Annotated in this window: 53 protein-coding genes (1 of these 53 cut by a window edge); 28 read left to right on the top strand and 25 right to left on the bottom strand. The window is 63.3% G+C overall.

Features of this window, described 5'->3' with window-relative positions; translation table 11 throughout:
* The 4 genes in view from ACIPOO_RS14305 to ACIPOO_RS14290 are tightly spaced (at most 29 nt apart) and all read left to right on the top strand, a layout consistent with a single transcriptional unit that may run on beyond the window.
* Positions 1–1,378: the 3' portion of a BCCT family transporter gene (locus tag ACIPOO_RS14305; protein ID WP_400607910.1), read on the top strand. 182 nt of this gene lie to the left of the window's left edge; only the last 1,378 of its 1,560 coding nucleotides appear in the window; its start codon lies beyond the left edge, outside the window; its stop codon occupies positions 1,376–1,378.
* Positions 1,379–3,073 (top strand): hypothetical protein, encoded by a 1,695-nt coding sequence (locus ACIPOO_RS14300; protein ID WP_400607908.1) that lies wholly within the window; start codon positions 1,379–1,381, stop codon positions 3,071–3,073. It abuts the gene before it with no gap.
* Complete coding sequence (locus tag ACIPOO_RS14295) at positions 3,054–3,707, top strand: DUF3726 domain-containing protein (RefSeq protein WP_400607905.1); 654 nt, start codon at positions 3,054–3,056, stop codon at positions 3,705–3,707. Before ACIPOO_RS14300 ends, ACIPOO_RS14295 begins: the two co-directional genes overlap by 20 nt.
* A 29-nt stretch (positions 3,708–3,736) precedes the next feature.
* On the top strand, positions 3,737–4,099 hold the full coding sequence (locus ACIPOO_RS14290) for a RidA family protein (RefSeq protein WP_400607903.1): 363 nt from the start codon (positions 3,737–3,739) through the stop codon (positions 4,097–4,099).
* A gap of 265 nt (positions 4,100–4,364) precedes the next feature.
* On the opposite strand, the gene ACIPOO_RS14285 is transcribed toward ACIPOO_RS14290, so the two are convergent.
* Both ACIPOO_RS14285 and ACIPOO_RS14280 read right to left on the bottom strand, forming a co-directional pair.
* Positions 4,365–4,655 (bottom strand): DUF1330 domain-containing protein, encoded by a 291-nt coding sequence (locus ACIPOO_RS14285; protein ID WP_400607900.1) that lies wholly within the window; start codon positions 4,653–4,655, stop codon positions 4,365–4,367.
* Positions 4,656–4,664: 9 nt separating this feature from the next.
* Positions 4,665–5,624, bottom strand: coding sequence for a DMT family transporter (locus ACIPOO_RS14280; RefSeq protein WP_400607897.1), 960 nt, complete (start codon positions 5,622–5,624; stop codon positions 4,665–4,667).
* Positions 5,625–5,721: 97 nt separating this feature from the next.
* Here ACIPOO_RS14280 and ACIPOO_RS14275 point away from each other — a divergent pair, with 97 nt between their 5' ends.
* Positions 5,722–6,606 (top strand): LysR substrate-binding domain-containing protein, encoded by an 885-nt coding sequence (locus ACIPOO_RS14275; RefSeq protein ID WP_400607894.1) that lies wholly within the window; start codon positions 5,722–5,724, stop codon positions 6,604–6,606.
* Here ACIPOO_RS14275 and ACIPOO_RS14270 read toward each other — a convergent pair.
* Positions 6,599–7,579, bottom strand: coding sequence for an MBL fold metallo-hydrolase (locus ACIPOO_RS14270; RefSeq protein WP_400607892.1), 981 nt, complete (start codon positions 7,577–7,579; stop codon positions 6,599–6,601). The two genes, ACIPOO_RS14275 and ACIPOO_RS14270, sit on opposite strands and share 8 nt — an antisense overlap.
* A gap of 46 nt (positions 7,580–7,625) precedes the next feature.
* Positions 7,626–8,333 carry a nitroreductase gene (locus ACIPOO_RS14265; RefSeq protein WP_400607889.1) on the bottom strand — a complete coding sequence of 236 codons (708 nt, stop codon included), beginning with the start codon at positions 8,331–8,333 and terminating at the stop codon, positions 7,626–7,628.
* Positions 8,334–8,552: 219 nt separating this feature from the next.
* Between ACIPOO_RS14265 and ACIPOO_RS14260 the strand changes: the two genes are divergently transcribed.
* Positions 8,553–9,257, top strand: a complete 705-nt coding sequence (locus ACIPOO_RS14260; RefSeq protein ID WP_400607887.1) for an HD domain-containing protein — start codon at positions 8,553–8,555, stop codon at positions 9,255–9,257.
* Between the two features lie 102 nt (positions 9,258–9,359).
* A complete protein-coding gene (locus tag ACIPOO_RS14255; protein WP_400607885.1) occupies positions 9,360–10,691 on the top strand; it encodes an MFS transporter in 1,332 nt (443 codons plus the stop codon).
* Between the two features lie 116 nt (positions 10,692–10,807).
* Here ACIPOO_RS14255 and ACIPOO_RS14250 read toward each other — a convergent pair whose 3' ends face one another.
* Genes ACIPOO_RS14250 through ACIPOO_RS14240 form a run of 3 tightly spaced genes read right to left on the bottom strand, consistent with a single transcriptional unit; the run spans position 10,808 to position 12,755 of the window.
* Positions 10,808–11,710: a transporter gene (locus ACIPOO_RS14250; RefSeq protein WP_400607883.1), complete on the bottom strand. Its 903-nt coding sequence runs from the start codon at positions 11,708–11,710 to the stop codon at positions 10,808–10,810.
* A 48-nt stretch (positions 11,711–11,758) separates the two neighbouring features.
* On the bottom strand, positions 11,759–12,247 hold the full coding sequence (locus ACIPOO_RS14245) for a chorismate--pyruvate lyase family protein (RefSeq protein WP_400607881.1): 489 nt from the start codon (positions 12,245–12,247) through the stop codon (positions 11,759–11,761).
* Positions 12,225–12,755, bottom strand: a complete 531-nt coding sequence (locus tag ACIPOO_RS14240) for a DUF4863 family protein (RefSeq protein WP_400607878.1) — start codon at positions 12,753–12,755, stop codon at positions 12,225–12,227. The genes ACIPOO_RS14245 and ACIPOO_RS14240 overlap by 23 nt, the downstream gene beginning before the upstream one ends.
* A 201-nt stretch (positions 12,756–12,956) precedes the next feature.
* Between ACIPOO_RS14240 and ACIPOO_RS14235 the strand changes: the two genes are divergently transcribed.
* Positions 12,957–13,946 carry a LysR substrate-binding domain-containing protein gene (locus ACIPOO_RS14235; RefSeq protein WP_400607875.1) on the top strand — a complete coding sequence of 330 codons (990 nt, stop codon included), beginning with the start codon at positions 12,957–12,959 and terminating at the stop codon, positions 13,944–13,946.
* A gap of 113 nt (positions 13,947–14,059) precedes the next feature.
* Here ACIPOO_RS14235 and ACIPOO_RS14230 read toward each other — a convergent pair whose 3' ends face one another.
* Positions 14,060–14,641, bottom strand: coding sequence for an NADPH-dependent FMN reductase (locus ACIPOO_RS14230; protein ID WP_400607873.1), 582 nt, complete (start codon positions 14,639–14,641; stop codon positions 14,060–14,062).
* A 67-nt stretch (positions 14,642–14,708) separates the two neighbouring features.
* Positions 14,709–15,392 (bottom strand): nitroreductase, encoded by a 684-nt coding sequence (locus ACIPOO_RS14225; RefSeq protein WP_400607870.1) that lies wholly within the window; start codon positions 15,390–15,392, stop codon positions 14,709–14,711.
* A 487-nt stretch (positions 15,393–15,879) separates the two neighbouring features.
* Here ACIPOO_RS14225 and ACIPOO_RS14220 point away from each other — a divergent pair, with 487 nt between their 5' ends.
* Positions 15,880–15,963: a DUF6021 family protein gene (locus tag ACIPOO_RS14220; RefSeq protein ID WP_400608569.1), complete on the top strand. Its 84-nt coding sequence runs from the start codon at positions 15,880–15,882 to the stop codon at positions 15,961–15,963.
* A gap of 270 nt (positions 15,964–16,233) precedes the next feature.
* Here ACIPOO_RS14220 and ACIPOO_RS14215 read toward each other — a convergent pair whose 3' ends face one another.
* Positions 16,234–16,395 (bottom strand): DUF2986 domain-containing protein, encoded by a 162-nt coding sequence (locus ACIPOO_RS14215; RefSeq protein WP_274130385.1) that lies wholly within the window; start codon positions 16,393–16,395, stop codon positions 16,234–16,236.
* Between the two features lie 111 nt (positions 16,396–16,506).
* Between ACIPOO_RS14215 and ACIPOO_RS14210 the strand changes: the two genes are divergently transcribed.
* Entirely contained in the window at positions 16,507–17,127 is a 621-nt protein-coding gene (locus tag ACIPOO_RS14210; protein ID WP_400607867.1) for a LysE family translocator, read from the top strand.
* A 41-nt stretch (positions 17,128–17,168) separates the two neighbouring features.
* Here the strand turns inward: ACIPOO_RS14210 and ACIPOO_RS14205 are convergent, their stop codons facing one another.
* The gene (locus ACIPOO_RS14205) at positions 17,169–18,992 is read right to left on the bottom strand and encodes an NAD(P)/FAD-dependent oxidoreductase (RefSeq protein ID WP_400607864.1); all 1,824 of its coding nucleotides are present in this window, start codon (positions 18,990–18,992) and stop codon (positions 17,169–17,171) included.
* 280 nt (positions 18,993–19,272) lie between these two features.
* Here ACIPOO_RS14205 and ACIPOO_RS14200 point away from each other — a divergent pair, with 280 nt between their 5' ends.
* Positions 19,273–21,189 carry a sigma-54-dependent Fis family transcriptional regulator gene (locus tag ACIPOO_RS14200; RefSeq protein WP_400607861.1) on the top strand — a complete coding sequence of 639 codons (1,917 nt, stop codon included), beginning with the start codon at positions 19,273–19,275 and terminating at the stop codon, positions 21,187–21,189.
* A gap of 61 nt (positions 21,190–21,250) precedes the next feature.
* Here the strand turns inward: ACIPOO_RS14200 and ACIPOO_RS14195 are convergent, their stop codons facing one another.
* Entirely contained in the window at positions 21,251–21,784 is a 534-nt protein-coding gene (locus ACIPOO_RS14195; RefSeq protein ID WP_400607858.1) for a carboxymuconolactone decarboxylase family protein, read from the bottom strand.
* A 107-nt stretch (positions 21,785–21,891) separates the two neighbouring features.
* Here ACIPOO_RS14195 and ACIPOO_RS14190 point away from each other — a divergent pair, with 107 nt between their 5' ends.
* Positions 21,892–22,767: an AraC family transcriptional regulator gene (locus ACIPOO_RS14190; RefSeq protein ID WP_400607855.1), complete on the top strand. Its 876-nt coding sequence runs from the start codon at positions 21,892–21,894 to the stop codon at positions 22,765–22,767.
* A 10-nt stretch (positions 22,768–22,777) separates the two neighbouring features.
* Entirely contained in the window at positions 22,778–23,536 is a 759-nt protein-coding gene (gene cobF / locus ACIPOO_RS14185) for a precorrin-6A synthase (deacetylating) (RefSeq protein ID WP_400607853.1), read from the top strand.
* A 63-nt stretch (positions 23,537–23,599) separates the two neighbouring features.
* Here cobF and ACIPOO_RS14180 read toward each other — a convergent pair whose 3' ends face one another.
* Positions 23,600–24,823, bottom strand: a complete 1,224-nt coding sequence (locus ACIPOO_RS14180; RefSeq protein ID WP_400607851.1) for an MFS transporter — start codon at positions 24,821–24,823, stop codon at positions 23,600–23,602.
* Positions 24,824–24,983: 160 nt separating this feature from the next.
* Between ACIPOO_RS14180 and ACIPOO_RS14175 the strand changes: the two genes are divergently transcribed.
* Positions 24,984–25,610: a transcriptional regulator gene (locus ACIPOO_RS14175; protein WP_400607849.1), complete on the top strand. Its 627-nt coding sequence runs from the start codon at positions 24,984–24,986 to the stop codon at positions 25,608–25,610.
* 13 nt (positions 25,611–25,623) lie between these two features.
* On the opposite strand, the gene ACIPOO_RS14170 is transcribed toward ACIPOO_RS14175, so the two are convergent.
* Positions 25,624–26,010 (bottom strand): RidA family protein, encoded by a 387-nt coding sequence (locus ACIPOO_RS14170; RefSeq protein WP_400607847.1) that lies wholly within the window; start codon positions 26,008–26,010, stop codon positions 25,624–25,626.
* A gap of 23 nt (positions 26,011–26,033) precedes the next feature.
* A complete protein-coding gene (locus ACIPOO_RS14165) occupies positions 26,034–26,993 on the bottom strand; it encodes a threo-3-hydroxy-L-aspartate ammonia-lyase (protein WP_400608568.1) in 960 nt (319 codons plus the stop codon).
* A 186-nt stretch (positions 26,994–27,179) separates the two neighbouring features.
* Here ACIPOO_RS14165 and ACIPOO_RS14160 point away from each other — a divergent pair, with 186 nt between their 5' ends.
* The 6 genes from ACIPOO_RS14160 (at position 27,180) to ACIPOO_RS14135 (ending at position 34,268) form a co-directional block, all read left to right on the top strand.
* Positions 27,180–28,037: a LysR family transcriptional regulator gene (locus ACIPOO_RS14160; protein WP_400607845.1), complete on the top strand. Its 858-nt coding sequence runs from the start codon at positions 27,180–27,182 to the stop codon at positions 28,035–28,037.
* Between the two features lie 123 nt (positions 28,038–28,160).
* Positions 28,161–29,201, top strand: a complete 1,041-nt coding sequence (locus ACIPOO_RS14155; protein ID WP_400607842.1) for a putative 2-aminoethylphosphonate ABC transporter ATP-binding protein — start codon at positions 28,161–28,163, stop codon at positions 29,199–29,201.
* Complete coding sequence (locus ACIPOO_RS14150) at positions 29,201–30,910, top strand: putative 2-aminoethylphosphonate ABC transporter permease subunit (protein ID WP_400607840.1); 1,710 nt, start codon at positions 29,201–29,203, stop codon at positions 30,908–30,910. Before ACIPOO_RS14155 ends, ACIPOO_RS14150 begins: the two co-directional genes overlap by 1 nt.
* 69 nt (positions 30,911–30,979) lie before the next feature.
* Positions 30,980–31,999: a putative 2-aminoethylphosphonate ABC transporter substrate-binding protein gene (locus ACIPOO_RS14145; RefSeq protein ID WP_400607837.1), complete on the top strand. Its 1,020-nt coding sequence runs from the start codon at positions 30,980–30,982 to the stop codon at positions 31,997–31,999.
* Positions 32,000–32,083: 84 nt separating this feature from the next.
* Complete coding sequence (locus ACIPOO_RS14140) at positions 32,084–33,241, top strand: TIGR03364 family FAD-dependent oxidoreductase (RefSeq protein ID WP_400607834.1); 1,158 nt, start codon at positions 32,084–32,086, stop codon at positions 33,239–33,241.
* Positions 33,242–33,449: 208 nt separating this feature from the next.
* Positions 33,450–34,268 (top strand): ABC transporter substrate-binding protein, encoded by an 819-nt coding sequence (locus tag ACIPOO_RS14135; protein WP_274130369.1) that lies wholly within the window; start codon positions 33,450–33,452, stop codon positions 34,266–34,268.
* 3 nt (positions 34,269–34,271) lie between these two features.
* Here ACIPOO_RS14135 and ACIPOO_RS14130 read toward each other — a convergent pair whose 3' ends face one another.
* Positions 34,272–34,871 (bottom strand): TetR/AcrR family transcriptional regulator, encoded by a 600-nt coding sequence (locus ACIPOO_RS14130; RefSeq protein WP_400607832.1) that lies wholly within the window; start codon positions 34,869–34,871, stop codon positions 34,272–34,274.
* A 116-nt stretch (positions 34,872–34,987) separates the two neighbouring features.
* Between ACIPOO_RS14130 and ACIPOO_RS14125 the strand changes: the two genes are divergently transcribed.
* Complete coding sequence (locus tag ACIPOO_RS14125) at positions 34,988–35,371, top strand: tautomerase family protein (protein ID WP_274130367.1); 384 nt, start codon at positions 34,988–34,990, stop codon at positions 35,369–35,371.
* Positions 35,372–35,693: 322 nt separating this feature from the next.
* Here ACIPOO_RS14125 and ACIPOO_RS14120 read toward each other — a convergent pair whose 3' ends face one another.
* Together ACIPOO_RS14120 and ACIPOO_RS14115 are read right to left on the bottom strand one after the other, a co-directional pair.
* A complete protein-coding gene (locus ACIPOO_RS14120) occupies positions 35,694–36,065 on the bottom strand; it encodes a VOC family protein (protein ID WP_400607829.1) in 372 nt (123 codons plus the stop codon).
* A 134-nt stretch (positions 36,066–36,199) separates the two neighbouring features.
* Positions 36,200–37,111: a LysR substrate-binding domain-containing protein gene (locus ACIPOO_RS14115; protein ID WP_400607827.1), complete on the bottom strand. Its 912-nt coding sequence runs from the start codon at positions 37,109–37,111 to the stop codon at positions 36,200–36,202.
* 108 nt (positions 37,112–37,219) lie between these two features.
* Between ACIPOO_RS14115 and ACIPOO_RS14110 the strand changes: the two genes are divergently transcribed.
* A complete protein-coding gene (locus tag ACIPOO_RS14110) occupies positions 37,220–38,335 on the top strand; it encodes an alkene reductase (RefSeq protein ID WP_400607825.1) in 1,116 nt (371 codons plus the stop codon).
* 34 nt (positions 38,336–38,369) lie between these two features.
* On the opposite strand, the gene ACIPOO_RS14105 is transcribed toward ACIPOO_RS14110, so the two are convergent.
* Positions 38,370–40,223: an ABC transporter ATP-binding protein gene (locus ACIPOO_RS14105; protein ID WP_400607823.1), complete on the bottom strand. Its 1,854-nt coding sequence runs from the start codon at positions 40,221–40,223 to the stop codon at positions 38,370–38,372.
* Positions 40,224–40,385: 162 nt separating this feature from the next.
* A complete protein-coding gene (locus ACIPOO_RS14100) occupies positions 40,386–40,694 on the bottom strand; it encodes a hypothetical protein (RefSeq protein WP_274130361.1) in 309 nt (102 codons plus the stop codon).
* A 234-nt stretch (positions 40,695–40,928) separates the two neighbouring features.
* Here ACIPOO_RS14100 and ACIPOO_RS14095 point away from each other — a divergent pair, with 234 nt between their 5' ends.
* A complete protein-coding gene (locus ACIPOO_RS14095; protein WP_400607821.1) occupies positions 40,929–42,173 on the top strand; it encodes an aspartate aminotransferase family protein in 1,245 nt (414 codons plus the stop codon).
* 14 nt (positions 42,174–42,187) lie between these two features.
* Complete coding sequence (locus ACIPOO_RS14090; RefSeq protein WP_400607819.1) at positions 42,188–43,582, top strand: VOC family protein; 1,395 nt, start codon at positions 42,188–42,190, stop codon at positions 43,580–43,582.
* Between the two features lie 21 nt (positions 43,583–43,603).
* Here the strand turns inward: ACIPOO_RS14090 and ACIPOO_RS14085 are convergent, their stop codons facing one another.
* The 5 genes from ACIPOO_RS14085 to ACIPOO_RS14065 all read right to left on the bottom strand — a co-directional run bounded on the left by ACIPOO_RS14085 (position 43,604) and on the right by ACIPOO_RS14065 (position 50,913).
* Positions 43,604–46,567, bottom strand: coding sequence for a bpX6 domain-containing protein (locus ACIPOO_RS14085; RefSeq protein ID WP_400607816.1), 2,964 nt, complete (start codon positions 46,565–46,567; stop codon positions 43,604–43,606).
* Positions 46,554–48,383: a hypothetical protein gene (locus ACIPOO_RS14080; protein ID WP_400607814.1), complete on the bottom strand. Its 1,830-nt coding sequence runs from the start codon at positions 48,381–48,383 to the stop codon at positions 46,554–46,556. Before ACIPOO_RS14080 ends, ACIPOO_RS14085 begins: the two co-directional genes overlap by 14 nt.
* On the bottom strand, positions 48,383–48,820 hold the full coding sequence (locus ACIPOO_RS14075; RefSeq protein WP_400607812.1) for a hypothetical protein: 438 nt from the start codon (positions 48,818–48,820) through the stop codon (positions 48,383–48,385). Before ACIPOO_RS14075 ends, ACIPOO_RS14080 begins: the two co-directional genes overlap by 1 nt.
* A gap of 5 nt (positions 48,821–48,825) precedes the next feature.
* Positions 48,826–49,947 carry an AAA family ATPase gene (locus ACIPOO_RS14070; protein WP_400607810.1) on the bottom strand — a complete coding sequence of 374 codons (1,122 nt, stop codon included), beginning with the start codon at positions 49,945–49,947 and terminating at the stop codon, positions 48,826–48,828.
* A 105-nt stretch (positions 49,948–50,052) separates the two neighbouring features.
* Positions 50,053–50,913 (bottom strand): LysR substrate-binding domain-containing protein, encoded by an 861-nt coding sequence (locus tag ACIPOO_RS14065; protein WP_400607808.1) that lies wholly within the window; start codon positions 50,911–50,913, stop codon positions 50,053–50,055.
* Between the two features lie 136 nt (positions 50,914–51,049).
* On the opposite strand from ACIPOO_RS14065, the gene ACIPOO_RS14060 reads away from it, so the two are divergent.
* Genes ACIPOO_RS14060 through ACIPOO_RS14045 form a run of 4 tightly spaced genes read left to right on the top strand, consistent with a single transcriptional unit; the run spans position 51,050 to position 55,247 of the window.
* On the top strand, positions 51,050–52,102 hold the full coding sequence (locus tag ACIPOO_RS14060) for an agmatine/peptidylarginine deiminase (protein ID WP_400607805.1): 1,053 nt from the start codon (positions 51,050–51,052) through the stop codon (positions 52,100–52,102).
* A gap of 3 nt (positions 52,103–52,105) precedes the next feature.
* On the top strand, positions 52,106–53,014 hold the full coding sequence (gene aguB / locus ACIPOO_RS14055) for an N-carbamoylputrescine amidase (RefSeq protein ID WP_400607803.1): 909 nt from the start codon (positions 52,106–52,108) through the stop codon (positions 53,012–53,014).
* Position 53,015: 1 nt separating this feature from the next.
* The gene (locus tag ACIPOO_RS14050) at positions 53,016–54,113 is read left to right on the top strand and encodes an extracellular solute-binding protein (RefSeq protein ID WP_400607801.1); all 1,098 of its coding nucleotides are present in this window, start codon (positions 53,016–53,018) and stop codon (positions 54,111–54,113) included.
* A gap of 15 nt (positions 54,114–54,128) precedes the next feature.
* On the top strand, positions 54,129–55,247 hold the full coding sequence (locus ACIPOO_RS14045; RefSeq protein WP_400607798.1) for an agmatine/peptidylarginine deiminase: 1,119 nt from the start codon (positions 54,129–54,131) through the stop codon (positions 55,245–55,247).
* The last annotated feature ends 245 nt before the right edge of the window (positions 55,248–55,492 follow it).

Raw genomic sequence — 55,492 nt, 5'->3', positions numbered from 1 at the left:
CACACGATTCTTCGGGTTGTATTGGCAGGTCCTGATGCTGGCGACCTTTGCCGCCAGCCTGTACATCGGCTACAGCCGTCTGGGGCGGGTTCGCCTGGGTGGCGTGACGCACAGACCGAGCATCAGCACCTTCAACTGGGTGTCGATGATCATGTGCGCTCTGCTGGCCGGTGGTGGCGCATTCTGGGCGGCCGCTGAGCCCATGATGCATTTCATCACGCCGCCGCCTTACTTTGGCGTGGTGGCGAAAACCGCCCCTGCGGGCGTGGCGGCCCTGTCGCAATCGTTCCTGCACTGGGGCTTCATGGCATGGGCCGTGCTCGGCAGCCTGCTGACCGTGGTCTACATGTACCTGCACCACGAAAAGAACCTGCCATTGATGCCACGCACCTTGCTCTATCCGTTGCTGGGCAAGCGTGCACTCAAGGGCCCGATCGCCGTGTTCGCTGATGCCTCGGCAATCATCGCGGTGGTCGCCGGTACCATCGGCCCGGTGGGTTTTCTAGGCTTGCAGATCTCGTTTGTGCTGCATTCGGTGTGGGGTGTGCCGAACACCATCATGGTCCAGTCGATGGTGATCCTCGCCGTGACGGTGATCTACACCCTGTCCTGTGTGATCGGGCTGGGCGGGCTGCGGCTGGTGAGCAAGGTGCATGTGTGGCTGATGCTGGGCCTGGCGGCGTTTCTGTTCATCTTCGGCCCGACGCTGTTCCTTTCCGAAACCTTTGCCCAGAGTCTTGCCCTGCACGTCACCCGCTTCTTCCAGACGGCCATGTACCGCGACGACAGTTCATGGCTCAATGGCTGGACGCTGTTCTACTGGGGCTGGTTCATCGGTTACGCGCCGATGATGGGTATCTATGTAGCCAAGGTGTCTCGTGGCCGGACCATTCGGGAAGTGATTACCCTGATGTCCGTGGCCGCACCGGTGATTACCATGATCTGGTTCACGCTGGTGGGTGGCACCGGGATCGGCGTGGAGCTGCAGTCCCCCGGCAGTGTGATCAGCCATGGCGTGCAGCCTGAAGCGCTGTTGCTCGGCGTCGCCCAGTCGATGCCCATGCCGAACCTGATTTCTGCGCTGTTTCTGTTTCTCAGCTTCTTCTCGGTGGTGACCAGCGCCGGCTCGATGTCCTATACGGTGGCCATGGCGGTCAGCCGTGGCCAAGGTGAATCGCCGGCTTGGCTGCGGGTGTTCTGGGGCGCAGGCATGGGCCTGGTCGGAGCCACCTTGATCACGCTCGGCCAGGGCGGCGTGAGTGCCTTGCAGTCGTTCATCGTGATCACGGCTGTCCCGGTTTCCCTGCTGATACTGCCGTCGGTCTGGGATGCGATCCGTATTGCCAGGCAGATGGCCCGCGAGCAGGGAGTGAACTGAATGAACATGCGATCACCGTCCACCGTCATGAAAGCTTCGCGACTGGGCGCCTTCCATCAATCCCGCTTGTCGTTCATGCGCCAGTTGCTGCGTCGCCTCAAGGCCGAGCGCTGGCAGTTTCAACGTTCGGTATGGACGGTCGACAGCCAGGGCGTAGGACGTGCCGTGTACACCGCGACCGGGCCACAGCGCAGCTACAGCCTGGTGGCCTTCGCCCATGATCTGGACCCGGCGTTGCGCTCGGACCGGGTCATCGCCACGGCCTGGGATGCGACTTTTGCACTGTTCGACGGAATCCCCGATGCCGACGATCTGGCGCGGCTGGAGGCGAACGTGCCACGCCAGGAAGCCGGGCGTGTTTCGTCCCGTGAGTTGTGCATGGCCCGGGCCAACCGTTCGGTGCGGCTGTTCGACTATGTCGTGCAGACCCTGTCCGAAGGTCACCAGCCGGAGCGCGAAGCCATCGATGAAGTGGGCTATCTGATGCGCACCACTGCGGTCTATGGCAGTGGCAAGTTCGGCGCCGCAGACCGCGAAAGCATCGCTGACCGGCCTGAACTGGCGGCACCGTTTCAAGCGGAAATGCTCACTGTGTATCTGATCCGCGCCTTTACCCTCGATCTGGTGGAGCACCTGGCCAGGGTTCGCGCACCGCAGCGTGCCGTGGCGCTGTCACCGGAGTTGCGCCGCCGCTTCGGCATCGGTAACTCCACAGGTCTGGGCATGGCGCCGTTTCTGCTCAACCACCCGGTGCTGTTGAATAACTGGGTCAGCGCGCGGGAGACCGCGTTGCAACGGGTTCGCGGGCTGCAGCAAGCCAGTGCCAAGGAACGTCGGGTGTTTGCCGACTACCTGAAGCGGGCCCAGGCCAGCGTCAGAAACTGGCACAGCGAACACGAGCTGCAACACGCACGCATTCTGCAGTTGCAGGAGGATCTTTCGTGGGTTCAACGCAAGCTGGACGACGGGATGCTGGATCAGCCCGCGCCCTGGGATGGGCTCTATCGATGGGCTGAGTCCGCGCTGTCCCTGGAGGCGCAGGAGTGCCTGGTGTCGTTGCTGCTGGAGCCTTACGCCGATCTGGTGGACGAGCTGGGCGAGGGCATGCACGCAGACGAGCAGCAGAGTTTCGTGATCGAGGGTGGCATGAGCGTAGGGCAGTTGCGGGACATCCTGCGGGCGCATTACAGCTGGGTTGCCGGTATCGATTTTTCCCGCGAGAGCAGCCAGGCGCTGTTCTGGTACGTGTCCGAAGAAAAGCTCGAACCTCGAATCGGTCAGCGCTTCAACGAGCCGGGGCAGGAGCTTGAACAGCCCCTGGCCGTGGCCCGGGACATTCGCCGCTTGCAGGCTGCGTTGGCCGGTTATGCGGATGAGCAACGGCTGGCGGGGTTCCTGCTCCAGCATCCGGAGCATCGTCACGCCGTGCGCAGGGCACAGCTGGCGCCGGCGTTCCCCTACGCAGACATTCAGGACAACCTGATCGATGAGGCCCTGCTGCCGATCGACCTGCTGCGCTGCAAGCTGTCGTTTTTCGGCGCCACGCACTTTGACCCGCGCTCGGATCGCTGGGTGCGTATCACCCTTTATCAGGGTGCGCCGTTCCCCCATGAACTGGCGACCCTGCCGGCGGACGACTGGTCCTGCCCGCGTCTCGACCTTGAGGAGCAGCATCGTGAATGCCTCGTTGAATGAAATCGAAAACCTCTGCAAGAAGGCTGCTCGCGGTGCGGGATTGTCCTGGGGGCTGGCCGAAGAGGCCGGCAAGGCCGCACGCTGGCTCAGCGGCAATGGCCTGGACGGACCGCAGCTGCTGGCTGCGCAATTGCGTCTGAATGATGGCTGCGCGTATTCGCAACTGATCCCTGACATCGACGCCGCTCGTTGGGCGTCGGAGCACGGCGCGATGTGCCCGCTGATCGCCGGGGTGACTCTGAGCGACCATGCATACCTGTTACGCGAAAAGGGCGAGATTCTGCTGGGCAACGTGAGTCACCCGCAGTTGCTGATGCCATTTGCCAGCGCCAGTGCCAGGCAGTCGGGCGTGATGCTGCAGTTGGCGTGGGAGGGCTGCGTGCTTGAGTTTTCACCGAATGGGGAGTGGCTGCTGGTGGGCGGTGAGAGCTTCGCCAGCCAGCAGGTCGAGAGCGTCAGTTGCCGGTGCATCGCGACGGCCAGTGATTTTGGACAGCCGCCGAAGCGCTCGATCCCGACCCTCGCCACCAGCGTGCATGATTACCTCGACAGCCTGGCAGCGCGCACCTACGTGCCTGCGTCTGAAGCCTCGCGCCTGACAGGTGCTGGGGCTGGCGCGAGCGACAACATCTGATACTTCTTCATCTGACCGAGAGCATTGCAATGTTGGAAACGATCCAGAAAATCGGCACCACCCCACGTTTCAGCGAAGCTGCCATTTACAACCAGACCGTTTACCTGTCGGGCAAGGTGTCGCAAATCGTCGACGGCGATATTCAGGCCCAGACCGCTGATGTGCTGGAACAGATCGATCAGGCGCTGGAACGGGCTGGCAGCGACAAGGGCCAGTTGTTGAGCGCACAGATCTGGCTCAAGGACATGGCCGATTATGCGGCGATGAACCAGCTGTGGGACGCCTGGCTCGATGGCGTGCGGGCACCTGTCCGCGCGTGCGTGCAGGCGCCCATGGCCAAGGAGCATTACCGTATCGAAATCATGGTGATCGCAGGGATGCCGCGCCGGTGAGCTGAAACACGACGCTGTGTAGCAGTCCGGCTTGCCGGCGTCAGCGATTCCGAGTGCGCAATCGCCGGCAAGCCGGACTGCCGATCCCCGTAGGAGCGCGCTTGCCCGCGACCGCGCCAGGTCCGGCGCCGCGATGTTGAATGACCCACCGCCGTCGCGGGCAAGCGCGCTCCTACAGTTGTGACCTGTCGCACAATCCCGTAGCAGCCGGGCTTGCCCGCGGGGGCGTACTTGAAATCGCCCCTGGCACCGACCTCACAGCCCCTCAGCCCAGATCAGCTTCGATGATGATCATTTCCCGGCTGGATGCACGCAGGGCCAATACCTTCGCCTGCTGATAGGCGGGATCGTCGTAGCACGCCTTGGCCTGGGCGTAACTGGGAAACTCGACGATGACGACACGGCGTGTATCGCGGGTTTCGATGAACGTCTGGGCATTGGGTGACTTGAGCCTTGCGCTGTATTTCTCTGCGATGGGCGCCCAGAGCCTGCCGTACTCCTGCTGAGCTTCGGTGTCCGTCACGTCCGAGCCAAATATGATCCAGTAGCCTTTCATCGAGCGTCCTCATTCTGATTGTTTGTCGAGAGCGTAGTCGTTGCAGCGTGCTGGCGAGCGATGCTCACGGGCCGACTTGATGTTGACCACCAGCAGCCCGACCAATGAAAGCACCGCACCCAGGATAAACCCGTCGCTGGTGGTCTCATCCAGCAGCCACATGCCGATCAGCACCCCGAACAGCGGCGTCATGAACGCCATCACCCCAAGGCGCGCCGCCAGATAGCGCCTGAGCATCCAGAACCAGATCAGGTAGCTGGCAAACGCCACCACCAGTGTCTGAAACACCAGGCTCGCCCAGGCTACCCCGTTGAGCACCATGCCGGCCTTGCCCGTGATGAATGCAACGGGCAGCAACACCAACGATGCGCCCATGAGTTGGTAGTACAGGGTCTGCGTGGCCGGGGCTTCGCTGAGCTTGCTGGTGCGTACGACCACTGTGGTCATGCCCCAGGCCGCGCCTGCGCACAACCCCATCGCATCTCCCAGCAAGCCTTGTAATAGCGGGGCGGCGTCTTGTGTGTCACCCCGTGGTGCAAGAAAGGTGATGGCGATGCCGATGAACGCCAGCGCGATACCCAGCCATTGTCGAGGCCCGAGGCGTTCTTCAGGCAAGCGGATGTGCAGCCCGATGGCGGCGAACAGCGGCGCCGTGTAGAGAAAAACTGCCATGTGCGACGCTGTCGTGCGCAACAGACCTTCGGCAATGAACAGAAACTCTGCGGCGAACAGCAGCCCGACGATCAGGCCGGAGCGGTACCAGAGCCCCGGCAACCAGGCTTCACCCACGATTTTTCGTCCGACGAGCCAGACCAGACCCGCCGCAATCGCCGAGCGCAAGCCCACCTGCATCATCGGGTCCACATCGCCGGCAATGGCCTTGATGGCGACCTGTTGCGCGCCCCAGGCCAGGCACAGCAGGGTCATGATCAGCATCGCCGGGCCATCCACTGGTTTTCTCACGTGCACACTCATTCTCTGTCAATTCTCGATAATCCATTGTCTCGGCTACGCAGGCGCGTTACAAATCATCTGTCTTGACGCTATGGAAGAGAAAAACTGCATCATGCGCGCGGATACCCCCCTGAAGGCCATCGCCTGTTTCGATGCCGTGATGCGCACGGGCAGCGCCACACTGGCCGCTGAAGTGCTTTTCGTTACCCCTGGCGCCGTTGGCCAGCAACTTCGCAAGCTGGAGCAATGGCTGGGCATCCCGTTGTTCGTGCGCAGCGTGCGCAAGCTGCAACCGACTGACGAAGCGCTGCGCTACTGGCAGCAAGTCAGGCCGGCGCTGGAGCAGATCGATGAAGCCAGCGCATCGGTGCAGGGCAGAGGCGCCCGGCAGGTGTCGCTCTCGATGCCGCCTGCGTTTGCCAACACCTGGTTCGCCCGGCGCATGGCCGATCTCACCCACGCACTGCCTGATTTGCAGCTGCGGATCAACGCGGCAGAGGAAGCTGTCGATGTCGTTAACGGCCCCTATGATCTTGCGGTTCGGCACTTTGACGGCAAGACGGACACGCTGCACGCGTCGCTGTTGCTGCGCGATGAGGTGAGCGTCTTTTGCAGCCCGCAGTACCGTGATGGCCTGCCATTGCGAGCGGTTGAGGATGTGCAACGGGCAACGCTGCTGCACATCACCTCACACGCCAACTGGTCGCGCTGGCTTGCGGATGCGGGCGTCGAATCGAACGGCAAGAAAAGCGGCCTGCGCTTTGACCAGTCGGAGCTGGCCATCGACGCCGCCCGGCGCGGACAAGGGCTGGTGCTGACCAGCCCCTGGTTGCTGGAAGATGATCTGCAACAGGGCCGGCTGGTGCAGGTGTTCGCGCAGCCACTGCGCACAGGCAAGGGCTACTACCTGGTTCACGCCTGGGAGAAAACCCTCAGCCCCGGCGCGCAGCAGTTGCATGAGTGGATCGTTTCAATGAGCGAGCAGTGCGTCACTTGAGCCCGGCGTACACCAGCTTGACGAAGTGATCCGGCCCGATCACGAAATGGCCCCACTTCTGGTCAAAGGTTGCAGTGGGTTTCGCAGCGATCACCTCATCCAGTGATTTGCCCTGGTGTTTGAGTTCAGCGACGTTATCGCGCACCTGTACCAGCAGGTCGCGAAACTCGATCACTTGCGCGCGGTTACCCACCGGGCCATGGCCGGGAATCACGATGGTGTGCGCAGTGGTACGTTCGATGGCCTTGTTCGCCCACTGGATGGCGGCGTCGATGCTGCCTCCGTCGTCGTTATCGATAAATGGATAACCCGCATTCCAGAAGGTGTCGCCCATCGCCAGGACATCGGCTTTTTTGAAATAGACCCACAGGTCGCCGTCCGTATGTCCAGGGCCGAAGTGCTCGACCTTGATCGTACTGCCGGCGAAGGTGAACTCCTTCAGGTCATCGACCAGCAGTGTCGGGCGTGCCCCAAGCGGAACAGGCTCGAAGGTCCAGTTCCAGTCGTTGACGTGGGTGGTGCTCGACAGGTGATGCACGGTGTTGGCCTGCGCCACGATGGTCGCACCAGCGGCATGCATTGCGGCATTGCCGTCGACGTGGTCCCAATGCCAGTGAGTATTGACCACGTACTTGACCGGCGCAGGACTGATCTGGAGCAGCGCGGCCTTGACCTTGTCAGCGGATTTGCTGATACCCGCGTCGACCAGAAACTTGCCCTGTTTGCCGGACAGCACCACGATATTGGCGCCTGAACCTTCCAGCACACTGATGCCATCGCGCAGGGTTTCGGTGACGATGGCGCCATCCGCTCGATGCAGATAATGATTGCCGGCGCCGGTATGAAAGTAGTCGTCGGGAGCCGACTGTTCATCGGCGTGGATCAGGTTCGAAGTGCAGAGGCAGGCGGCGATCATCGCTGCGATACGTGAACGGGAGCACTGCTTCAGCGCGCGCCCTTGAGGAGAGTTCATGTCGTTTTGCTCGATTGCGGTTGAGAAGTACGCGGTCTTATGGTGCTCAGAAACCATGCAGCGAAGCGAAGGCTTCAATCGGTGCCTTGGGCATCTGTGGACGCTGCCGTGCCCATTGCGGATCGCCATAGCCAATCGCCATGCTGCAAACCACTATTTCCTCGGCAGCCAGGGGCAGGTGATCGCGGATCACCAAGTGGTAGCGCGAGAGAAATTCCTGGGTGCAGGTATCCAGGCCTCGGGCCTTGGCCGCGAGCATGATGTTCTGGATGAACATGCCCAGGTCCAGCCAGCTACCTTTCTCCAGGCGGCGGTCGATGGTGAAGATCAAGGCAACCGGGGCATCGAAAAAACGGCAGTTGCGGGTGGTCTGCTCCGCCCGTGCGGCAACGTCATCGGCGGCAATGTTCAAAGAGCCGTAGAAGAGCGAGCCGAACTCACGCCGGCGCGAGGCAAAGGGCTCCGGCAGTGGATCCGGAAAGTAGCTGAACTCGGACCGATGGGCGCCTGGAGCGGTGGCGTGCACGTCGCTGAGGGCTGCGGTCAGCGCGTCCTTCACCGCGCCGGTGGTGACGTAGGCCCGCCATGGCTGCACGTTTGCGCCGGTGCCTGCGTAGCGTGCCGCATCGAGAATGCCTCGAATGGTCTCAACGTCGACTGCACGATCTACATAGAAGCGGTTGGCAAAACGACTCTTCATGATCCGCTCGACTTCGGACACTTCATTCGTCGCAGGCGCGGGATGGTTTGTCATGGTTCAGATCCGACTGGTTGATGATTTCTGTGCCGCCAACCTACGCCGCGCGGATGATGTCCAGAAGTGAACTTTCTACACTGTGAAAATGCACATCGTGCATGTGCGCATCTGTGATTCGCCTGCGCAATGTATGCACATCGTGCATTGCGGTGCTGCTGAAATTGCACTTCTTGTTTGCCAATTCACCCCGTAAGAATGCTCTCGGCACGCAATAACTTGCCTATTTCATTCTTACGTGCGGAAGCATCACTTATGACTTTCAACCGACACTCGGATACTGGCCGGTTAGCTGGCCTGGGTATCAAGATTCCCGACAGCTCACTGGCGCGCGAGATCACGCAATATGTTTGCGATTGTGAGAGTGAGCTGCTGTTCAGGCACTCGTGTCGCGTCTATTGCTGGGGCGCCAGGCTGGGCGTGCAAAGGCAGTTGAACTTCGACCCGGAGCTGCTTTACGCAGCGGCCATGTTCCATGACGTGGGATTGACCCAGGCTTACCACAACAGCGACCTGCGTTTTGAAGTGGATGGCGCCAATGCCGCCCGTGATTTCCTGCGCGGGCATGGCATCTCTGCAGCTGACACCGAGAAGGTCTGGAATGCCGTTGCATTGCACACCACTCCCGGCATTGCGGAACACATGGGCCCGGAGATCGCGCTGACGCAGGCAGGGGCGGGTATGGATGTGGCAGGGCGCGGTTTCGAACGCTTCACGGATGAGGAGCGCGCCGCCGTTCTGGACGTCTTTCCCCGTGAGGCCGATTTTGCGCAGCAGATGATCGATGTGTTCTACGACGGCATGAAACTCCGGCCTGCGACCACCTTTGGCACCTTCAACGATGACTTCCTTGCCTACAAGAATCCGGACTTTCAACGGGTCAATCTTTGCAGCCTGATGCTGTGCTCTCACTGGACTAAGTAACCGGATCGTCCGCAACTTCCTGATTGCCTACCAGTGCAGATGCGAGTTCGCGCGGCACTGCCGGGTTTTGGCTGTGTTCCTACAACAATAAGAGATTTTTCCATGGTTCAACACGACGCACTTGAAGTCGCTGCAACCGCGCCAGTGAACCGGTTCCATTACGGTCTGCTGTTCTGGTGTTCTTTCATCATGCTGTTTGACGGCTATGACCTGGTCATTTACGGATCGGTCGTGCCTCACCTGATGGAACAATGGTCGCTACCCGCCGTGCAGGCGGGCTGGATGGGAAGTGCCGCACTGTTCGGAATGATGTTCGGTGCGTTGACCCTCGGTCCGCTGGCTGACCGCTTCGGGCGGCGCAAGGTCATTCTGGTCGCGATTGGCCTGGGCAGCCTGACAGCGCTTGCCAACGCCTTCGCGTGGGATGCCTGGAGCTTCGCGGTGCTGCGGTTCGTGACCGGCATCGGACTGGGTGGAACCATCCCCAATATCGTCGCACTCATCAACGACATGGCGCCCAGGGCCCGACGCAACATAATGACCACCATCATGCTGGGCTGCTATTCCTTGGGCGCGCTGCTGTCGGCGTTGGTGGCGCTGCTGGTGCTGGCTCGGTTCGGATGGCGTTCGACCTTCATCATCGCTGGCCTGCCGCTGCTGACGTTGCCCTGGATGTACCGTTACTTGCCCGAATCGCTGCCTTATCTGGTCAGGCGCGACAAGGCTTCGGCGATTGCGCTGTTGCGTCGGATCAAGCCGTCCCTGGACGTAGCGAGTGTGCGCTGGCCGGTCGTGGATGCCCCGCAGGTGGGTGGCACTGTCTCCGGTTTGTTCACCGAGGGCCGCGGGCTGCGTACGTTGGCGCTGTGGATCGGCTTCGCCATGTGCCTGCTGATGGTCTATGGCCTCAATACCTGGTTGCCGAAGATCATGGTCGCGGGCGGATACCCTTTGGTGTCCGGGCTGAAATTTCTCGTCACCATGAACCTGGGTGCGACAGTGGGGGCGCTGGGCGGAGGCTGGCTGGCCGACCGTTGGGGAGCCAAGCCGACGCTGTTGATTCTGTTGCTGCTGTCAGTCATTTCTCTAGGCGTACTGGGGCTCAAACCGGGCCCAGTGATGCTCTATGTCGTGCTGCTGATTGCAGGCGCGGCAACGCTTGGCAGCCTGGCGGTGATTCACGGATTTGCGGCGCAGCAATACCCCACCGATATTCGGGCAACCGGCATCAGCTGGTGCTCGGCGATGGGGCGCCTGGGCGGGATTGCGGGACCTGCGCTGGGTGGGTTGATGCTGAGCATGAACCTGTCGCTGCAGCTCAATTTCGTGTTGTGTGCGGTGCCGGGGTTGATTGGGTTCCTGGCGGTGGCGGCGGTCATCGAGCGCCGTGACCGGGGGCCGGGGCTGGTTCAGCTGCACGACTTGAATGCTTGAAAGAGGGTTGATTCGAGAGAGCCGTCAGATGAATCTGGCGGCTTTTTTATGGTCTGGACGCTGATACGTATGAGCGGATGGTGGGTGGCGGCGCCCTTGCCGGGCGCCACCACCACTTAAAAAAGCACGCCTAAGCGCACGAAACCGGTGTAGTCGAACTTGTAACCACCACGCACTTCCAGATCACGGTTGATCTCGCTGTAAAGATGAATATTCTTGCGCAACCAATAGCCGATTCCCGCACGGGCGCGCAGATAGTCGGTGCGTCGGCCGGTGGGTTCGCCGTCAAGCGTCGACTCTCCACCCCAGGTGCGTGCAATCCCCAGCGATGTGGTGACTTTGTTGTCGAAGCTGTAGCTCACCCACGGCTGGAAGTTGAACGTCGGGTCCTGCTTGAGACGGCGATTGTCGGCGCCGGACTGGTTATTGTCGCCGTACCAGGTCACATCCTGGTTGAGCTCCAGCCGCCATGGACCCCTGGCCTGGGAGTAAGCCGCCACGACGGCGTGAGCGTAACGGTTGTTGCCCATGTTCAATGACTGCTTGCTGTCATAGGCGCCTGTGGGAAACAGCATGTAGCCGGTAAAGGACAGGTAGCGCTTGTGCTCGGGGTCGTCGATCGGCCAGAAGGTTGCCGCGATGTAAGGGTCGGACAATCCACTCTCATGCCCGATTTTCCTGCCGTTGAAGGTCAGGTCCTGGCTGCCGAAGGGCAAGCCGAACTGAAGCTGTACGCGGTGTTGTGCGACCTCGAACATATGAAACAGCCTGACCAGGCCCATGCGGGTTTTCAACTCCGTGCCCTTGCTGACCGCGTGGCCGTGGTCCGGTTGAAACTCGCCGGCCTTGCCACCGCCCAGATAGAGCAAGGCCAGATTACTTCCGACAGGGATCGGGATATAGGCACCAGGGGATGCATCGACGGCGTAGGCGTTATTGGCGCACACAGCGCCCAGAGCCAGAGAAAGGGTAAAGCCGGCGCGCAGGCTTAGCCCGCACGCGCATTGGGAAGTGTGCATGAAAGTACCTTATTGTTGTTATTGAAGTTGGCAGTGCAACGAAGTTGTTTATCGGTTGAGCACCTCCCATAGTGCGGGCAGGAAAACTTCCTGAACCAGGATCTGTTGGTGTTTGCGGCTGAATATGGAGTGTCGTTGCCAATGGTTTTCAGGCGCGCGGCACAGGTGTATTTCGCTGCGTGACCAGGGCGTATCGCCGAACAGCAATTGCCCCAGTGGGACACTGCCCCGTTGTAACGGGGCCGCTGTGTCATCGCTGCCGTTGGCCGCAACCATCACCGAGCGGGCGAAGATCAGAGGCTGGCCCAAACCCGTCAGGTGAACCTCGCGGATCCAGCCTGCTGCACCCCGTGGCTGGCCCAGCCGCTGGCATTCGTCTGCCGACAATGTCCCGGGCTCTTCGCGCAAGGTGACGACGGCGAAGGACGGGCCGGCGATTTCAACCAGCCGGCGGGTCAGCGATCCTCGGTCCAGCAACCAGTCGGCGCAGATCGCGTCCAGCCCCGGGACGGGCTCAGCCTTGCGCCTGGATGTCATAGGAAATGCGACCTGCAGGCAGGAAGAAGAAGGCGATCAAGGCGCCGTTCTTGACCTCGGGGTAGTGGTGGCTGCCAGGCGAAGGTGCCGTCCAGCCAGCGCCTTGCCAGCCCAGCGGCCCGGCCAGCACCGCGTCCTTGTCCAGGGGAATGACCATGTTCAGCTCGCCATAGGGGTGGCTGTGGTAGTCGCCACGGAAGGTGCGCTGGGTGTTGTCCAATTCGAAGCCTTTGCTGTCCATATACACGGCCGTGATGCTGAAATAGAAGGTTTCAGCACAAGGTTCACAGAGTCGACTGCGGCGATAATGGGGGCCTGCGATTTCGATATTGGCCGCCCAGCCCTCGGCGACGCCTTCGATGACCAGGTCCGCGATGCGTCGATAGGTCTCGCTGTCCGGGCCGTAATGACGGTTGAGCCATTTTTCGATATCGTCGCTTGCGGTCTTGTCTTTTATCGTTGCCAGAAACTCGATGCACAGCTCAATCAGTTGATCGCGCTTTTCCATCTGCCAATCCTCACGGGTTTAATTAATCAATAATTTCCCATAGTTGCGAGCAGGCAAAAAACGATCATTCTGCAGAGTCGTATTGCACGCTGTTCATATGGCCTGGGCCTTTGAATATCAGCTTGCAATCGATTGAACCTTGGATTCCAATTCACGGCACAATTGTTCGTACCGACCGCAACTTAATGTGACTGATACCTGATGATTGCTTTCGACAAGCTGGATCTGAACTTGATAAGAGTGTTCGACGCAGTCATGCAGGAACGCAGTGTGCTGCGTGCCAGCCAGCGTCTGCATCTGAGTCAGTCAGCGGTCAGCCACGCCTTGTCACGGCTGCGTGAAGGCCTGGGTCAGGAGATTTTCGTGCGCACGGCAAAGGGCATGACGCCCACCAGTTTCGCCATCGAAATCAGCGGCCCGTTGCGTGACGCGCTCAACAGCATGAGCAACGCCCTGGCGCAGGCCGCCTCGGCGTTCGAACCCCATAGCGTCAGCCGTTCATTCACCCTGGCTGCCAACGACTACATCTGCGCGACCTTGCTGCCGCAACTCAACCGGCAACTGGCCCAGGCCGCGCCGGATATCGATCTCATCATCACCCCATCGACCCGCCTGGACCTGGCCGAGCAGATCGATCTGGGGTGCATCGACGTGGCCATTGGCGCGTATCGCAGCGTGCCTGACCGGCTGCGCACGATACCGTTGCTGTCGCAGGAGGAGGTGCTGTTGTGCAGCCGTCAGCACCCCCTTGGCACGGGCGCAGTGACGCTGCAGGACCTGGTCAGGTACCCGCTGGCGGTGGTGTCGCTGGGCGGGGATGGCGAGGGCGCGCTCAGTGGCTACATTCTGGAGCGAGGGCTCGCCCGGCAGGCTCAGATGTATGATCGCAATGCGCTGGAACAGGCCCTGGCGCAGGCCGGGTTATCGGTACGCAGACAGATCGTGCTGCCTCATTTCCTGGCGCTTCCGATGCTGCTCGAAGACAGTGAGCTTGTGGCAATCATGCCGCTGCCACTGGCCCGAACCTTCGCCCGAACCCTGGGATTCGTTGTCAAGCCACTGCCTTACCCCGTGGCGCGGCAACAGGTGGACATGGTCTGGCACAGCAGCAACGACAACGACCCGGCCCATCGCTGGCTGCATGGCCAGATCAGCGCGGCGGCCAATGTAATCGTCAATCAGGACGGCTGATTTCCCCGGAGCAGCTCGGGTTGCCAGCAGGGCGGTGTGCCAGGCGATATCTTCGTCATAGACACATCGCCTCGCCGGCAAGCCGTGCTGCTACCCGTGGACCGAGTGTTGAATCAGCCCTGGCGCACAGCGCGGCAGCACTTGACCAGTGCCTCACCCACGGCTTTGACTTCGCCGGCAACAACTTCGTTGATCAACTGGTTGTTGTCGCCGAACGCCTGATAGGCCTGGCCCAAGGTAAAGCTCTGAGGAATGACCAATGCGCCAAGTTTCTCCAGCACGCCGCGCATCGCCAACATCGAGCGGATGCCGCCCATGGGCCCCGGGGATGCGGAGATCACCGCCGCCGGCGTATTGGCGAACAGCGCCATGCCCGAGCGCACTTGCGCAATCGGACGGCTCATCCAGTCGATGGTGTTCTTCAACAGCGCAGGATAGCCACCGTTGTAGTCAGGTGACGCGACCAGCAGCGCATCGTGTTCGCTGAACAACGCTTGCAGGCGCCTGGCATGCTCGGGAACGCCCAGTTCCTTCTCAAGGTCGCTGTCGTAGAACGGCAACGGGCAATCCCTCAGCGAAACCACAGTGACTTGCGCTCCCGCTGCCAATGCGCCTTGCACGGCGACATTCAGGAGTTTCTGATTCACGGAACCTACACGCGCACTGCCACACATGGCCAGGATTCTGACTGCCATCTTGATGTACACCTCATGTTGCGGTTGAAGAAACGCAGAAGACGGGGACGGTGAAGTGTTCCCGTGATTACTGATCGAAGCCGATGAATCGCGCCAGCTCTTCGGTCGGTGCGCGGGGCATGCGCAGCGAGTTGAGCAGCGCGTTGTCGTCGGCATAGCCCAGCGACATGCCACAGACGATCTCCTGCCCGTCGTCCAGATGCAGGAAGTCGCCGATCAGGTTTTGAAAGCGAGCGAAGGAGACTTGAGGGCAGGTCGCAAGGCCCCGGGCCTGAGCGCTGAGCATCAGGGTCTGGAGGAAAATGCCGTAGTCGACCCAGCTGTATTTTTTCAGGTTCGAATCGATGGTGAAGATCAGTCCCACCGGTGCGCCGAAGAATTCGAAGTTCAATCCGCTGACTCGTGCTCTTGCGCCAGTATCGCATTTGTCGACCTGGTGCAATCCATAGAACAGCGCTCCGAACAGCTCCTGACGCTGGCGGTATCGTTGCCCAAGATCACTTGGAAAATGGGTCAGCTGTTCCGAATGGGGGTCGTTGTGTGCGGCCATCAGCAAAGCGCTCAGCGCCTGCTTCGGCTCCCCGGTCAGTACATGGACATTCCAGGGCTGAATATTGGAATTGCTCGGTGCAAGGCGCGCGATGTCGAGGATCTCGCTGATCAGGGTCTTGGGCACAGGCGTTGGCAAAAATGCACGAACTGCCCGACGTGAGGTGACCAGTGAATCAAATTCAAGCACACGCGAATTCATAGCAGACCCCACCACACGTACTGTCTTGTAATTAGTCAGGCGAGTGTTGCACAGCGTCCGGGGGAACAGCAGTGAAGTCTATGCAGCCTGAAAGTGTACGGCGTGCAGTTGGGTTTCCAGGGTTTTTCATCGCGGTGTGTCACTGATCGAGCCTTGAGGCCCCGTCCGTCGAATCAAGTGCACTTACCCTTCGGGCATTTCCTCTGAATGATAGGCGCGGGTGTTCTGCGTCACTGATGGGAGAGTTGCCATGTCTATCGACCATAACGGGCCAGATGCCGCGTACCCTGGCCCAGACGAGAAATCATTCGATACCGGCCAGGAATCGGGCCTTGAGCAGGCCAGTAGCGAACCCAAACAGGGCAGCGGCGAGCGGCCTGAAGACTGGAATCCTCCGCCGGGCAATCCTGGGTCCGATCAGGATGCGCAAACCGGGCGCGACAATGGTGGCGCCGGCACGGGGGCCAAGGAGGGTGTCGATGATGAGCTGGGGTTTGACCCTGACTCACCGGATCTTGCCGATCCGCAGATCGACCCGCCGCATCCGGCGCGTACCAGCAACGATCCTTGATGTGGGAGTGGGTTAGGGATTATTGCGCCACGTCCGAGGTGTGCGCAAAATCGCGCGATATCCCCGTAGCAGTCCGGCTTGCCGGCGATGGCGATCTTGAATCCGCCCCCGCCGGCAAGCCGTGCTGCTACGGAACGGCAGCCATGCCCAGATTCCGCGAACACCCCTACCCCGTAGCAGCCGGGCTTGCCCGCGGGAGCGATCCTGAGGCCGCCGACGCCGGCAAGCCGGACTGCTATGCGAGCGTGGTGGTCCGCCAGGTCCGCGCGGTCATTCCTCGGACGGAGTTACAGCCTCAGGCGCTGCTTCAGCCGCCAGCTTCAAGCGGTCGGCCTTGCTGATGTAGGTCGATTTGCGTTTGGGCGCGAGCTTGGCGCTGGCCTTTTTGGCGTGGGCCTTGAGCAGTTGCTTGATTTTCTTCTGACGGTTCATGGTTTTCGATTCGAGGCAATGGTGCGTGTGCGGGCCTGCCAGAATACTGGGAAGGCCGGGTGAACACCACTCGTGTTAACGTTCGGGCTCATCCCGCCGAGACCCCGCACCATGTCCATCGCCGACAACATCCTGGCCTTTACCCTGGCCGCCACCGTGTTGACCCTCACCCCTGGCCTGGACACCGCGCTGGTGTTGCGCACCGCGACGGTGGAGGGCAGGGTTCAGGCTTTTCGGGCGGCACTGGGTATCAATGCCGGGTGCCTGTTGTGGGGGGCGGCGGTCGCTTTCGGACTGGGTGCGTTGATCGCGGTGTCCGAGCTTGCCTTCAATGTGCTGAAATTCTGCGGCGCGGGCTATCTCGCCTGGCTGGGGCTGAACATGCTGTGGCGCCCCCGTCGTTCGCTGGCTGCCGAGGCGACTGCCGCAAAGCCGGACGCAAACTGGTTCATGAAAGGGATGCTGGGCAATCTGCTCAATCCCAAGATCGGGATTTTCTACGTGTCCTTTCTGCCTCAATTCATTCCGCAGGGTCAGCCGCTGGTGGCCTGGACCTTCGGTCTGGTGAGCATTCATGTGGTGCTTGGGTTGCTCTGGTCGCTGGCGCTGATCGCCGCCACGCAGCCTCTTGCCGGTGTACTGCGCAGTCCGCAGGTCATTACCTGGATGGACCGCGCCACGGGCATGATCTTCGTGCTGTTCGCGGCGCGTCTGGCGTTCAGCAAGCGCTGAATGCAGGGCGATTGCCCGGCCGGAGCCGGGCAACCGTTTCGTCAGCCCAGGTGATGGGTTTCGGCCAGCCCGAACACCGGGGTCGGCAGCCCTTCGAAGCGTGCCTTGAGTTGCAGCGCCAGGTACAGCGAGTAATGCCGTGACTGGTGCAGGTTGCCGCCGTGGAACCACAGATTCTGCTGTTGCGTGGGCTTCCACATGTTGCGCAGCTCACCCACGTACGGTCCTGGGTCCTTGGTGGTGCCCGAACCCAGCCCCCAGCAGCGGCCCACCTTGTCGGCGACTTCCTGGGAGATCAGCTTCGCCGCCCAGCCATTCATCGAGCCGTAGCCGGTGGCATAGACGATCAGGTCAGCCGGCAGGCGGGTGCCATCGTTGAGCACCACGGCGTCGGCTTCGATGCGCTCCACGCCAAGCCCCGGCGCGCTCTTGAGCTTGATGGTGCCGTCGGCGATCAGTTGCGAGGCGCCGACGTCGATGTAATAGCCCGAGCCGCGCCGCACGTACTTCATGAACAGCCCCGATTCGTCATCGCCGAAATCGAGCATGAAACCGGCCTTGCTCAGGCCCTCGTAGAAGTCCTTGTCACGCTCCTTGATGGCGTCGAAGACCGGCTGGTGGAAGCTGGGCATGACCTTGTACGGAATCGAGGCAAACAGCATATCGGCCTTGTCGGTGGTCAGCCCGCTTTCCACGGCGTCTTCGGAGTACAGCCCGCCGAACACCAGGTCCATCAGGCTGTCGGAGCGCACGATGTGGGTCGAGGAGCGCTGGACCATGGTCACCTCTGCGCCGTTCTCTACCAGGTCCGCGCAGATGTCGTGGGCCGAGTTGTTGGCGCCGATGACCACCGCGCGCTTGCCGCGCCAGGCATCGCCACCGGGGTGGCGGCTGGAGTGATGCTGCTGGCCCTTGAAACTTTCGGCGCCCGGATAGCTCGGCACGTTGGCAACGCCGGACATGCCGGTGGCAAGGATCAACTGGGTCGGGTGCAGGGTCAGGCGCTCGCCGTTGCGCTGGACTTCCACGGTCCAGGTGCCGCTTTGCTCGTCGAAGCTGGCGCTGATGCACTCGGTGCGGGTCCAGTAGTTGAGCTCCATGACTTTGCTGTACATCTCCAGCCAGTCGCCGATCTGGTCCTTGGGCGTGAACACCGGCCAGTGATCGGGGAAGGGCAGGTAAGGCATGTGGTCGTACCAGACCGGGTCGTGCAGGCACAGCGACTTGTAGCGGCCGCGCCATTGATCGCCGGGGCGCTCGGCCTTGTCGATGATCAGGGTAGGCACGCCCATGCGCTTGAGCCGTGCCGCCAGGCCCAAGCCGCCTTGGCCGCCGCCGACGATCAGGCAATAGGGCTGGGTGGTGATGCCCAGCGAGGCTTCTTCATCGCGGCGGCGTTCGGCCCAGTTGCGTTTGTCAGGGTGGCCATGGCCGTGGGTGGCCCCAAGCGGGCGGCGGCGGCCGTTGGGTTCCTCGAACCCCTTGAGTTCACGCATGGTGGTCAACAGCGTCCAGCACAGGCCGTCCTTGAGGCGCACGTAGCCCTTGCCGCGAGCGGTGTCGGTTTCCAGGCTGATCCAGCCTTCGAGCACGCCGTTGTCCAGCGTGGCGTCGCCTTCGACTTTCCAGCCCTGCGGGCGAGTCTGTTCAAGGCGGGTTTCGAGCATGTCCCGGATGGCGGGCTTGCCTTCCAGAGTGACGAGGTTCCAACTGAACAGCAGCAGGTCTCGCCAGTAGCACTCTTCACTGAACAGGCCGAGGGTGGCATCCAGATCGCCCTGGCCGAGCGATTGCTCCAGGCGTTCGAGCCAGTCGGTGAGCTGGGCAGTGGGGTTCTGTAGCGGGGTTTCGATCGCGACATTCATGGGGCTTCTCCCTGTTTTTTGTTTTTGTGGCGACAGGGCTGTCAGCAAGGGCCGGGCCATCTCGCTGAAAGGCGCTTTGTAGAGGGCGTGCGAGCCGATCTGCCAGACGACGGCGGGGATGCCGCCGGCGTGAATGTCACGAATTCGGGAATGGCGCAAGACAAAGTGTCACCCCGGCAGCGCTGGTGACGATAACCGACCGGTAATGCGCCCATGCCACGGCATTTGTTCTAAGCTGCCCATTCAAGTTGTGTCGCAATCGCAGCGGAGAACAAGAACAATGACATCTGCCTTGATCAGCGCCCATGCCCAGCAGGTGCTGCAAGCGGTGCATGGCTCGGCCCAGACGCAGGGCCATGGTCCGATGGCCGACGCCGCCATCACCCGCTCATGGCGCCGATGCCTGGACCAGCACCAGCTCGATCCGGCCAGCCAGCGTGCGCCCAATGTGGTCGAACACCCGCGCTTGCAGGATCACCGTGCGCCGCTGGAACACATCATTGCCGTGGCTCGCTGGCAGATGAGCAGCCTGCATCAGCAGCTGGGTGGCGACGGCCATGTGGTGCTGCTCACCGACGCCCAGGGCGTGGTGATCGACAGTGTGTTCAACGAGGCCGAGCGAGTGGATTTCCAGCGCGCCGGGCTGTGGATGGGCGCGATGTGGAGCGAGGACATCGAAGGCACCAATGGCGTGGGCACCTGCCTGGTGGAACGTCAGCATGTGACGATCCGCCGGGATGAACATTTCCGTGGCCGTCACGCGGGCCTGACCTGCTCGGCAAGCCCCATCTTCGACGCGCGCGGCGAACTGCTGGCGGTGCTCAACCTGTCCAGCGCCCGTGAAGAGCACAGCCTGCACCAGCGCTTCCAGGCCATGGCCTTGACCAATCTTTCCGCCAAGCTGATCGAAAACTGTTTTTTCCTCGGTCACGAGCCCCATCGCTATCTGTTGCGGTTTCACCCCGAGGCGCGGTTCGTCGGGTTGTTGGGGGAGGGCTTGTTGAGTTTTGACGACACTGCGCGGATCTGTTCGGTCAATCAGGCGGCGCTGGATTTGTTGGGGCTGGCCCGTGAGCAGCTGGTTGGACAGCCCCTGACGCTGTTGCTCGAATCGCCCCTTGAGCAGTTGCTCGCCCACGCGAGCCCGCAACCTGGCCTGTGCTGGCCGCTGCGCCTGGCTGACGGGCGCCTGTTCTACGGCCAGTTGCGCGAGCCGGTTCGCACCCCCACGAGACCTGCGGCCGAGTTGCCAAAAATCCTCGACACCCGAGTGTGCCTCGAAGACCCGCGTCTGCAGCGCGGTCTGTCCCGCGCATTGCGGGTGCTGGAGCGGGACGTGCCGGTGTTCCTGCATGGCGAAACCGGCACCGGCAAGGAGGCGTTCGCCGCAGCGCTGCACCGCGCCAGCTCCCGGGCGCGTCAGCCGTTTGTAGCGATCAATTGCGCGGCCATTCCCGAGACACTGATCGAGAGCGAGCTGTTCGGCTATCGCGGCGGCAGTTTCACCGGGGCGCGCAAGGAGGGCATGGTCGGCAAGCTTGAGCAGGCCCATGGCGGCATCCTGTTTCTCGACGAAATCGGCGACATGCCGCTGGCCCTGCAAACCCGTTTGTTGCGGGTGCTGGAAGAGCGTCAGGTGGTGCCCCTGGGCAGCGCAACGGCCCGTGCGGTGGATGTGCGGCTGATCAGCGCCAGCCATCAGGACCTGCAAGCCAGCGTGGCCGAAGGGCGTTTTCGTGAAGACCTGTTTTACCGGCTGGACGGGTTCACCGTGCAACTGCCGCCCCTGCGTGAACGCTCGGACAAAGGCAGCCTGCTCGATCTGTTGCTGCGTGAAGAGGCGGCGGGCAGCGCGATCACCCTGGAGCCGGGCGTGCGCGAGCATTTATTGGCGCAACCCTGGCCTGGCAACGTGCGCCAACTGCGCACTTGTCTGCGCACTCTCGTGGCACTGGCATGGGAAGGGCGCGTCAGTCTCGAAGACGTCGTCGAACTGCTGCCGGGAGCAACTACGCCGCGTACATTGGGGGAGGATCCGCTCGGCACTTCAGAGCGACAGACCCTGTTGACGCTGATCGACGAGGAGCACTGGCACATCGGCCGGGTGGCCGAGCGTCTGGGAATCAGCCGCAATACCTTGTATCGCAAACTCAAGCAGCACGGCATTGCCCGGCAGGGATCGGCCCACGGCCAATAGCCTCACGGCCTGTTCTGCCAGCCGGATGAGCCCCGCCAGACATCGGCGGGGCCCGGTCGCGTCAGCTCAGGGCGACCTTGGGGAAGTCCACAGGGATATCCAGGGCGACGTTGATGTAGTTGGTGAACAGGTTCAGCGCGATATGCGCCATGATCTCCACAACCTGCTCATCGCTGAAGCCGGCGTCGCGCAGGCCGGTGACGTCCTGATCGGTAATCTGTGCGCGCTGTTCGACCACTTTCAGGGCGAAGGTCAGAGCGGCAGCAGTCTTGGCATCGTTAGCCTTGCCGATCTGCGCAGCCGACATTTCAGCGGACGTCGCACCGGCTTTCTGACCGAGCACGGTGTGGGCCGCCAGGCAGTATTCGCAGCGGTTGCGATTGGCGATGGCCACGGCGATCTGCTCGCCGAGCTTGGCGCCCAGCGTGCCTTTGCCCAGTGCGCCGAAAGCAGCCCACATGCTCTGCAGGGCCACCGGAGAGTTGGACACGGCCTTGAACATGTTCGGCGTAGCGCCGAATGCCTGGTGGATCTGGGCCAGGATCGGCTGGCTGGCGGCAGGGGCGTTTTGGGTCTGAAGGTTTACACGGGACATATCGATCTCCTGAGAAGTGGGTGCTGTGTGATACAGCGTGGCCAGTCTAGGAAAAGTTGCTGTATGATTGGGATCAATACATTCACCAAACATACCCATTAGTACAAATGCAGACACTGCCCCCACTGGATCGACTTTCAGGCATCCTCGAACGCTTTCGGGTTCAGGCTCAGCTCTATCATTCGGGTGCCCTGTGCGGAGTCACCACCTTTGCCGCGAGTGAAGGGTATGGCTACCTGCATGTCCTGCGCCGTGGCGAGTTGCAGGTGAGCCACCCGGGCGACCGTCGCGGGCTGGGCTTGCTGCGATTCGATGAGCCGACGCTGCTGCTGTACCCACGGCCCTTGACCCATCGCTTTCACAATCCGCCGCAAGAGGGTTCGGACTTCACCTGCGCGCGGCTGAGCTTCGATGGCGGCGCCTACAATCCCCTGGCCCGGGCGTTGCCAGCGCTGGTGGCGATACCCCTGGCCCGGGTACCGGGGCTGGAGATGGCCCTTGAGTTGTTGTTCTCAGAGACTGATCAACTGCGCTGCGGCCAGCGACTGCTGGTGGACCGCATCTTCGAGGTGGTGGTGATCCAGTTGATGCGCTGGTTGCTCGACCACCCGCAGGAAGCCGGGGTGCAACCGGGCTTCATCACCGGGCTGTCGGACCCGCGCCTGGCCCGCGCCCTTGTGGCCATGCATGACGCACCGGGGGAGAACTGGTCGCTGGAGCGCATGGCCGGCTGTGCGGGGATGTCGCGCACGGCCTTCGCCAATCGCTTTCGCGAGGTGGTCGGGCAGACACCTGCGGATTATCTGGGTGACTGGCGCATGGCATTGGCCCAGGGGCGACTGCGCGCCGGGCAGCCGATCAAGTTGCTGGCTGAGGAGCTGGGCTACGCCAACCCCTCGGCGCTGTCGCGGGCATTCGCGGCCAAGGTGGGGATGTCGCCACGGGAGTGGCTGGCCAAGGCGGCGCAAGAGGCCGACGTCTGAGGAGGTTGCGATGAAACAACTGCTGATCATCGGCATCGGTGCAGGGAATCCTGAATACATCACGATTCAAGCGGTCAAGGCGCTCAACCGGGCCGATGTGGTTTTCCTGATGGACAAGGGCTCGGACAAGGTCAAGCTTAACGACCTGCGCAGGGACATCTGCGAGCGCTACATCGAGCACGGCAATTATCGGATCGTCGAGGCGCTGAATCCCGAGCGGCGGCGCGAGGCTGCGGATTACCTGCGGGCGGTTGATGATCTGAACGCGCAAAAGCAGCAGACCTTCGAGCGTCTGATTGCCGAAGAACTGGCCGTTGGGGAGTGTGGGGCCTTTCTGGTGTGGGGCGACCCGTCGCTGTACGACAGCACCATCCGCATTGTGGATGCGATCATCGAGCAAGGCCGGCACGACCTTGCCTACGAGGTCATCCCCGGCATCACCAGCGTTCAGGCGCTCACGGCCCGGCACCGCGTACCGCTCAACAGCATCGGGCAATCGGTCGAGATCACCACCGGGCGGCGTGTGGCCAAGGGCCTGACCGGAGATGCCGAGAGTGTGGTGGTGATGCTGGACGCCGAGAACAGTTGGCAGACCCTGGTGGATCAGGACCTGGACATCTATTGGGGGGCGTACCTGGGGACGCCGGATGAGATCCTGATTGCCGGCAGGTTGAAGGACGTCGCCGACGAGATTCAGCGCGAGCGCAGCGCGGCTCGGCAGCGGCATGGCTGGATCATGGATACCTATTTGCTCAAGCGAAGGGATTAGGCAACCCCCGTAGCAGTCCGGCTTGCCCGCGGGGACGGGCTTGAGGGCACTATTGCGGTTGGGTCAGGCGCGTTTGCACAGTCGCCAGATCAGCAGCGCCGCCAGTAGCTGGCTGATGGCGTAGAAGGTAAACAGGCCTTGGGCCGTCCACTGGGCGTCGATCAGCAAGCCGGCTGCAGCGGGGGAGACGATTGAACCCAGGCGCCCTGCCGCCAGCACCAGACCCACGCCGCGGGTGCGGATGGCGGTGGAAAACGCCCGTGGCGCCAGGGTGAACAGCCCGGCAATCGCGCCATACAGCAACATCCCGCTGCAAAAGCCCACCGCGCCCCCGAGCCAGCCCAGGCGGGTGGCGGGCACGATCAAGCCCATCAAGATCGCATCCAGCAACACAAACCCCAACAACAGCCTGCCAACACCGATCCGGTTGCCGGCAAAACCCATCGCCAGCGCACCCAACATGCCGCCACTACTGAGCAACATGCCGCCTGCCGCTCCATCCTTTTCGGAGAAACCGCTCTGAATCAGCAGCGTCGGCGTCCAGCTGGTCACGAAGTAGAAACTGAACATGATCAGAAACAGCGCCGTCGCCAAGGGCACCGTCAGTTGCCACTGGCCCGGGGCGAACAGTTGCCGGTAGTTCATCGACACCGAAACAGGCCCTGAGCCGCGCTGACGGCGGGTGCCGAGCGCAAGAAACGCCTCGGACTCACGCAACCACAACACCCCGGCCAGCCAGCCGCCCAAAGTAATGCAGCCACCCGCCAGAAACACATAGCGCCAGCCTTCAGTGTCATTGAGCGTGTGAGCCAGCATGCCGCCCACGCTTGCGCCCAGCCCGAATCCCACCGACTGCAAGGCCACGGCAAGGCTGCGTCGCTCGGGGCTTGCATGTTCATGGGCCAGCACGTTGGCCCCCACCACGACCGCCCCGACGCCAAGCCCCGTCAGGCCACGCAGCAGCATCAACGAGTACAGGTTCTCGCTCCAGAACGACAACAGCATGCACAGCCCGCTGAGCAGCAGGCCCGCCAGCAACATCGGCCGGCGCCCATGACGGTCGGCGGCAGGGGCAGCGAACATCGACCCGCAGGCCATGCCCACCAGGCTTGCACTGAGCAGCACCCCAAGCTGCGAGCCGCTGAGCCCCCATTGCGCCGAGACGCTGTTGGCCGTGAACGCCATCGCCATGACGTCCAGCCCGTTGATGACGTTGAACAGCATGCAGAGGCTGACGATCGCCCACTGAAACGCCGACATGGAGATGGGGTTGATCCCTTCGCGCACCAATCACTTACTCTTGTTGTTGTGGCCTGTTCCATTGGCAGGTCCCGCTCGAGCAACCGCCACCTTCGCACGGCGCGCATGGTATCAATACTTGGCGCGATGGCGTGTGTGTCATGAAAGGCGATTGACGTTATTTCCAGCTTCTGGATATCTTGTCCAGATGAAAAAACACACCCTCGAACAACACGCCCTCATCGAACAGCTCGGCCACATCGCCAAGGGCCTGAGCGAGACCTTCAGCCCGTTCTGCGAAGTGGTGCTGCACGATCTGCGCGATCCTCAACATGCGATCCTGGCGATTCACAACAACCTCTCCGGGCGCAGCGAAGGCGACCCCGCCACGGAACTGGGCCTGGCGCGGATTGCCGACCCGGCCTATCCACAGGTCATCGCCAATTACCCGAATCGTTTCAGCGATGGCCGACAGGTGAAAAGCACTTCGATTGGCATCAAGGATTCCACTGGCAAGTACGTTGCGGCGCTGTGCATGAACGTCGATCTCTCGGTTTTCCGGGGGCTGCAGGGCATGCTTGACCAGTTCAGTGCCTTTGGCGAAGACCGTCCCGAAGAAACGCTGGAGGTGGGCAGCGCAGAGCTGATTCGTGGCCGCATCGACCAGTTTTCCGCACGCCTGGCCACCACGCCGCGAGCGCTCAAGGCGGCGGACCGGCGTGTGCTGATGCAGGAATTGCGCGAGGCCGGGCTGCTGGACATCCGCCGCTCGATGGAAACCGTGGCTGCGTACCTGGGGGTTTCCCGGGCGACGGTCTACAACGACGCCCGGTAAGGTTCAGGTTGGCTCAGGGCAGGGCGCTGACCTGTGCCAGCGCTTCGATTTCCACCAGATAGCCATGGTGCAATTCCGGCACCGGCACCACCACCCGGGCCGGGCGATGGTTGCCCAGGCGCTGGGCATAGACCCGGTCGAACTCCGGCCAATGTTCCACGCCCGCCACATACACCGTGACCTTGACCAAATCCTCCACCGAACAGCCGGCCGCCTCCAGAATGGCCAGCAGATTATCGAGCACCAGCCCCACCTGCTCGGTGAACGGCGCGTTAAGGTGATGGCGCCCGTCGGGGCTGACCGGCAGTTGACCTGAAATGTGCAGCGAACCTTGATGGATGACTGCCTGCGAGTAATGCCCGGCGGGTGGCGAGGCGCGCTCGGTGGTCACGATGTGCATGGTGTCTTTCCTGGCCCCGGCATTCATGAGGTGAGCAACGCCGCGTAGCGTTCGATGTCGACGTTGCCGCCGGTGATGATCACGCCCACGCGCTTGCCCCGCAGTTGCTCTTTCATCTTGCGCACCGCTGCCAGCCCCAGGCAGCCGGTGGGCTCGACCACTATCTTCATGCGCTGGGCGAAGAACTTCATGGCGGCCACCAGTTCAGCGTCGGACACCGTGACGATGTCGGTCACCCCGGCCTGAATGATCGGGAAGGTATAGCGCCCCAGGTGCTGGGTCTGCGCGCCATCAGCCAGGGTCGCTGGGGTATCGATGTGGACGATCTCGCCCTTGCGCAGCGATTGCAACCCGTCATCGCCAGCTTCTGGCTCAACGCCATACAGCAGGCAATCCGGGGCCAGGGCACGGGTCGACAGCGTCGTTCCTGAGAGCATGCCACCGCCGCCGAGCCCGACGAACAATGCGTCCAGCGGGCCGGTGCTTTCCAGCAACTCCTTGGCGGCTGTGCCTTGTCCTGCCAGCACATCGGGGTGATCGTACGGGGGAATCATGGTCATCCCGTGTTCCAGCGCCAGGGCCCGGCCGATGGCTTCGCGATCCTGGGTGTAGCGGTCGTAGAACACCACCGTCGCGCCGTAGCCCTGGGTCGCCGCCACTTTGGCCGCCGGTGCGTCGTTGGGCATGACGATGGTGGCGGGCATCTTCAGCAGCGCTGCCGCCAGTGCGATGCCCTGGGCGTGGTTGCCCGAAGAGAAGGCCACCACGCCGCCCTTGCGTTGCTGTTCATCGAACCGGGACAGGGTGTTGAACGCTCCGCGAAACTTGAACGAGCCGGTGCGCTGCAGGTTTTCACACTTGAAGAACAGCTGCGCGCCGATTTCCTCGTCAATGGTGCGTGAGGTCAGGACCGGGGTCTGGTGCGCATGACCTTCGATGCGCGCGGCCGCGTCCTGTACGTCTTTGAAAGTGGGTAGAGACAGTGAGTCCACAGCGATCTCCTCAGGTGCAGAGTGAATGGCGTTGCAAGACACATTATCCATATTTAGACGTTGTGTAAATTAGCGGGCGACAACTGTGATCCGCCCGGGCTTTTCCGGGGTATCATTGAGCCTCGATCAACGTCCCAGCCCGCCTGTACGGGGCACCTCCCAAGAGCCGCATACCTGATGCTATCCGCCGAGTTGAAATCCTTCCACATGGTTGCTCGCCTGGGCAGCATCACCCAGGCGGCGAAGAAGCTCGGGCTGAGCCAGCCCACCGTCACCACACAGATTCGCAACCTCGAAGCGCAATACGGTGTTGAGCTTTTTTATCGCGGCGGTCGTCGCCTGACGGTCAGCGAGGAAGGCGCCCGCCTGCTGCCGATGGTGCAGAAACTGCTGCAGCAGGAGGCCGACATCGAGTTCTTCCTGCGTAACAGCGGGCAGATGCAGGGCTGCCTGAGGATCGCGGCGACGGCGCCGTATTACGTGCTGGATCTGGTCCGGCGTTTTCGAGAGCGCTTCCCGCAGATCCAGGTGACCCTGGAAATCGGCAACTCGCAGCAAGTGGTCGAGGCGCTGGAGGAGTACCGGGTGGATCTGGCCGCGTCTTCGCAACTGGAGGACGACGGGCGATTCACCCAGTTGGTGCTTGGCCACGATCCTCTGGTGCTGGCGGTGCATCGCAGCCACCCGTTGGCGGTTCATACGCGGCTGTCCCCTGCGGCCCTGGCCGGGCATTGCCTGCTGATGCGCGAGACCGGCTCCACGACGCGGATGCTCACCGAGCAGATGCTGCGCGCAGCAGGTGTGGCGCCTGGGCCAATGCTGGAGATTGGCAGCCGCGAGTCGATCCGTGAAGCGGTGCTGCGCAACATCGGCATCAGCGTGATTGGTCGCCATGAGGTGCCGGACAACCCGGATCTGCGCGTGGTGACCCTGGACGATGCGCCGATGATCCCCGAATACCTCTACTGTCTGCGCGAGCGTCGCCAGGCACGCCTGCCAGCGGCGTTCCTGAGCATTGCCCGGGAAACCTGCTAGACCCGCCGTTTCACATCACAAAAATGCTGATACCACTATCGGCAGCTTTTGCCTTTTTGCCACGAAGCCTTCGCAAGCGGCGCTCAGGATAACCCTCGTTTTCTATCAAGCGAGGTTACCCCCATGGCCACTGTCGATCTGCAATTGCGCGACATTCATAAAGGCTTCGGCACGTTCAAGGCGCTGGACGGCGTGTCGCTGGATATCGCGGCGGGGGAACTGGTCTGCCTGCTGGGCCCGTCGGGCTGCGGCAAGACAACCTTGCTGCGCTGCATCGCGGGCCTGGAGCATCAGGATCAGGGACGCATTCACTTTTCCGGGCGTGATGTCTCGACCTTGCCGCCACAGGCCCGGGACTACGGCATCCTGTTCCAGTCCTACGCGCTGTTTCCCAACCTGACCGTCGGCCAGAACATCGCCTACGGTCTGGCGGGGCAGGGGCGCGAGGCCATTCGTGCGCGGGTTGCCGAAATGCTCGAACTGGTCGGTCTCGGTTCAAGCACCCACAAATACCCGGCGCAGCTTTCCGGCGGCCAGCAGCAGCGCGTCGCTCTGGCGCGTGCCCTGGCGCCCAGCCCGTCACTGCTGTTGCTCGACGAGCCGATGTCGGCCCTCGATGCGCGGGTACGTGAGCATCTGTGCACCGAGCTGCGCGCCTTGCAGCGCCAGCTCGGGATCACCACCCTGATGGTGACCCACAACCAGGATGAAGCCATGTTGATGGCTGACCGCATTGCGGTCATGAATCACGGGCGGGTGGAGCAGTACGCGACGCCGCAGCAGATCTACGACAAACCCGCGACCCCCTTCGTCGCCGAGTTCGTGGGCCAGGGCAACTGGCTGCCGTGCCATCGCGAGGGCAGCCAGGCCCGCGTGGGGCAGATCAGCCTGCGCCTGGCCCAGGCCGGCGGCAATGCCCAGGGCCGTCTGTTCTGCCGCCCCGAGGCGGTGATGATCAACCCCCAGGCGCAACAGGAAAACCAGTTTGCGGCGCGCATGCACGATATGACCTTTCTCGGCAATCGCTGCCGGGTGAGCTTTGAACTCGATGACTTGCCGGGCCACGCGCTGCTGGCCGAGATGGCGCCGGAAGCCATGCCGCTGTTGCAGGGCAACCGGATTCGGGTCGCCATGCCACCCCACAGCCTGCAGGTGTTCGTCTGATGGAACAGGTAAGCACCCTCTCGGCGCAGGCGGCAAACACTCGCCGATCCGAAGACCTGACCGACCGCTTGTTCATCCAGGGCGGCCAATGGCTGATGCTGGTTTTGCTGGTGCTGGCCGTGGTCCTGCCGCTGCTGGCCATGATCTGGCGCGGGCTTGCCGGTGATGCGCAGCAAGGTGGGGGACTGGCTGCGGCGGCGGAGCTGTTCGGCGGTGCCAACTTTCGCTGGCTGCTGGGCAATAGCCTGACCAGCGCCATGACCGTGGTGCTGATCGTCGTGCCATTGGCCTACGGTTTCGCCTACGCCCTGCAGCGCACCTGTATCCCGGGCAAGGGCGTGTGGCGTGGCATCTCGTTGCTGCCGCTGCTGGCGCCGTCGATGTTGCCGGGGATCGCGCTGATCTACCTGTTCGGCAACCAGGGGCTGCTGCGGGGCTGGGTCGCGGACAACATCTATGGTTTCTGGGGCATCGTGCTGGGCCAGGCGATCTACACCTTTCCCCATGCCTTGATGGTGTTGCTCAGCGCGCTGGCACTGGCCGACGCAAGGCTGTTCGATGCGGCGTCGAGCATGGGTGCTTCTTCGTGGCGAGCCTTTCGCAGCATCACCTGGCCGAGCAGCCGCCAGGGCGTGTTTGCCGCCGGCTGCCTGGTGTTCACCCTGTGCGTGACCGATTTCGGCGTGCCAGTGGTGGTCGGTGGCGACTATCAGGTGTTGGCCCTGGAAGCCTACAAGGCAGTGCTCGGCCAGCAACAGTTCGGCCGCGGCGCGCTGATCGGCATGTTCCTGCTGCTGCCGGCACTGCTCAGTTTCGCGGTGGACTTGTGGTTGCGCCGTCGCCAGCGCGATGCGATGAGTGGGCGTGCGCAGATCTATCATCCCAAGCCTCACCGCCGTCGCGACGCAGGCTTCCTGCTGCTGGTCGCACTGGTCAGTGCGGCGTTGCTCGGAGTGTTTGGCATGGCGGTGTATTCGTCGCTGGTCAAGTTCTGGCCGTACGACCTGTCCCTGTCGCTGAACAACTACGGGTTTTCCGAGTTGCCTGGCGGCTGGCTCGCCTACCGCAACAGCCTGCTGCTGGCCGGTGCCTGCGCGCTGTTCGGCGGTGCGCTGATCTTCACCGGCAGCTACCTGCTGGAGAAGACCCGCCAGACTCGCCTGACCCAGGTATTGCGCCTGCTCTGCTTCATCCCCATGGCGGTGCCAGGGCTGGTGCTGGGTCTGGGCTACGTGTTCTTTTTCAACCTGCCGGCCAATCCGCTGCACGCGCTGTACGGAAGCATGACGCTGCTGGTGATCTGCACCGTGGCGCACCTGCTGACCACCGCGCAAATGACCACCGCCACTGCGCTGCGCCAACTCGACGGCGAGTTCGAGGCGGCAGCGCTGTCGCTCAAGGTGCCGATGTACCGCCACTTCCTGCGTGTGACCTTGCCCATTTGCCTGCCCGCACTGCTGGACATCATCCGCTACCTGTTCGTGTCGGCCATGACCACGGTGTCGGCGGTGATCTTCCTCTACAGCCCGGACACGGTGCTGGCGTCGGTTGCCGTGCTGAACATGGACGACGCCGGCAACGTCGGCGGTGCCGCCGCCATGTCCACCCTGATTCTGCTCACATCCGCCGGCGTCTCGGTGCTGCTCGCTCAGGTTTCGCGCGGCTTGCTCAAGCGTTCCCAGGCCTGGCGCGTGGCGCCCGGTCATTGATGCGGTAACCCGGCACGAAATCTCTGATCGTCCTCTCAATCAAGCCCATTTCCCCACAGGAGCTCTCCCATGTTCAAACCCGTTGTCGTGCTTACCAGCCTGCTCGCCGCCATGACCCTGCAAGCCCAGGCAGCCACTGAACTGACCGTCTACACCGCGCTGGAAGTCGAGCAGCTCAAGCCTTATCAGGAGGCGTTCGAGAAGCAGAACCCCGACATCCGTATCAAGTGGGTGCGCGACTCCACCGGCATCGTCACGGCCAAGCTGATGGCCGAGAAAGACCGTCCTCAGGCCGACGTGGTCTGGGGCTTGGCGGCATCCAGTCTGGCGATCCTGGACAAGCAGGGCATGCTCGACGCTTATGCGCCCAAGAACCTGGATCAGATCAGGGCCAACTACCGCGACAGCGCCAACCCGCCGTCCTGGGTCGGCATGGACGTCTGGGCTGCGAGCATCTGCTTCAACACCGTCGAGGCGCAAAAGCAGGGCCTGCCCAAGCCAACCAAGTGGGAAGACCTGGCCGATCCGGTCTACAAGGGCAAGATCATCATGCCTAACCCGGCGTCCTCCGGGACCGGCTACCTGGACGTCAGCGCCTGGCTGCAGACCTTTGGCGAAGACGGCGGCTGGGCCTACATGGACAAGCTGCACCAGAACATCGGCCAGTACACCCACTCCGGCTCCAAGCCCTGCAAGCAGGCGGCGGCGGGTGAGTTCCCGATCGGTATTTCCTTCGAATACCCGGCCGTGCAACTCAAGCGCAAGGGCGCGCCACTGGACATCGTGCTGCCCAAGGAAGGCCTGGGCTGGGAGATCGAGGCCACTGGCATCATCAAAGGGACTGCCCATCTGGATGCCGCGCGCAAGCTTGCAGACTTCTCCGCCAGCCGCGAGGCCATGAACCTCTACAAGGCCAACTTCGCGGTGCTGGCCCAGCCTGGCCTAGCCGAGCCATTCCAGGAACTGCCGGCCGACTACGAACAGCGCCTGATCAAGAACGACTTCAACTGGGCCTCGGAGAACCGCGACCGCATCCTTGCCGAATGGCGCAAGCGCTATGACGGCAAATCCGAGCCTGTGAGCAAGTGATCAACGGGCGTCACCCCTGACCCGGGTGACGCCCTGATCTATCCCGCCGCTGTGGCGGTTCTCTTTCAGTTCAGGAGTTTCTCAATGAGTCAGCACGACTGTGACTTGCTGATCGTCGGCGCGGGCATTCTGGGGCTTGCCCATGCCTGGGCGGGTGTTCGCCGTGGTCTGAAGGTGCGGGTCTTCGAGCGCAGCGAACGGCCCTTGGGCGCTTCGATCCGTAACTTCGGCCAGGCGTTGGTCACCGGCCAGGCGCCGGGGCCGATGCTTGACCTGGCGCGCCAATCCCACGGGTTGTGGGGCGAACTGGCCGACGCTGCCGGTCTGGCCTTGAAAAAACAGGGCTCGCTGATCTTTGCACGCAGCGAGGCCGAAGAGGCGATGCTTGAGGCGTTTTGCAGAGGTCGCGCCCGCGAACAGGGCTATCGCGTCGAACTGCTGCGCGGCGCTGCCTTGCAGGACTTGTACGATGGCCGCTTCGTGCACCATCGCGCCGCCCTGCACGGCCTGGATGACCAGCAGCTGTTTTCTCGCGAGGCCTTGCCGCAGATCGTCGATTACCTGCGTGGGCTGGGGGTCGAGTTCCACTTTTCGACCCTGGTCAGGGAGGTCGAAGCAGGCGCTGCGTTGACCACGGCTGGCCGCTTCAAGGCACGGCATGTGGTGGTCTGCTCCGGGCACGATTACCAGACGCTGCTGGCCGAGCAGATAGCGACGTTGAAGCCTTCGGTGTGCCGCTTGCAGATGCTACGCGCTCGCCTGGAGCAACCTCTGGACCTGCAGCATTCGGTACTCACGGGCTTGAGCTGTGTCCATTACGGCGCGTTCTCCGACCTGCCGGAGGCCGAGGCGATTCGCGCGCAGATTCGGCGCGACACCCCTGAACTGGAAGCCCATGGCATCCATTTGCTGGCAAGCCCCACGCCCTACGGCGAACTGATCATTGGCGACTCCCATCACTACGGCAACGACGCCGAGCCGTTCAACGACGAAGCCGTAGACCGTCTGATGATCGACCTGGCCGAACATACCCTGGGTGGGCGACTCCAGGTGCTGGAGCGCTGGCAAGGGGTGTATGGCAGCCGTGGGCCGGGGCCGTTCAGTGTCTTGCAGGTCGGTGATGCCGTGACCGCGGTGCTGATGCACACCGGGCTTGGCATGAGTGTCGGCCTGGGGCTGGGCGAGCGCACGGTGGCGGCGTTGCTGGGGGAGGGGCGCTGGCCGGACGCGGTGTCGGGGTAGGGTGTGGCTGAGTGCGGTTGAGTGCACCGTGAGGATTTATTACCAGCACCGGGAGCATCCGTGAACTAAGCTGCGGGATCGTGCGAGGCGCATTTTCGACGGTACGCGCAAGATGCCTCCCGGGTTGGCCATCCCTTCAAGCAAGGGCTGCCAATCAACGACGTACCACCTGCATCGGGTCGATGACCAAGGACGTCAGAGGTTGCGTATGTTCAAGCGTCACTCGGGCTGGTTCATGTCGCTCCTGATCACGGTCTGCCTGCCCCCCGGCGTCGCGCTCGGAGCCGAGGGCTGCAATCACCTGACGGCCACCGGCAACGCTGAATATCCCCCGTACCTGTGGCGCGATCCGCAGAATCCGCAACGGTTGATCGGTGCCAACGCCGAGTTGCTCAAGCAGTTGGGCACCCGGCTGGGGCTCGACATCGACGTGGTGTATGCCGGCCCCTGGTCGCGAGCGCAGGAAGAGGTGCGGGCAGGGCGCATCGACATGCTGGCCGGGTATTTCCTCACCCAGGCGCGCCAGCAGGTGGTGGATTTCATCGATCCGCCGTTTCTGGTGACCTCCAGCCGGGTCTGGGTGCGGCGCGACGAAACGCTGGTCTACCGGGGCTGGAACGACCTGATCGGGCACAGCGGCGGCACCCTGGTCAACAACAGCAACGGCCAGGGCTTCGACGATTTTGCCCGGGCCAATCTGTCCCTCGAAGCCGTACCCACCGCCACTCAGGCTTTCCAGAAGCTGATCCTCAAGCGCAATGACTACGTGATCTTCGAGTACTACCCCGGCATGGCGCTGGCCCGCACGCTGGGCATCGAGGACGTGGTGCAGGCCCTTGAGCCGCCGGTGAGCAGCGAAGGGCTCTATCTGGCGCTGTCGCGCAGTTCGACCTGCATGACTACGGCGCTGCGCGAGCGGGTTGCCGCGCAGATGCAGGAAATCGTCTCCGGCCCTGTCCCACAGGCGCTGTTGAAGGCGAATCTGGAACTCTGGAGTTCGCAACAGCGCCAGGCGGTGAAACCCTGAGTGCTATCCGTGTTCAGCAAGGGCGGCCTGGTTGACGGCGTCTTCCATTGCCCTGATCCAGGGCTCATCGCCGACGCTTTGTGCCAGCAATCGCGCGCCCAGCATGGCGGCGAACAGCACCATGGCCTTGTTCTGGTCCGGGATCGCTGGCGGGTTGTCGGTGCTTGCCGGGGCCATGGCATCGAGAAAGCTGTCGAACAGGGTTTTCGTGCCTGAAACGTAGGCGTCGGCACAGGCCTGGTCCACTTCCCCTGTGGCCACGGAGCCTGCGAACATCAGCATCGGGCAGTGCAGGGGGGATGAGCGGTTGTGCAGGTACTGGCGCACCATCGCTGTGCCTGGGTGTTCCAACTGGCTGTCGGCGCGCTGGCGAACCTGCTGCCAGCCCCCTCTGGACTGATCGAAGGCCAGGGCGAAGGCTTCGGCCACCAACGCATCTTTGGACTCGAAATGCTTGTAGAAGCCGCCGACGGTCATGTCGTTGGCCGCCATGATCTGCGCCACGGAAACGTTCTCCACCCCTGATTCCCGAAACATCCGGCAGGCGGTCTCGACGATGCTGGCGCGATTCTCCTGCGCTTTTTCCTTTGAAGAACGTCCCACGATGTACTCCCGCATTTGATATTTCTGAGCGCTTGCTGAAATAGATTATGTCGATTATCTTAATTTCTCAACAGGTATTGCCTGTCTCGTCTGATCCCTTTCCCAAGGAGTTGCCCATGCCACTGGTACGAATCGACATCATCAAACAGAACGACCCGGCTCACCTGCAGAAGATCGGGCAGGTCGTCTACAACTGCATGAAGGAGACCATCAACGTTCCGGACCATGACAACTTTCAGGTGCTGACCGAACACGAGCGCGACCGCCTGGTGTATGACCCGCAGTACCTGGGGATCCAGCGTTCCGATGGACAGGTGTTCATCCAGATCACCCTCAACGAGGGGCGCACCGTGGATCAGAAGAAAGCCCTGTACCACGCCATTGCCCATCGTCTGAAGGAAGTTGCCGGGGTGAGGCTGGAAGACGTGTTCATCAGCCTGGTGGAAGTGCGCAAGGAGAACTGGTCATTCGGCAACGGCGTGGCGCAATACGCGACCTGACTCGATGCATCCCGTAGGAGCGCGCTTGCCCGCGACCGCGCCGGGTCAGACACCGCGATGTTGGATGACACACCGCCGTCGCGGGCAAGCGCGCTCCTACAGGTTTGTGGCGTGTTCGAAAGGCCGTAGCAGCCGGGCTTGCCCGCGGGTCGATCTTGAGGCCGCCCCCGCCGGCAAGCCGTGCTGCTACGGGTTTTGGGTGCATTCCCGTAGGAGCGCGCTTGCCCGCGACGGCGCCGGGTCAGACACCGTGATGTTGAATGACACACCGCGGTCACGGGCAAGCGCGCTCCTACAGCGTATGGCGTTTGCGCGCGGGGTTTCACTGGGCGACGATCAGCTCGATGGTCAGCCCGGGGGCGAGGCTGACCCAGAGCTGGCGATCACTGAGCTCGTCGCTTTCGCTGATCTGGTAGGCAATGCCGTGGCTGCGCAGGCGGCTGATGATAGCGTCCCACTGGTTCAGGTCATCGATGCGCAGGGCGATGTGGTCGATGCGCGGGGTCACGCGCGCAGCGGGCAGGCCGCCGGTGGCCTGGGTGAGGTGTATCAGCGGGCGGTCCTGATGATAGAGCCAGGCGCCCGGCACGCCAAAGCCTGGCCGCGGTCCGAGGGTCAAGCCCAGTACCTGCGTGAAAAACCCGACAGTCCTGTCGAGCTCCGGGGTGACGATGTTGGCGTGATCCAGATGCATGTGCGTGCCCAGGTTGATGAATGAAGTTGCGCCATTCTGCAAATCCGCCGGGCATTTGATAATTGACCTGACGGTTGATGGATTATCAAATTATCTGGAAAAATCCCGCTGTTAACCCAATCAGACCGATCAGTTTAAATGCTGTTCGACCCACCCGCCTGCTCAAACCGCTCACGCAAGAAATCCAGCAGCGCCCGCACCCGTGGCGCCAGGTAGCGACTGCGGGGATACAGCGCATACACCGGCGCTTCGGCAGTTTGCCACTCCGGCATGACCCGAACCAGGCGGCCTGCTGCCAGATCGGCGCGTATGTCCCAGATCGATTTGAGCGCGATGCCGTGGCCGTCAATTGCCCACTGCCGCGCCAGCGCGCCGTCATTAGTCTCGCGGGCGGCTTCCAGCGGCACCTTGAAAACGATCATTTCATCTTCACTTTGCAGCCGCCACTCGCTGGCCCATCCCGATTGTCCCGACACGATGTGCTCGAAATCAGCCAGTTGCCGAGGATGCACAGGCGTGCCCCTGCGTTGCAGATAACCCGGTGCGGCGCACAGCACGCGGTGGTTGTCGGCCAGTTGCCGGGCAATCAGCGAGCTGTCCGGCGGCACACCGAAACGGATCAGCAGATCGACATCGTCGGCGATCAGGTGTGACAGCGAATCTGACAGCAGTAGGGCGGGCACTACCCCGGGATAGCGCGCCGTGAACTCATCGAGCCATGGATTGAGCACGTGCCGCCCGAAGTCCGATGTGGCCGAGAGACGGATCTTGCCGCGAATTTCCTTCTTCTCCGCCGACAATGCAGCCCGCGCATCGTCCAGCGCCTGCAAGGCCTGACGGCAATGTTGCAGGTACAGCCGCCCCTCATCGGTCAGCCTCAGTTGCCGCGTGGTGCGTTCGAACAGGCGGGTAGACAGCGAAGCCTCCAGCTTGAGCAGCCGGGCACTGGCCGCGGCCGGCGACAGCCCCAGCTTGCGGCCGGCGGCCGAAAGTCCGCCCAATTGCGCAGCCTCGACGAACAGGCGTATGGCTTCCAGGTTGTCCATGATTATTCCGCTATTTTTGAAAATCCATCAAAGACTAGCCCAATTATCAAAACCCGTACCTGATTGCAGACTGAGCCCATCACCTCTCATTCGCTCAGGAAACTCACTATGACAACGCCTGCTTCGTTATTCACCCCCATCCAGTTCGCCGGCCTGAACGCCGCTCACCGCGTCGTGATGGCGCCCATGACCCGCGCTCGCAGCAGCCAGCCCGGCGATGTGCCCAACGCGCTGAACGCGCAGTACTACGCCCAGCGCGCTTCGGCGGCATTGATCGTCACCGAAGCGAGCCAGATCTCGCCTCAAGGCAAGGGCTACTCATTCACCCCCGGTATCTACAGCGATGCCCAGGTCGAAGGCTGGCGTGGCGTGACCCAGGCGGTACACGCCGAAGGCGGGCGGATTTTCCTGCAACTGTGGCATGTGGGGCGTATGTCCCACCCCGATTTCCATCAGGGCGAGCTGCCGGTGGCGCCGTCGGCGGTGCCGTTTGAAGGCCAGATCTGGAAAGTCGACCCGGTCACAGGACTCGGCGCCATGGTCGATTGCCCGACGCCCCGGGAACTGAGCCGCAGCGAGATCGCGCAGATCGTCGATGACTTCCGTCAGGCCGCCCGCCGCGCCATCGACGCGGGCTTCGACGGTGTGGAAGTGCACGGCGCCAACGGTTACCTGATCGACCAGTTCCTGCGCACCACCTCCAACACCCGCACCGACGAATACGGTGGTTCGCGCAGCAATCGCCTGCGCTTTCTGCGGGAAGTGATCGATGCGATCAGCGATGAAATCGGAGCCGAGCGCACCGCGATTCGCCTGGCGCCGTTCCTGACCGCCCGTGGGATGGACTGCCCGGACATCCTGCCGACCATTCTTGAAGCCGCGCAGTATCTGCAGGAAAAGGGCATCGGCTACCTGCACCTGGTCGAAGCCGACTGGGACGATGCACCAGTGTTCACCGAGTCGTTCCGCCAGGCGCTGCGTGAACGCTTCGCCCGTCCGATCATCGTTGCCGGCAACTATGACCGCGCCCGCGCCGAGTGGGTGATTGCCAAGGGCTATGCGGACCTGGTGGCATTCGGCAGGGCATTCGTCGGTAACCCTGACCTGCCGCTGCGCCTTGAACGCGATCTGCCGCTGGCGTCCCTGGACCCTGCCACCTTGTTCGGCGGCAACGCCCAGGGCTACAGCGACTATCCCGCCGCCGCCGCCACCGCCCAGGCCTGAGGCGCACATCCTGGCAGCGTACTGCGGTGCGCTGCTATTCCACCGCTTCGGCCACCCCTTGATCCTCCCCCAGAAACCCGCCGCTCTGGTGCTGCCAGAGCCGCGCATACACGCCGTTCTTCTCCAGCAACTGGGCGTGGGTGCCCTGTTCGATGATCCGCCCGTCATCCATGACGATCAGTCGATCCATCGCCGCAATGGTCGACAAGCGGTGGGCGATGGCGATCACCGTCTTGCCCTGCATCATCTCATCCAGACTTTCCTGAATCGCCAATTCCACTTCCGAATCCAGCGCGCTGGTGGCTTCGTCCAGCAGCAGGATCGGCGCGTTCTTGAGCATCACCCGGGCGATGGCGACGCGTTGACGCTGGCCGCCGGAGAGCTTGATGCCGCGCTCGCCGACGAGAGTGTCATAGCCGCTGTTTCCTTGCTTGTCGGTCAGTTGCGCGATGAAACCATCGGCCTGGGCATTTGCGGCGGCGCTGCGAATCTGCGCATCGGTGGCGTCGGGCCGTCCATAGGCGATGTTGTCGCGGATCGAGCGGTGCAGCAGCGAAGTGTCCTGGGTGACCATGCCGATGGCGCCGCGCAGGCTGTCCTGGGTTACGTGGGCGATGTCCTGGCCGTCGATGCGGATCTGCCCGCTGTTGACGTCGTAGAAACGCAGCAGCAGGTTGATGAGTGTGGACTTGCCCGCGCCGGAGCGGCCCACCAGACCGATTTTCTCCCCTGGCTGGATGCTCAGGCTCAGATCGTTGAGCACCTGGCGTTCGCCGTTGTAGTTGAAGCTGACCTTGTCGAAGGTCACCGCGCCGCCTGTGGTCTTGAGTTCGGTGGCGTCTGCGGCATCCTGCACTTTAGGCCCACGGGTCAGGGTCGCCATGCCGTCCTGGACGGTGCCGATGTTCTCGAACAGCGAGGTCATCTGCCACATGATCCAGTGCGACATGCCGTTGATGCGCAGCGCCATGGCGGTGATCGCCGCGACCGCACCGGTACCGACTTCGCCCTGATGCCACAGCCACAGCGCGTAGCCGCCGGCGCCCATGATCAGCGCGACCACCAGTGCCTGATTGACGATCTCGAACTGGCTGACCAGACGCATCTGGCGAAAGCCGGTCTGTTTGAAATCTTCCATCGCGGCCCGGGCGAAATGCGCCTCGCGCTTGGAGTGGGAGAACAGTTTTACCGTAGTGATGTTGGTGTAGGCATCCGACACGCGCCCGGTCATCGAAGAGCGTGCATTGGCCTGCTCCTGTCCAACCTGCCCCAGACGCGGCACGAAGTACCACATGGCCACGCCAAACAGGGCGATCCAGGCCAGGAACGGCAGCATCAGTTTCAGGGCAAAGCCGCCCGCCAGCGCGATGATCGCAATGAAATACACGCCGATACCGGGTGCGATTTCGATCACGGTGAACAGCACTTCGCGCACCGCGAGGGCAGTCTGCATGACCTTGGTGGTCACCCGGCCGGAGAATTCGTCGGAAAAGAACGACAGGCTCTGGCGCAGCATCAGCCGGTGGAAATCCCAGCGCAGGCGCAGCGGCAGGTTGATCGCCAGCACCTGGTGCTGAACCATGGTGCGCAGTGCAACCAGCAAGACGCTGGTCAGCAGGACCAGGCCGATGCCCCACAATACGCGGCTTTCCTGGCCGCCTGAATCGCCGCCGTTCTGCCACGCCGAAAGCAGGTCAACGACCTGTCCGAGGAATGAAAACAGCCAGGCTTCGTAGATCGACACCCCGGCGCTGAGCAGTGCCAGTGCGAGGATATAACCCCGGGCGCCACGGGTGCAGGCCCAGAGGAAACGAGCCAGGCCGACGGGGGGCGGTGGCACCTCGTCAGGCGGGAAAGGGTCGAGCCAACGCTCAAACACACGAAACATACGGGTCTCCATAACCATCAAGTCATGGGGATTCTGCCATCTATCGGGTGGCTTGAGGGGATCAATGGCAAGGGCGCGTGCTGTCTGCCAGTGGCAGGCCTGTGGTACGGCAGGCAGTTTGCGCCCTGTACGCTGACCAGATCAGCCAGCGTGGATGCGGCACTATTGCCCTTTGGTGCGGCTGCTGTCTTGCGAGCCTTCACCGCCTGAGGTCTTGCTGCCGAAGCCCGAATTGCCGCCGCTACCGGCTTCGCCACCGGAGCCTGGGAGGGCAGTGCCCTTGGTGGCCTGGCCGTTGGTGCCTTCGGGGCTGGATGATTTATCCGTCGAGGTGGATTTGCCGCTCGACGTCGATGCCGAGTTGCTCATGCCGCTGGAGGTGCTGCCTGGCGTGGTTTCAGCCATTACCGGCATTGCCAGTACACAGGTCAGGCCAGTCATGGCCATCAAGCAGGTCAGTTTCTTGTTCATTGGAATGACGCCTCATCGTTGGAAAAAACGGAGCAGGGCGATGGCGTCTTCGCCGATCGCAATATCCTTGTGACTGGCCGGCGCAGCGGAAAGGTTTGAAAAAATGCCGAATCTGCGATGAACGGTTGCAGCACTTCATGAATGAATGGAATGAGCCCGCGACTATTTATCGTTTGTCTTGCCCGGCAGCCCTCGCTTGAATGGACGCACTTTCACCAGGAACTGCGACAGGCCATGAATCAGGACTGCATCAGCCAATCGATCAACATCGTCCACCCCGTGGAACTGACCCATGGCCGCAACGCGCAGGTCTGGGATACCCACGGCAAGCGCTACATCGACTTCATTGCCGGTATCGGCGTGCTCAACCTGGGCCACTGCAACACCGCTGTGGTCGAGGCGATTCGCGAGCAGGCCGGGCGCATGGTCCACGCCGCGTTCAATGCCGTGCCCCACGATCAATACGGCGCGTACATGCGCGCCCTGGCGGGGTTCATTCCGGTCAGCTACCCGGTGTCCGGCATGCTCACCAACAGCGGCGCGGAAGCGGCGGAAAACGCCCTGAAGATCATTCGCGCCGCCACCGGCCGCGGCGCTGTCGTGGCCTTTGACGGTGGCTTTCATGGCCGCACCCTGGCGACCCTGAACCTCAACGGCAAGGTCGCGCCGTACAAACAGAAGGTCGGCAGCCTGCCGGGGCCGGTGTTTCACCTGCCATATCCAAGCGTCGACACTGGCGTCACCGCCGAGCAAGGGCTCAAGGCGCTGGAGCGGCTGATCAGCGTGGAGATCGATGTCGAGGAAATCGGTGCGATCTTCGTCGAGTCGGTGCAGGGTGAAGGTGGTTTCCTTGCCCTGGATGCCGGGTTTGCCAAATCCCTGCGCGGGTTCTGTGATCGCCACGGCATCGTGCTGGTCATCGACGAGGTGCAGTCCGGGTTTGGTCGCACCGGCGAGCGCTTCGGTTTCACCCGTCTGGGGATCGAGCCCGACCTGCTGTTGCTCGGCAAGAGCATGGCCGGCGGCGTGCCGCTGGGTGCGGTGGTCGGTCGCCGGGAGCTGCTGGACACCTTGCCCAAGGGCGGGCTGGGCGGCACCTATTCCGGCAACCCGCTGGCCTGCGCTGCAGGGCTGGCAACGCTTGCGCAGATGACCGATGAAAACCTCTCGCGCTGGGGCGAGGAGCAAGGGCAGGCGATCGCCCGCTATCATGCTCGCTGGAAAGAACGCTTCCCCTGTGTCGGGCGCCTGAGCGGCGTGGGCGCGATGCGCGGGCTGGAGCTGGTCAACCCTGACGGCAGCCCGGCGCCGCAGCACCTTTCGGCGATTCTGGCCAGCGCCCGTGAAGCCGGGCTGTTGCTGATGCCCAGCGGCAAGGCGCGGCATATCATCCGCCTGCTGCCGCCGTTGACCACCGAACCGGCCATTCTGGAAGAAGGCCTGAATATCCTGGAACAATGCCTGGCTCAACTGGCCTGAGCGGAGACCGTCCAATGAGCAATTTCGTTTCCCCTGATCGCATTCGCGCCGATTTTTCCCGGGCCATGAGCGCCATGTACCAGCAGGAGGTGCCTCTTTACGGGGACCTGATGCAACTGGTCGCCGACACCAACGCCCGCACGCTCCAGGCACAGCCTTCGCTGGCCCAGGCCTTGACCCACACCGGAGAAATCGAGCGCCTGGACCTTGAGCGACACGGCGCGATCCGCGTCGGCACCGCAGAAGAACTGGCGACCCTGGGCCGGCTGTTCGCGGTCATGGGCATGTTGCCGGTGGGCTATTACGACCTGACGCCAGCGGGCGTGCCCGTGCACTCCACCGCTTTTCGTGCGGTGGAGGAGGCGGCGTTGCGCGCCAGCCCGTTTCGCGTATTCACCTCGCTGCTGCGCCTGGAGCTGATCGAAGACACGCAGCTTCGCGCCTTCGCCGAGCGCACCCTGGCGGCGCGACAGATCTTCACCCCGCGGGTCATCGAGTTGATCGAACAGGCCGAGGGCGAAGGTGGCCTGAGCGAGGCGGCTGCCAGCGAGTTCGTGACCCAGGCGCTGGAAACCTTCCGCTGGCACGGGCAGGCCACGGTGAGCCTGGCCGATTATCAGCGTCTGGATGGTGCCCACCGCCTGATCGCCGACGTGGTGGCGTTCAAGGGCCCGCACATCAACCACCTGACGCCGCGCACCCTGGACATCGACAAGGTTCAGGCCGACATGCCGTCCCGTGGCATCACGCCCAAGGCCGTGATCGAAGGTCCGCCACGACGCCAGTGCCCGATCCTGCTGCGCCAGACCAGCTTCAAGGCGCTCAACGAAGCCATCGATTTCGTCGGTGCTCAGGGCGTGGAGCAGGGCAGTCACTCGGCGCGCTTTGGCGAGATTGAACAGCGCGGTGTGGCGCTGACGCCCGAGGGCAGGGCACTGTACGACTCCTTGCTGGGCCAGGCGCGGGAGGCGCTGGGGGGCTTCCCTTCAGAAGCCAACGCGCTGCGCTACAGCGAATTGCTGGCCGACGTCTTCAAGGCGTTCCCCGACGATTACGACACCCTGCGTCGCGAGCGACTGGCGTTCTTCCGCTACCGTGCCGTCGAGCCTACGGGCGCCGGGGACGAGGCGTCTGCCGATGTGGATGCGCTGCTGGCCAGCGGGCGTCTGGCCTGTGAGCCGCTGGTGTACGAGGACTTTTTGCCGGTCAGTGCCGCCGGGATCTTCCAGTCCAATCTGGGTGACAACGCCCAGGCTCAGTACGCGCAGGTGTCCAACCGTGACGCTTTCGAGCAGGCGCTGGGGCGTGAAACCCTGGATGAGCTGCAGATCTACGCGCGCACCCAGCAGGCCTCGCTGGACAACGCCCTCAAGGCGCTGGGCGTGCCCGGCCACGCTGCAGCGGTCTGACTCAAGGCCATTGTCGGTGCTTCATTGCACCGACAGGCCCTGGGCGATGGCGCTGGCTGTGTCGATATGGCACAGCCGGCCCTGATGGTCGAACAGCACCCATTCATTGCCCACGCAGCGCAGTTGCGCATGGTGCAGCGGCCAGTGCAGAACTGCGCACAGGCGGTCACTGCTGCGGTGAATGAAGTGCCAGCGGGCGTCATCCTCGCCGACCCCGTAGCAGACCACCAGCCACTGCTCGAACGGGTAGACGTGCAGCGGGTCGACCGACTCTTCAAGCAGGCCGGGCAAGCGATAGCCCTTGCTCGCGCCATTTTCGTGGACCATCAGCACCGGGTCGCTGTCGGCGGCGTACTTGATCCAGTATTCAGTGGTGCGGCCAGCGGCATTGAACACCTGGGCGCTGTGGGCCTGATGCCTGGCAGGCGTAGGCTCTCGGCTGAGCAGGCGGCGGTCGGGCAGGCGGTAGTGCCAGATCAGGCTCTCTTGCCCGGTGTGCAGCAAGGCTGACTCGTTGCGCTCGTCATCGCGGATGTAGGCCACTTTCCCCGGCAGGTCGCTGACGTGCCAGAGGGTTTCGAACTTGCGGTCCACGTCCACCACGCGCAACTGTTCGCCTCGGCCCACCGTCCAGGCGGTGCCGTCGAAGGTTCTGGCGAAGGCGTCGAGCATCAGCACCCCCATGTCGCTGGCGCTGCGATTGACCAGGTCCAGTTTGCAGATGCGCCAGACATCGCCGCGCCGGGCCAGCGCCAGTGCAACCTGACGGCTCTGGCCCTGGACGATGACCTGGGTCGGCACCGGGAAGTGAAAGAGCGTCTTGCCTCTGGCGTCGACCACCAGTGCGCCAGCCTCGCCCAGCGCCAGCAGGAAGCGTCCGTCGGGCAGCGGCACCGCGTCAGAGATGCTGCGGTTGCCCGGCTCCGGCGCGGTGAAGTTCAATGGCTGGCTTGCCCGTTCGAGGCCCTGGCTGGCGAGTCTGTTGCGCGGCAGGGCGTTGCCGGGCAGGTCGGCCTGCAGCAGTTTGTCCTTGCTCATCTTCACCAGCGCTTGCAGCTGGTTCTGGCTGAGATACGCCTGCGGCCCGGCCTGATCGCAGAGCATGGCCCGCACGGTCGCGGCGGCGAGCCAGGCCAGCGCCGGGCTGTGGGTCTTGTGGGCCAGCAGCGCCTGGGCCAGGGTGGCGCGATCGGTGATGCGCTCGGGGTCGTTGCGCAGCTTGTCGACGAAGGCTTCGTAGCGGGTGAGGGTGTCGGGAAGCAGGATGGCCCGCTTGACCAGCGCGCTAATGGCCAGGCTGCCGCCAGCGGATTCGGCGGCGAGCAGCCATTGCGCGGCGCGCTCGCGTTCGGCCGCAAGGCTCCAGATCACGTCCACCGCCTGCAGCCACAGGCCTTTGTCGATCAGCGCCAGCGCCCATTCCAGGCGCAGGCGTGCAGCGGCGTCAGGCCACTTCTTCTCGAGCAGGATCACTGCGTCGCAGAACGCATTGTCCCGCCGCGTCACCTGCAATGCCCGTTGCCAGTCCCCGGCCAGGCACAGCAGGCGCACGATGGTCGAGGACGGCATGTCCCAGGCCAGCGCCAGTTCGGCGGCCTGCTGCTGACGCTGGTGTTTTTCCAGGTAGTCGAGTGCTTCCTGTCGGGCCCTGAGCAGTTCGGCCAGGACGAACACCGCTTCTTCGATGCGCCCCTCGCGGTCCAGCCGCTCGAAAGAGGCCCGGTAGATCTTCTTCAGATGGTCTTCCAGATCGGCTTCGAACAGCATGTTCGAACGTGGCCCCGACTGCTGCGAAAGGGTCAGGTCGTTGCGCCGGGTGGGCGTGCCGAATGCCTGGCCGCCATCAGGATCGCCGCTGCCCAGCGGGATGGCGTGGCGCAGTGCTTCTTGCAAATCGCCATTCTCGAACATCTCCAGCATGCGCTGCATATACGCCGCCTGACGCTTGCCGTACAGCGCCGACAGCCGCGAGTTCCGGGTCAGGCGCGTCAGCCAGCGCCGCCACCTGGCCGGACCACGCGGCTTGCCCGATGCCCTCGCCGTAATGCCCGCTTGTACAGGCCGGGCGGCGGGTGCAGCGTTGCCTTTGGCGGTCGCTTTGACGGCGGCGGTGCCTGCCTCGCCGCGGCGCATCCAGGCGCGCACCGCAATCAGCGCCAGGGTCAGGAGCAGCGACCCTGCGATTGTCCAGAACACCGCGCTGCCCAGATCGAATGTCGATGGGTCTGCCGCACGCGCAGGCTTGACCGCCCTGGCCGCAGAACCCGCCGGGCTCACTTGGGAATTGTTGTAAGTGTGCAGCCCGTAGAGCCCGAAACCCACGGCCACGGCGACGTAACCGGCCATGCTGTCTTTGATCAGGCCGGCGTTTTGCGGAGCATTCACCGGATTGGGCGTGGGTTTGGCAGCAGGTTTGCTGTTTGCCGTCGCCGTGCGCTGGCGCTCGAGCAGCGCTCGCATCACCGCCTCCCGCTCGGGGCTGACCGGGGCGAGGGCATCGCCGAGGATTTCGCGGATGTCGGTCTGCACGGCCAGTGGCTCGGTTTCGGCTTCGGGGAGCACGTCGCGGCAGTCATAGGTGTCGAGCAGGGCGTACTGGCTGACGTCGATCCACTGGCCCGGTGTCAGGGTCGTGGCATCGCGCAGGTGCAGGGCGTTGACCTGGGTGCCGCGCACCAGCCAGATATCGGCGTGGGCCAGGCGCTGGATTTCTTCATCCCTCAGCCGTGCCGAGCAGAGCGTGCGGCCCTGGCGGATCAGCGGCCAGCCGGCAAGGCCCTCGCACAGCCTCGAACTGGCCTTGGGAAAGCGCAGCAGGTCGCCCTCGGCAAAGCGAAAGGCCCGGGCGCCGGTCTGCCAGTGGGCGAGGATCAGGCGAGCCCGTTCCTGCTCGCTGAAGCGCTCGGCGGGAAACCACAGTGCTTCGATCTGCTGGTAGCCGGTCAGCGCCGGACGGCGAATGGTGACTGCGTCAGGTCCGGACATGGGCGTTGTCCTCCGCATCCGCTTGTGTCTGATTGCACATGATCTGCAACACCCGGTGGTCAGTGCGCACCGAATACACCACCAGTTCCCTGGCCTTGGTCAGCGCGGCAATGAGCCCGCTCATCGGGCAGAAGCTGATGCGTACGATGGTGTCGTTGGTGGTGAACAGCACGTGTTGCTCGCCGCGCTGGTACAGCGAGACAGTGCGCTGGATGGGGCCGGTCAGGACCATGGAAAACACCCCTTCGTCGTCGATCAGCAGCCCCAGGCCTTTCCAGCCGGGGGCGAGGTCAAGCTGTTCGGTCTGCCCGTCCGGCGACACCAGTTGCCACTGTTGCTGATCCTCGACCTGGCGCATCCAGGCGCAGCCGGCAAAGGCCTGCTCCCAGCGAGAACTGGCCGGGAACAGTACCTGATCGACCTGTCTGGCCGTACCGACCACATGGCCCTGGCTCTGGGTGAGCCAGGGATTGATCCGGTGCACGTAGAGCCTGCCGGCATCCAGGCGCAGATAGGCCAGCATGCTGCGGTCGACCTGGGCCATGCCCACCACCTTATCGGCCATGGAGTGGGTGATACCGGGCTGGTGCGGGGTGGGCAGCTTGCCGTTGTCGATCACCCAGAACGCCAGATGGCCCTGGTTGTCGAGCAGGAACACTCGGCCATAGGTGCCGTTGTGCAACCAGATCACCGGCAGCAGCGCAGCGGTGCCCACAGGCGCCTGCAGTTGCTCGCGGCCTGGCCTTGGAACGTGCTTGACCCCGGCCATGTTCCAGAACACCAGTTGTTCATCCATGCTCAGGATCGCCCCGGGCATGCGCCCCGGGAAGGTAATGGCCAGCGGCGTGCCCCGTGCGCTCCAGTGAGTCTGGCGCACGTCGAGGGGTTTTTTCTGCCGTGGTGCCGGCAGCTTGATGACCACCAGACCCGGCTCGTCGAGCATTTTCAGGGCGACATGGCTGCCGTTGTTGGCAATGATCGGTGCCAGCGTCAACGCGACCCGAGGAATGTGCGCCTTGATCGCTGTGCGGGCGATCTGCCGGGCGATGTCGAACTCGCCTTTGATCAGTTGTAGCGCCATGCGCGGCTCGGGGTTGGGCAGGGCGACTTCCCGCGCCGTGCCGCCTTGCACCGCGAAGGTCAGGCTATGGCCGTCGAGGCTGCGCTGGATGTGCACCCGGTGGGTACAGGTGCTGGCATCGGTGGCGGGCAGGCGCTGGCCGACGAGCCAGCGTTCGCCGCTGTCGTACGCCTGTTCCGCGAGCCAGTCGCGCCAGGCGTGCCAGTGTTCATCGCTGACGGTGTGGTAGGTGCGGGCGTCGAGCAATTGCTTGAGGTGCGCCGCGTCCTTGAACTCATGCAGGTGCGGCCTGTTCTGCAGGACGCCCCAGCGCAATTCTGCACCGGCTTCGCGGGCACGGCGGGCAAGCAGGATCAGCAATGCCAGGTGCACCAGCCTCGGTCCGCCCAGTTGCAGGGGGCCTGCATCGAACAGCACGACGATCATCCGATTGGCCTGATGGGTGCGGTATTGCGGCGCCAGAAACAGATGCTCGCCCACCGCCGCCCGACGCAGGAATTCATCGGGCAATTCCTCGGCCAGCAACCACTCGCTGGTCAGGAGGCGCTCATAGGGGCCACGACGCTGCAGGTCGCCCAGGCCGTCGGGTTCGGGCACGCCGCCCTGGTGCATGCCGCGCAACGGGCCGAGCAGCGGATTGAGGCGGGCGAAGAGGTCCGCCAGCAGGGGCAGTTGTCCGGGGGTGAACCATTGCAGCCATTCGCGCCAGGGGTGCAGGGATTGCGGTAATTGCATCAGCGACCTGCCCACCCGTCATGAATGCGTTGCAGATGCCGGGCCGTGACAGGCAGGCATCGGTCCAGCGGCAGCACCACGGCGGGTGCATGCCACAGCAGAAGCGGCGCGCGGGCGAATCGGTCGAGCAGCGCCTGGCCAATCAGATCCAGTGGCACATCGGGTTCCCAACTGGTGGGCAGCCACAGGCCGGGCGCGGCGGGCTCGGCGCAGGCGTACTCGACGCCCTCGACCCACGGCAGGTCAACGGCATCTGCGGTGACGATCAGCACATCGTGGTTGGCGGTGGCTTGCAGGCGCGCGGTCTGTTCCTCGGGCATGCGCAGCAGCCTTGCGTGCAGGCGTGCGCAGGCTTCGCCCCAGGCCACCGCCGCCTGGGGTTGGCCGGGCTCGCGCCGCGCCCGCCAGTTCCAGTCGATGGCAGGGGCGCTGGCCATGTTCGTCATGCCTGGGCCGTCAGCAGGTGGGCCACGCGACCTCGGGCCTCGTGCAGGCGCGCAGGGATGGTCTGGCTGTTGAAATTGGCATCGATCTCCCGCAGCAGCGCTTCGAGCAACGGGCTGGCCGGCGGTTCGCTGCGGCTCAGGTAATCCTCGGCGGTTTGAAGCAGACGATGCAGGCGCGCCATGGGTTGCAGCGTCGCTTCCTCCACGGCGCTGAACAGGTGGCTGTTGCTGCATTGGGCGAACAGGTCCTGCAACACCTCACGGCCGTGCTGCTGGATCTCCCGGGTCGGCAGCACGTAGAGCAGCGGCCAGAGGTCGGCTTCGGTGGCCAGGCGCTGCCCGCGCAACAGCGCTGCGGCGGCGATCAGGCGCTGAGACTTGACGATGCGCCGGTCCGACAGCTGAATGCCGGCCTCGCGCAACCGGCGAATGGCCTGGGCCAGCGCCGGGCGGACCTGGGCCAGATCGACGTCCTTGAGCGCCTGGCCCAGGGTGTCCAGTTGGGTCAGGCCGAGCAACTGTGGCACCGGACGCTGCTCCGACTGCCAGCCGCCGGCGAGCATCGCTTCGAGCTGGTTGTCGGGCACGGCATCGACGAACAGGTGCAGCAGGAAGCGGTCACCGAAGGCCGCCAGCGACTCGTCGTCGGGCAGGCCGTTCGCCGCGCCGACACAGACCCGCAACGGGCACTGCACCTGGGTGTGGCCGCGGCGGAAACGCCGTTCGTTGAGAACGCCCAGCAGGGTGTTGAGGATGGCGGTGGAACCCAGGAAAACCTCGTCCAGAAACACGATGTCGGCTTCGGGCAGCATGCCGCTGATGTCGGTTTCCACGGTGCCTTCGCGCAGTTTTTTCAGATCCACCGTGCCGAACAGCTCCGAAGGCTCGGTGAAGCGCCCCAGCAGGTACTCGAAATAACGCCCGCCCATGGACTGCGCAACCCGGCGCACCACGGCGCTCTTGGCGGTGCCGGGCGGGCCGACCACCAGGATGTGCTCCTGGGCGACGGCCGCCAGCACGATCAACTCGGCCAGTTGTTCACGGCCAACCAGGCCCTCGGTGGCGGCGCGGACGGCATGGCGGATCTGGGTGGCTGCGAGGTCGAGCGAAGCGGACATGGGGGCATCTTCCCTGATTCTTGAAGGGGGCTATCTTGCCTGAAGGCGAGGGCGAACTGGCAAATTCATCGGCACGCAAGGCCCAATCTTGAGCCTTGCGCGCGGTCAATCGCGGCTCAACTGCGCCTGCAGCCAGTGGCTGAAGCTGCGCGCCATGGGATCGTTCTCGCTGTCGCGATGGGTCAGCATGGCCCAGTTCGGTCCGCGAATGGTGCCCTCCACCAGCGGCTGCAACAGCCCCTTGGCGCGGGCATCCTGGCCGAGCAACTGGCTGACCAGTGCGATGCCCAGCCCGCTGCAGGCGGCGTCCAGCAACAGGCCCGGATCGGAAAAATTCAGCCCCTGATCCTGCTGCCCGACATCGACGCCGGCCTCCACCGCCCAGTGATTCCAGTCCATCTCCCGCTCGCCGTGCAGCGTGGTGCGCAGTGCCGGCGCCACTGAGAACAGGTCTGGGTGGCACGCCGGATACAGCCGGTCGGCGTACAGCACCTTGAAGCTGCATTCGGCCTGAGAGCTGATGTCGTCGCGCACGGCGATATCGATGGTCTGGGTCGCCATGTCCGGCACTTCATCGGTAGTGAACAGCCACAGGTCGATCCGCGGATGCTCACGCCGGAACTCCCCAAGGCGAGGCAACAGCCAGTGTCGGGCGAAGGCCGGGGTGGTGTTGAGCACCAACTGGTTGGGCTTCTGATACTGGCCCAGACGGCGGATACCCACCGCAAGCTGTTGCAGCATGGCCTGGGTGGTGCTGAGCAGGTCGTGGCCGGCGTCGGTCAGGTTGACGCTGCGCCCGCTGCGGTAGAACAGCGGCTGTTCGAGATACGCCTCAAGGCTGCGAATCTGCTGGCTGATTGCGGATTGAGTGAGGTTCAGCTCGTCGGCCGCCTTGTGAAAACTGCCCAGTCGGGCGGCCGCTTCAAAGCCTCGAAGCGAGCTGAGTGGTGGCCAGTGTTTAAGCATGATCGATAAGCTCCCCTAATCAGTTTTCGGCAAAATCCATCGTTTGTCCGCCTGTTTTGCCGCACGTAGCATGGAATCCAACGCCAGCACGGCTGTTGCCATTGAACACAATGGCTTAACTCTAAGGGCTTTTTCCATGCAGCAGAACAACAAAAACAGCAGCGGCTGGCGCATGCCCGCCGAATGGGTGAACCACGCAGCGACCTGGATGGTGTGGCCGCACAATCAGGCGCTGTGGGAGTCGGGTTGGCGCGTGACCCTGCCACAGGTGCAGGAAGATTTCGCCGGAGTGGCCAACGCCATCGCCCGCTTCGAGCCGGTCAAGATGGTGGTCGACCCGAGCGCCGTTGCCAGCGCCGAACGCCTGTGCGGACCGAACATCGAGCTGATCCCGCTGGCGGTCAACGACAGTTGGTGCCGCGACTCCGGCCCCAGTTTCGTCTGCCACCCTGAACAGGGGCTGGCCGGGGTGAGCTGGCGTTTCAACGCCTGGGGCGGCAAATCGGTCCACGACCTGGACGAAGGCTTGGCGCGCCGCGTGCTCAACCTGCTGGGCGGACAGTGCTTTGGCACGCCGCTGGCCAATGAGGGCGGGGCGATTCATGTGGACGGCGAGGGCACGCTGATCACCACCGAATCGGTGCTGCTCAACCCCAATCGCAACCCCGGCGTGACCAAGGCCGACTTTGAGGAAGTGTTCAGCCGCCTGCTCGGCGTGACCAAGACCATCTGGCTGCCGGGCGATCCGGATTACGTCACCGGCGACATGACTGACGGCCACGTCGATGGCGTCTGCGCCTTTGCCCGCCCCGGTGTGCTGCTGGTCGATGCCACCCGCGACCAGAACTCGGTGTACGCCAAGGTGGCGCGGGAAAATCGCCGGGCGCTGGAGCTGGCCACTGATGCCCGAGGCCGCCGCTTCGAGCTGATCGAACTGTTCGAAGCCAGCGAGGCGGTGGACCCGGAGGCCGACGTGTTCTGCGCGTCGTACACCAATTTCTACATCTGTAACGGTGCGATCATCATGCCGGCTTACGGGATCGAGGCAGACCAGGTCGCGGCGCAGACCCTGGCCTACGCCTTCCCCGGTCGCGAAGTGGTGCCGGTGCGCATCAACCATCTGGCCCACGGCGGCGGCGGGGTGCATTGCATCACCCAGCAGCAGCCTGCCTGGCCGGTGGAGCCCTGAGCCATGACCGTGATCAACGTCGCCACCACGCAAATGCCGTGCACCTGGGATCTGCCGAAGAACCTCGACCGCGCCGAACACCTGGTGCGTGAAGCCGCCGCTCAGGGCGCCCAGGTGATTCTGCTGCAGGAGCTGTTCGCCACGCCGTATTTCTGCATCGAGCAAGACCACCGGCACCTGGCGCTGGCTCAGGAGTACGGCAACAGCGCCATCCTCAAGCGTTTCGCCGACCTTGCCCGGGAGCTGGGCGTGGTGCTGCCCTTGAGCTGGTTCGAGAAGGCTGGCAATGCCTACTTCAACTCACTGAGCGTGGCCGACGCCGACGGCCGCCTGCTGGGTGTGTATCGCAAGACCCATATTCCCAATGCCATCGGCTATCAAGAGAAGGAATATTTCAGCCCCGGCGATACCGGTTTCCGGGTCTGGGACACCGCCTTCGCGCGCCTTGGCCTGGGCATCTGCTGGGATCAGTGGTTCCCCGAAACGGCGCGCTGCCTGGCGTTGATGGGCGCCGAAGTGCTGCTGTTTCCCACCGCCATCGGCTCCGAGCCCGGCTGCGCCACCCTGGATTCCCGCGACCATTGGCAGATGACCATGCGCGGCCACGCTGCGGCCAATCTGCTGCCGGTGATGGCGTCCAATCGCGTGGGCTGTGAAGTGGCGGCCAGCGATGCGGACCTGCAAATGCGCTTCTACGGCTCCTCGTTCATCTGCGATCACAAGGGCAAGCTGCTCGCCGAAGCAGACCGCGAGAGCTGCGGCGTTACGTTGCAGCGCCTGGACCTAGGGGCCATGGAACAGGAGCGCCTGACCTGGGGCATCTTCCGCGACCGTCGCCCGGAGATGTACGGAGCGCTGTTGAGCCAGGACGGTCGTCGCCTTCATTCACGCTGGAACGGGCAAGGAGTCTGATATGCGCATCGCTAGCCGATATTTGCTTGGCGCACTGGCTCTGGCCTGCGCAATCCCCGCCGCTCAGGCCGAGGAGAAAATCCTGCGGCTGTACAACTGGGCCGACTATTTTGCCGAAGCCACGCTCACCCGTTTCACCACTGAGACCGGCATCCGGGTGATCTACGACGTGATGGACGGCAGCGAAACCCTGGAGGCCAAGCTGCTGGCCGGCGGCAGTGGTTATGACCTGATCTTTCCCGGCGACACCGTGGCCGAGCGCTTGATGCGCGCCGGCAGCCTGCAGCCGCTGGATCAGGGCAAGATCACCGCGCTGGGCGACATCGAGCCCGGTTTGCAGGCGCTGCACAACCATTACGAGCATTCGAGCCAGGCCACGGTGCCCTACACCTGGGGCACCATCGGCCTGACCTACAACGCCGAGCAGATCAAACAGCGCATGAGCGATGCGCCGGTCAACAGCCTGGACATGTTGTTCAAGCCGGAACTGGCGGCGAAATTCGCCGATTGCGGGATCTCGATGATCGATTCCCCCGACGAAGTGCTGGCCGTGGTGCTCAACTACCTGGGCCGCGATCCACGCAGCGGCAAGCGCGAAGACCTCGCCGCCGCCAGTGACCTGCTGCGCAAGCTGCGGCCCTACATTCGCAAGTTCCAGTCGCAGCCTGTGACCGATCTGGTCAACGGCAACCTGTGCCTGTCGCTGGGCTACAGCGGCGACATGACCCAGGCCCAGCGCACCTCGGACAGCGCCGGCAAGACCACGCGCTTCCAGTACCGCATCCCCAAGGAGGGCACCACGGTGTGGATGGACACCATGGCCATTCCCGTGGACGCCCGGCATCCGGACTACGCCTACGCTTTCATCAACTTCGTGATGCGCCCGGAGAACATGGCCGCCATCAGCAATTTCACTGGCTACCCGACCTCCAACGCCAAGGCGCGCCCGATGGTCGATGCCTCCATGCGCGACAACCCGGACATCTATCTTGATGAAGCCACTTATAAACGCCTGATCCCGGGCAAAGACATTCCCCAGGCCGACATGCGGGCGCGCATGCGCACCTGGACCCAATTCAAAACCGCAACTGCAAAGTGATTCAGGAAGCTATTCATGCCGACCCGTCGAGAATTCATCAAACAGGTATCAGTCGCTGCCAGCGTGGGCGCCGCCGTCATGGGGCTGGGCCTGTCACCGGCCAGGCTCCTGGCCGCGGGGCAGGGCCGTTGGTTCATGCCCGACGAAGGCGAAAAACACGAACGGGCCTTCATCGCCTTTGGTGCGCAGGAGGCGATCTGGGAGGACTTCACTGAAGATGTGCAGGCGGCGCTGGGACGTATTGCCCGTGCCATCGCCCGTTTCGAACCGGTCACGGTGTTCTGCCGCGAAAGCGAGCGCAGCCTGGCAGAAGACCACTGCGGCAGCGCCAACGTCACCTACGTGACCGCCGCACTGGATGACATCTGGATGCGGGATATCAGCGCCAACTTCGTGGTCGACGATAACGGCGCGCTGGGCGCGGTGGATTTCAACTTCAACGGCTGGGGCGACAAACAGCAGCACGGCAAGGATGCGAAGATCGCTCGGCGGGTCGCCAGTGAGGCCCAGGCCAGCTATCAGCGCAGCGAGCTGGTGGGCGAGGGTGGCGGTATCGAGGTCGATGGCCACGGCACCGGGATCATGACTGAAAGCAGTTGGATCAACAGCAACCGTAACCCTGACTGGAGCAAGGCCGACGTCGAGAAGGAGTTGAAGCAGCGGCTGGGGCTGCGCAAGATCATCTGGCTGCCGGGGATCAAGGGCAAGGACATCACTGATGCTCATGTGGACTTTTATGCGCGCTTCATCAGTCCCGGGGTGGTGCTTGCCAACCTGGACACAGACCCCGAGTCCTATGATCACAAGGTCACCCTGGCGCACCTTGAGATTCTCAAGGCCGCCACCGACGCCGACGGCCGTCCGCTGCAGGTGCACACCGTGTCGCCGCCGCTCAATCCGCGCAAGAGCAAGTTCAACAAGGGCAATGGGGATTTTGCGGCGGGGTACATCAATTACTTCGTTATCAACGGCGCAGTGATCGCTCCCGAATTTGGCGACAAGGCGGCGGACAAGAAAGCCTATGACCTGCTGACCCGGCTCTACCCGAATCGCGAAGTGGTGCAGCTCAACATCGACGCCATTGCCGCCGGTGGCGGCGGGATACATTGCGTGACCAGTCATCAACCGGGCTAGTAGCCCATGCCCGAGACGGGCATAGACCCGTTGCAGTTCGCTTCGCCGATGGGGGCGCGCAGTTGAATCTGTGGGAGCGTGGCTTGCCCGCGAAGGCATCAGCCCAGGCGCTACAAGGTCGCCTGGCCTGATGCCTTCGCGGGCAAGCCCGCTTGTATGGTAGGACTCGAAGGGGTGGGTGGGACCAAAAGCCAGCTTCTGACTGTTAGCCGCAGTACAGACCGTGGGAGAAATCGTCCCCACCC

The organism is Pseudomonas sp. NPDC090201 (assembly GCF_044746825.1).
In the GTDB taxonomy this organism is placed as follows: domain Bacteria; phylum Pseudomonadota; class Gammaproteobacteria; order Pseudomonadales; family Pseudomonadaceae; genus Aquipseudomonas; species Aquipseudomonas putida_AD.
Note: the sequence above shows the minus strand (reverse complement) of the source record. Positions and strands in the feature narration are given on the sequence as shown.

Excerpts from the sequence above, each read along its gene's own strand:
- ACIPOO_RS14105 (WP_400607823.1), bottom strand. The coding sequence starts at position 40,223 with ATGTTTCGTGTGTTTGAGCGTTGGCTCGACCCTTTCCCGCCTGACGAG.
- ACIPOO_RS14090 (WP_400607819.1), top strand. The coding sequence starts at position 42,188 with ATGAGCAATTTCGTTTCCCCTGATCGCATTCGCGCCGATTTTTCCCGG.
- ACIPOO_RS14215 (WP_274130385.1), bottom strand. The coding sequence starts at position 16,395 with ATGAACCGTCAGAAGAAAATCAAGCAACTGCTCAAGGCCCACGCCAAA.
- ACIPOO_RS14140 (WP_400607834.1), top strand. The coding sequence starts at position 32,084 with ATGAGTCAGCACGACTGTGACTTGCTGATCGTCGGCGCGGGCATTCTG.
- ACIPOO_RS14285 (WP_400607900.1), bottom strand. The coding sequence starts at position 4,655 with ATGAAAGGCTACTGGATCATATTTGGCTCGGACGTGACGGACACCGAA.
- ACIPOO_RS14190 (WP_400607855.1), top strand. The coding sequence starts at position 21,892 with ATGCAGACACTGCCCCCACTGGATCGACTTTCAGGCATCCTCGAACGC.
- ACIPOO_RS14235 (WP_400607875.1), top strand. The coding sequence starts at position 12,957 with ATGATTGCTTTCGACAAGCTGGATCTGAACTTGATAAGAGTGTTCGAC.
- ACIPOO_RS14115 (WP_400607827.1), bottom strand. The coding sequence starts at position 37,111 with ATGGACAACCTGGAAGCCATACGCCTGTTCGTCGAGGCTGCGCAATTG.
- ACIPOO_RS14125 (WP_274130367.1), top strand. The coding sequence starts at position 34,988 with ATGCCACTGGTACGAATCGACATCATCAAACAGAACGACCCGGCTCAC.
- ACIPOO_RS14070 (WP_400607810.1), bottom strand. The coding sequence starts at position 49,947 with ATGTCCGCTTCGCTCGACCTCGCAGCCACCCAGATCCGCCATGCCGTC.
- ACIPOO_RS14110 (WP_400607825.1), top strand. The coding sequence starts at position 37,220 with ATGACAACGCCTGCTTCGTTATTCACCCCCATCCAGTTCGCCGGCCTG.
- ACIPOO_RS14225 (WP_400607870.1), bottom strand. The coding sequence starts at position 15,392 with ATGAATTCGCGTGTGCTTGAATTTGATTCACTGGTCACCTCACGTCGG.
- ACIPOO_RS14065 (WP_400607808.1), bottom strand. The coding sequence starts at position 50,913 with ATGCTTAAACACTGGCCACCACTCAGCTCGCTTCGAGGCTTTGAAGCG.
- ACIPOO_RS14050 (WP_400607801.1), top strand. The coding sequence starts at position 53,016 with ATGCGCATCGCTAGCCGATATTTGCTTGGCGCACTGGCTCTGGCCTGC.
- ACIPOO_RS14170 (WP_400607847.1), bottom strand. The coding sequence starts at position 26,010 with ATGCACATCGTGACCACCGAGCGCGCCTCGCCACCCGCCGGGCATTAC.
- ACIPOO_RS14300 (WP_400607908.1), top strand. The coding sequence starts at position 1,379 with ATGAACATGCGATCACCGTCCACCGTCATGAAAGCTTCGCGACTGGGC.
- ACIPOO_RS14255 (WP_400607885.1), top strand. The coding sequence starts at position 9,360 with ATGGTTCAACACGACGCACTTGAAGTCGCTGCAACCGCGCCAGTGAAC.
- ACIPOO_RS14075 (WP_400607812.1), bottom strand. The coding sequence starts at position 48,820 with ATGGCCAGCGCCCCTGCCATCGACTGGAACTGGCGGGCGCGGCGCGAG.
- ACIPOO_RS14100 (WP_274130361.1), bottom strand. The coding sequence starts at position 40,694 with ATGAACAAGAAACTGACCTGCTTGATGGCCATGACTGGCCTGACCTGT.
- ACIPOO_RS14240 (WP_400607878.1), bottom strand. The coding sequence starts at position 12,755 with ATGGAAAAGCGCGATCAACTGATTGAGCTGTGCATCGAGTTTCTGGCA.
- ACIPOO_RS14135 (WP_274130369.1), top strand. The coding sequence starts at position 33,450 with ATGTTCAAGCGTCACTCGGGCTGGTTCATGTCGCTCCTGATCACGGTC.
- ACIPOO_RS14150 (WP_400607840.1), top strand. The coding sequence starts at position 29,201 with ATGGAACAGGTAAGCACCCTCTCGGCGCAGGCGGCAAACACTCGCCGA.
- ACIPOO_RS14145 (WP_400607837.1), top strand. The coding sequence starts at position 30,980 with ATGTTCAAACCCGTTGTCGTGCTTACCAGCCTGCTCGCCGCCATGACC.
- aguB (WP_400607803.1), top strand. The coding sequence starts at position 52,106 with ATGACCGTGATCAACGTCGCCACCACGCAAATGCCGTGCACCTGGGAT.
- ACIPOO_RS14195 (WP_400607858.1), bottom strand. The coding sequence starts at position 21,784 with ATGTCCCGTGTAAACCTTCAGACCCAAAACGCCCCTGCCGCCAGCCAG.
- ACIPOO_RS14095 (WP_400607821.1), top strand. The coding sequence starts at position 40,929 with ATGAATCAGGACTGCATCAGCCAATCGATCAACATCGTCCACCCCGTG.
- ACIPOO_RS14160 (WP_400607845.1), top strand. The coding sequence starts at position 27,180 with ATGCTATCCGCCGAGTTGAAATCCTTCCACATGGTTGCTCGCCTGGGC.
- ACIPOO_RS14155 (WP_400607842.1), top strand. The coding sequence starts at position 28,161 with ATGGCCACTGTCGATCTGCAATTGCGCGACATTCATAAAGGCTTCGGC.
- ACIPOO_RS14210 (WP_400607867.1), top strand. The coding sequence starts at position 16,507 with ATGTCCATCGCCGACAACATCCTGGCCTTTACCCTGGCCGCCACCGTG.
- ACIPOO_RS14120 (WP_400607829.1), bottom strand. The coding sequence starts at position 36,065 with ATGCATCTGGATCACGCCAACATCGTCACCCCGGAGCTCGACAGGACT.
- ACIPOO_RS14200 (WP_400607861.1), top strand. The coding sequence starts at position 19,273 with ATGACATCTGCCTTGATCAGCGCCCATGCCCAGCAGGTGCTGCAAGCG.
- ACIPOO_RS14250 (WP_400607883.1), bottom strand. The coding sequence starts at position 11,710 with ATGCACACTTCCCAATGCGCGTGCGGGCTAAGCCTGCGCGCCGGCTTT.
- ACIPOO_RS14085 (WP_400607816.1), bottom strand. The coding sequence starts at position 46,567 with ATGTCCGGACCTGACGCAGTCACCATTCGCCGTCCGGCGCTGACCGGC.
- ACIPOO_RS14290 (WP_400607903.1), top strand. The coding sequence starts at position 3,737 with ATGTTGGAAACGATCCAGAAAATCGGCACCACCCCACGTTTCAGCGAA.
- ACIPOO_RS14060 (WP_400607805.1), top strand. The coding sequence starts at position 51,050 with ATGCAGCAGAACAACAAAAACAGCAGCGGCTGGCGCATGCCCGCCGAA.
- cobF (WP_400607853.1), top strand. The coding sequence starts at position 22,778 with ATGAAACAACTGCTGATCATCGGCATCGGTGCAGGGAATCCTGAATAC.
- ACIPOO_RS14270 (WP_400607892.1), bottom strand. The coding sequence starts at position 7,579 with ATGAACTCTCCTCAAGGGCGCGCGCTGAAGCAGTGCTCCCGTTCACGT.
- ACIPOO_RS14080 (WP_400607814.1), bottom strand. The coding sequence starts at position 48,383 with ATGCAATTACCGCAATCCCTGCACCCCTGGCGCGAATGGCTGCAATGG.
- ACIPOO_RS14205 (WP_400607864.1), bottom strand. The coding sequence starts at position 18,992 with ATGAATGTCGCGATCGAAACCCCGCTACAGAACCCCACTGCCCAGCTC.
- ACIPOO_RS14045 (WP_400607798.1), top strand. The coding sequence starts at position 54,129 with ATGCCGACCCGTCGAGAATTCATCAAACAGGTATCAGTCGCTGCCAGC.
- ACIPOO_RS14175 (WP_400607849.1), top strand. The coding sequence starts at position 24,984 with ATGAAAAAACACACCCTCGAACAACACGCCCTCATCGAACAGCTCGGC.
- ACIPOO_RS14275 (WP_400607894.1), top strand. The coding sequence starts at position 5,722 with ATGCGCGCGGATACCCCCCTGAAGGCCATCGCCTGTTTCGATGCCGTG.
- ACIPOO_RS14230 (WP_400607873.1), bottom strand. The coding sequence starts at position 14,641 with ATGGCAGTCAGAATCCTGGCCATGTGTGGCAGTGCGCGTGTAGGTTCC.
- ACIPOO_RS14245 (WP_400607881.1), bottom strand. The coding sequence starts at position 12,247 with ATGACATCCAGGCGCAAGGCTGAGCCCGTCCCGGGGCTGGACGCGATC.
- ACIPOO_RS14265 (WP_400607889.1), bottom strand. The coding sequence starts at position 8,333 with ATGACAAACCATCCCGCGCCTGCGACGAATGAAGTGTCCGAAGTCGAG.